At 39.2% G+C, this 57,671-nt stretch carries 46 protein-coding genes (1 of these 46 running past the window's edge); 31 read left to right on the top strand and 15 right to left on the bottom strand.

Annotation, left to right across the window (positions count from 1 at the left end; all coding sequences use genetic code 11):
• The 10 genes from ACSLUH_RS15140 to ACSLUH_RS15095 form a co-directional block, all read left to right on the top strand.
• On the top strand, positions 1-687 hold the 3' portion of the coding sequence (locus ACSLUH_RS15140; protein WP_448568490.1) for a CheR family methyltransferase. Its footprint begins 201 nt before the window's first position; 687 of the gene's 888 nt are visible here — the last part of the coding sequence; its start codon lies off the left edge, out of view; it ends in the stop codon at positions 685-687.
• Entirely contained in the window at positions 684-1,349 is a 666-nt protein-coding gene (gene cheD / locus ACSLUH_RS15135; protein ID WP_448568488.1) for a chemoreceptor glutamine deamidase CheD, read from the top strand. Before ACSLUH_RS15140 ends, cheD begins: the two co-directional genes overlap by 4 nt.
• Positions 1,350-1,370: 21 nt before the next feature.
• A complete protein-coding gene (gene cheB, locus ACSLUH_RS15130) occupies positions 1,371-2,462 on the top strand; it encodes a protein-glutamate methylesterase/protein-glutamine glutaminase (protein WP_448568486.1) in 1,092 nt (363 codons plus the stop codon).
• The gene (locus ACSLUH_RS15125; RefSeq protein ID WP_448568484.1) at positions 2,449-3,633 is read left to right on the top strand and encodes a methyl-accepting chemotaxis protein; all 1,185 of its coding nucleotides are present in this window, start codon (positions 2,449-2,451) and stop codon (positions 3,631-3,633) included. The genes cheB and ACSLUH_RS15125 overlap by 14 nt, the downstream gene beginning before the upstream one ends.
• Positions 3,634-3,657: 24 nt before the next feature.
• On the top strand, positions 3,658-3,966 hold the full coding sequence (locus ACSLUH_RS15120) for an STAS domain-containing protein (protein ID WP_448568482.1): 309 nt from the start codon (positions 3,658-3,660) through the stop codon (positions 3,964-3,966).
• Positions 3,967-3,970: 4 nt separating this feature from the next.
• Positions 3,971-5,707 carry a SpoIIE family protein phosphatase gene (locus tag ACSLUH_RS15115; RefSeq protein ID WP_448568480.1) on the top strand — a complete coding sequence of 579 codons (1,737 nt, stop codon included), beginning with the start codon at positions 3,971-3,973 and terminating at the stop codon, positions 5,705-5,707.
• Positions 5,708-5,801: 94 nt separating this feature from the next.
• Positions 5,802-6,962: a response regulator gene (locus ACSLUH_RS15110; RefSeq protein ID WP_448568478.1), complete on the top strand. Its 1,161-nt coding sequence runs from the start codon at positions 5,802-5,804 to the stop codon at positions 6,960-6,962.
• A gap of 9 nt (positions 6,963-6,971) precedes the next feature.
• On the top strand, positions 6,972-9,422 hold the full coding sequence (locus ACSLUH_RS15105) for a PAS domain-containing sensor histidine kinase (RefSeq protein ID WP_448568476.1): 2,451 nt from the start codon (positions 6,972-6,974) through the stop codon (positions 9,420-9,422).
• A 23-nt stretch (positions 9,423-9,445) separates the two neighbouring features.
• Positions 9,446-13,471, top strand: a complete 4,026-nt coding sequence (locus ACSLUH_RS15100; RefSeq protein WP_448568474.1) for a hybrid sensor histidine kinase/response regulator — start codon at positions 9,446-9,448, stop codon at positions 13,469-13,471.
• 62 nt (positions 13,472-13,533) lie between these two features.
• Positions 13,534-14,877 carry a diguanylate cyclase gene (locus tag ACSLUH_RS15095; protein WP_448568472.1) on the top strand — a complete coding sequence of 448 codons (1,344 nt, stop codon included), beginning with the start codon at positions 13,534-13,536 and terminating at the stop codon, positions 14,875-14,877.
• A 59-nt stretch (positions 14,878-14,936) separates the two neighbouring features.
• Here ACSLUH_RS15095 and yfaE read toward each other — a convergent pair whose 3' ends face one another.
• The 5 genes from yfaE to ubiG form a co-directional block, all read right to left on the bottom strand.
• The gene (yfaE, locus tag ACSLUH_RS15090) at positions 14,937-15,230 is read right to left on the bottom strand and encodes a class I ribonucleotide reductase maintenance protein YfaE (protein WP_448568470.1); all 294 of its coding nucleotides are present in this window, start codon (positions 15,228-15,230) and stop codon (positions 14,937-14,939) included.
• A 53-nt stretch (positions 15,231-15,283) separates the two neighbouring features.
• Positions 15,284-16,414 (bottom strand): class Ia ribonucleoside-diphosphate reductase subunit beta, encoded by a 1,131-nt coding sequence (gene nrdB / locus ACSLUH_RS15085; RefSeq protein WP_448568468.1) that lies wholly within the window; start codon positions 16,412-16,414, stop codon positions 15,284-15,286.
• A 104-nt stretch (positions 16,415-16,518) separates the two neighbouring features.
• Positions 16,519-18,792 (bottom strand): class 1a ribonucleoside-diphosphate reductase subunit alpha, encoded by a 2,274-nt coding sequence (nrdA, locus tag ACSLUH_RS15080; RefSeq protein ID WP_448568467.1) that lies wholly within the window; start codon positions 18,790-18,792, stop codon positions 16,519-16,521.
• 478 nt (positions 18,793-19,270) lie between these two features.
• Positions 19,271-19,945: an HAD family hydrolase gene (locus ACSLUH_RS15075; protein ID WP_448568465.1), complete on the bottom strand. Its 675-nt coding sequence runs from the start codon at positions 19,943-19,945 to the stop codon at positions 19,271-19,273.
• On the bottom strand, positions 19,945-20,658 hold the full coding sequence (gene ubiG, locus ACSLUH_RS15070; RefSeq protein ID WP_448568463.1) for a bifunctional 2-polyprenyl-6-hydroxyphenol methylase/3-demethylubiquinol 3-O-methyltransferase UbiG: 714 nt from the start codon (positions 20,656-20,658) through the stop codon (positions 19,945-19,947). Before ubiG ends, ACSLUH_RS15075 begins: the two co-directional genes overlap by 1 nt.
• 341 nt (positions 20,659-20,999) lie before the next feature.
• Between ubiG and ACSLUH_RS15065 the strand changes: the two genes are divergently transcribed.
• From ACSLUH_RS15065 to ACSLUH_RS15010, 12 genes are all read left to right on the top strand, one after another.
• Positions 21,000-21,539: an Mpo1 family 2-hydroxy fatty acid dioxygenase gene (locus ACSLUH_RS15065; RefSeq protein WP_448568461.1), complete on the top strand. Its 540-nt coding sequence runs from the start codon at positions 21,000-21,002 to the stop codon at positions 21,537-21,539.
• A 249-nt stretch (positions 21,540-21,788) separates the two neighbouring features.
• Positions 21,789-24,488 (top strand): DNA topoisomerase (ATP-hydrolyzing) subunit A, encoded by a 2,700-nt coding sequence (gene gyrA, locus ACSLUH_RS15060; RefSeq protein ID WP_448568459.1) that lies wholly within the window; start codon positions 21,789-21,791, stop codon positions 24,486-24,488.
• An 83-nt stretch (positions 24,489-24,571) separates the two neighbouring features.
• On the top strand, positions 24,572-25,657 hold the full coding sequence (gene serC, locus ACSLUH_RS15055; protein ID WP_448568457.1) for a 3-phosphoserine/phosphohydroxythreonine transaminase: 1,086 nt from the start codon (positions 24,572-24,574) through the stop codon (positions 25,655-25,657).
• 1 nt (position 25,658) lies between these two features.
• Positions 25,659-26,939 carry a 3-phosphoshikimate 1-carboxyvinyltransferase gene (gene aroA, locus ACSLUH_RS15050; RefSeq protein ID WP_448568455.1) on the top strand — a complete coding sequence of 427 codons (1,281 nt, stop codon included), beginning with the start codon at positions 25,659-25,661 and terminating at the stop codon, positions 26,937-26,939.
• A gap of 239 nt (positions 26,940-27,178) precedes the next feature.
• Positions 27,179-27,859, top strand: a complete 681-nt coding sequence (gene cmk, locus ACSLUH_RS15045) for a (d)CMP kinase (RefSeq protein ID WP_448568453.1) — start codon at positions 27,179-27,181, stop codon at positions 27,857-27,859.
• A 129-nt stretch (positions 27,860-27,988) separates the two neighbouring features.
• A complete protein-coding gene (gene rpsA / locus ACSLUH_RS15040; RefSeq protein WP_448568451.1) occupies positions 27,989-29,650 on the top strand; it encodes a 30S ribosomal protein S1 in 1,662 nt (553 codons plus the stop codon).
• 89 nt (positions 29,651-29,739) lie between these two features.
• Positions 29,740-30,027: an integration host factor subunit beta gene (ihfB, locus tag ACSLUH_RS15035; RefSeq protein WP_448568449.1), complete on the top strand. Its 288-nt coding sequence runs from the start codon at positions 29,740-29,742 to the stop codon at positions 30,025-30,027.
• 71 nt (positions 30,028-30,098) lie between these two features.
• The gene (locus ACSLUH_RS15030; RefSeq protein WP_448568447.1) at positions 30,099-30,323 is read left to right on the top strand and encodes a lipopolysaccharide assembly protein LapA domain-containing protein; all 225 of its coding nucleotides are present in this window, start codon (positions 30,099-30,101) and stop codon (positions 30,321-30,323) included.
• A gap of 22 nt (positions 30,324-30,345) precedes the next feature.
• Complete coding sequence (gene lapB, locus ACSLUH_RS15025) at positions 30,346-31,515, top strand: lipopolysaccharide assembly protein LapB (RefSeq protein ID WP_448568445.1); 1,170 nt, start codon at positions 30,346-30,348, stop codon at positions 31,513-31,515.
• Between the two features lie 96 nt (positions 31,516-31,611).
• On the top strand, positions 31,612-32,307 hold the full coding sequence (pyrF, locus tag ACSLUH_RS15020) for an orotidine-5'-phosphate decarboxylase (protein WP_448568443.1): 696 nt from the start codon (positions 31,612-31,614) through the stop codon (positions 32,305-32,307).
• A 122-nt stretch (positions 32,308-32,429) separates the two neighbouring features.
• Positions 32,430-32,738, top strand: a complete 309-nt coding sequence (locus tag ACSLUH_RS15015) for a ComEA family DNA-binding protein (protein WP_448568441.1) — start codon at positions 32,430-32,432, stop codon at positions 32,736-32,738.
• 125 nt (positions 32,739-32,863) lie between these two features.
• Positions 32,864-34,045, top strand: coding sequence for a right-handed parallel beta-helix repeat-containing protein (locus ACSLUH_RS15010; protein WP_448568439.1), 1,182 nt, complete (start codon positions 32,864-32,866; stop codon positions 34,043-34,045).
• A gap of 77 nt (positions 34,046-34,122) precedes the next feature.
• On the opposite strand, the gene ACSLUH_RS15005 is transcribed toward ACSLUH_RS15010, so the two are convergent.
• The 4 genes from ACSLUH_RS15005 to mfd all read right to left on the bottom strand — a co-directional run bounded on the left by ACSLUH_RS15005 (position 34,123) and on the right by mfd (position 40,254).
• Positions 34,123-34,761, bottom strand: a complete 639-nt coding sequence (locus tag ACSLUH_RS15005; protein ID WP_448568437.1) for a flavin reductase family protein — start codon at positions 34,759-34,761, stop codon at positions 34,123-34,125.
• A gap of 69 nt (positions 34,762-34,830) precedes the next feature.
• Positions 34,831-35,133: a DUF1244 domain-containing protein gene (locus ACSLUH_RS15000; protein ID WP_448568435.1), complete on the bottom strand. Its 303-nt coding sequence runs from the start codon at positions 35,131-35,133 to the stop codon at positions 34,831-34,833.
• An 8-nt stretch (positions 35,134-35,141) separates the two neighbouring features.
• Positions 35,142-36,665, bottom strand: a complete 1,524-nt coding sequence (locus ACSLUH_RS14995; RefSeq protein ID WP_448568433.1) for a CsiV family protein — start codon at positions 36,663-36,665, stop codon at positions 35,142-35,144.
• A gap of 79 nt (positions 36,666-36,744) precedes the next feature.
• A complete protein-coding gene (mfd, locus tag ACSLUH_RS14990) occupies positions 36,745-40,254 on the bottom strand; it encodes a transcription-repair coupling factor (protein ID WP_448568431.1) in 3,510 nt (1,169 codons plus the stop codon).
• Between the two features lie 287 nt (positions 40,255-40,541).
• On the opposite strand from mfd, the gene ACSLUH_RS14985 reads away from it, so the two are divergent.
• Positions 40,542-41,174 carry a YehS family protein gene (locus ACSLUH_RS14985; RefSeq protein WP_448568429.1) on the top strand — a complete coding sequence of 211 codons (633 nt, stop codon included), beginning with the start codon at positions 40,542-40,544 and terminating at the stop codon, positions 41,172-41,174.
• Between the two features lie 230 nt (positions 41,175-41,404).
• Positions 41,405-43,561, top strand: coding sequence for a catalase/peroxidase HPI (katG, locus tag ACSLUH_RS14980; RefSeq protein WP_448568427.1), 2,157 nt, complete (start codon positions 41,405-41,407; stop codon positions 43,559-43,561).
• A gap of 67 nt (positions 43,562-43,628) precedes the next feature.
• Here katG and ACSLUH_RS14975 read toward each other — a convergent pair whose 3' ends face one another.
• Positions 43,629-44,438, bottom strand: a complete 810-nt coding sequence (locus ACSLUH_RS14975; RefSeq protein WP_448568425.1) for a hypothetical protein — start codon at positions 44,436-44,438, stop codon at positions 43,629-43,631.
• Between the two features lie 186 nt (positions 44,439-44,624).
• Positions 44,625-46,289: an asparagine synthase B gene (asnB, locus tag ACSLUH_RS14970; RefSeq protein WP_448568423.1), complete on the bottom strand. Its 1,665-nt coding sequence runs from the start codon at positions 46,287-46,289 to the stop codon at positions 44,625-44,627.
• A gap of 412 nt (positions 46,290-46,701) precedes the next feature.
• Here asnB and ACSLUH_RS14965 point away from each other — a divergent pair, with 412 nt between their 5' ends.
• The 5 genes from ACSLUH_RS14965 to ACSLUH_RS14945 all read left to right on the top strand — a co-directional run bounded on the left by ACSLUH_RS14965 (position 46,702) and on the right by ACSLUH_RS14945 (position 50,806).
• The gene (locus tag ACSLUH_RS14965) at positions 46,702-47,901 is read left to right on the top strand and encodes a PA0049 C-terminal domain-containing protein (RefSeq protein WP_448568421.1); all 1,200 of its coding nucleotides are present in this window, start codon (positions 46,702-46,704) and stop codon (positions 47,899-47,901) included.
• Positions 47,902-48,073: 172 nt separating this feature from the next.
• On the top strand, positions 48,074-48,973 hold the full coding sequence (locus ACSLUH_RS14960; RefSeq protein ID WP_448568419.1) for a DUF6662 family protein: 900 nt from the start codon (positions 48,074-48,076) through the stop codon (positions 48,971-48,973).
• Between the two features lie 36 nt (positions 48,974-49,009).
• The gene (locus ACSLUH_RS14955) at positions 49,010-49,555 is read left to right on the top strand and encodes an FMN-binding protein (protein ID WP_448568417.1); all 546 of its coding nucleotides are present in this window, start codon (positions 49,010-49,012) and stop codon (positions 49,553-49,555) included.
• A 1-nt stretch (position 49,556) separates the two neighbouring features.
• Positions 49,557-50,360, top strand: coding sequence for an FAD:protein FMN transferase (locus ACSLUH_RS14950; RefSeq protein ID WP_448568415.1), 804 nt, complete (start codon positions 49,557-49,559; stop codon positions 50,358-50,360).
• Complete coding sequence (locus ACSLUH_RS14945) at positions 50,357-50,806, top strand: hypothetical protein (protein ID WP_448568414.1); 450 nt, start codon at positions 50,357-50,359, stop codon at positions 50,804-50,806. The genes ACSLUH_RS14950 and ACSLUH_RS14945 overlap by 4 nt, the downstream gene beginning before the upstream one ends.
• Before the next feature lie 34 nt (positions 50,807-50,840).
• Here the strand turns inward: ACSLUH_RS14945 and ACSLUH_RS14940 are convergent, their stop codons facing one another.
• From ACSLUH_RS14940 to gloB, 3 genes are all read right to left on the bottom strand, one after another.
• Positions 50,841-51,731, bottom strand: coding sequence for a tetratricopeptide repeat protein (locus tag ACSLUH_RS14940; RefSeq protein WP_448568412.1), 891 nt, complete (start codon positions 51,729-51,731; stop codon positions 50,841-50,843).
• A 593-nt stretch (positions 51,732-52,324) separates the two neighbouring features.
• The gene (locus tag ACSLUH_RS14935) at positions 52,325-53,953 is read right to left on the bottom strand and encodes a lytic transglycosylase (RefSeq protein ID WP_448568410.1); all 1,629 of its coding nucleotides are present in this window, start codon (positions 53,951-53,953) and stop codon (positions 52,325-52,327) included.
• A 109-nt stretch (positions 53,954-54,062) separates the two neighbouring features.
• Positions 54,063-54,869, bottom strand: coding sequence for a hydroxyacylglutathione hydrolase (gloB, locus tag ACSLUH_RS14930; RefSeq protein WP_448568408.1), 807 nt, complete (start codon positions 54,867-54,869; stop codon positions 54,063-54,065).
• Between the two features lie 127 nt (positions 54,870-54,996).
• Here gloB and ACSLUH_RS14925 point away from each other — a divergent pair, with 127 nt between their 5' ends.
• Together ACSLUH_RS14925 and ACSLUH_RS14920 are read left to right on the top strand one after the other, a co-directional pair.
• Entirely contained in the window at positions 54,997-55,680 is a 684-nt protein-coding gene (locus ACSLUH_RS14925) for a class I SAM-dependent methyltransferase (protein WP_448568406.1), read from the top strand.
• A 2-nt stretch (positions 55,681-55,682) separates the two neighbouring features.
• On the top strand, positions 55,683-56,441 hold the full coding sequence (locus ACSLUH_RS14920; protein WP_448568405.1) for a Nif3-like dinuclear metal center hexameric protein: 759 nt from the start codon (positions 55,683-55,685) through the stop codon (positions 56,439-56,441).
• 30 nt (positions 56,442-56,471) lie between these two features.
• Here ACSLUH_RS14920 and ACSLUH_RS14915 read toward each other — a convergent pair whose 3' ends face one another.
• Positions 56,472-57,230: an ElyC/SanA/YdcF family protein gene (locus tag ACSLUH_RS14915; RefSeq protein WP_448568403.1), complete on the bottom strand. Its 759-nt coding sequence runs from the start codon at positions 57,228-57,230 to the stop codon at positions 56,472-56,474.
• Positions 57,231-57,671 lie beyond the last annotated feature (441 nt).

The following is a 57,671-nucleotide window of genomic DNA, read 5'->3' as shown; positions in this document are numbered from 1 at the left end:
CAAAAACCAGAACAAGAAAAAGACTATTTTATCAATGCGATTACCACCAATTTAACGAGTTTTTTTAGAGAGAATCATCATTTCGATTATTTGCGAGATCATGAACTTCCAAATTTAATCAATGTTAAAAAAGCGAAGCGGATTAGAATTTGGTCAAGTGCTAGTTCAACGGGAGAAGAGCCATATAGCATTGCGATTATTCTAGTTCAGGCGTTAGCAAAACGACTGTCTGCTATTGATGCGAAGATATTGGCTACTGATATTGATAGCAATGTGCTTTCAGTTGGTAAATTGGGCATTTATGATGAAAAAAGAATAGATGGACTACCCGAGGTCGTAAGGAGGGAGTTTTTTAAACAAGGCTCAGGAGAAAACCTTAAAAAAGTGAGGGTTAACCCGGTACTGCAAAAGTTAATAACCTTTAAACAACTTAATCTTTTGCATGAGTGGCCAATGAAAGGGCCTTTTGACGTTATTTTTTGTCGCAATGTCATTATTTACTTTGATAAGAAGACCCAACTTGATTTATTTGAGCGCTATTATCAACTGCTTGCTCCGGGCGGATTATTAATTTTGGGGCACAGTGAAAGCTTAGGAGCATATCAAAAGTACTTTGAAAATGTCGGTAGAACAATTTTTAGAAAACCGCTACATAGTCTGTCAGCAGGTAATGGAGTCTTGGTATGACCATATTAAATACCAATAACCCGCAAGTTAGCTATGTATTAAGCCATTGTTTAAATGAGTTTACTCATGTGAATCATTACTGGGATAAACAAAGAGAAACTGTTGTCGCAAAGATATTACCGGGTGAGTTTTATATGACGAAGCAAAACGTCACCATTGCAACGACATTAGGCTCTTGTATTTCAGCCTGTATTTGGGATGACAAAAGTCACATTGGAGGTATGAATCACTTTATGTTGCCCCTTACGGATAAAGATGCGCAAGACGTCAACTGGGGACAACGTGGCAAGGCGAGTGATGCGACCCGATATGGCAATTTTGCCATGGAACATTTAATCAACATGATATTAAAACACGGTGGTCGTCGTATCAACTTAAGAGCCAAAGTGTTTGGGGGAGGTCGAGTTTTAAAGCAAATGTCAGATGTTGGTGAGCGCAATATTGATTTTGTACTCAAATACCTAGAGCTTGAAAATATTGCGATTGAAAGTTCAGATTTAGGCTCTGTTTATCCAAGGAAAGTCCTCTTCGAGCCAACAACGGGTAAAGCCTATGTCAAGCGATTAGACAATTTACATAATGATACCATTTTGGAAAGAGAAAAAGATTATCGTCGTAGTATTGATACTCAAGCTGTTGAAGGCGATGTTGAGCTGTTTTAACTGTTTAAGATAAGAGGGTTTATGGCCACGATTAAGGTGCTAATTGTTGATGACTCTTCAGTAGTTAGACAAATTATTAGGCAAGTGTTAGCTGATGACGCTGAGCTTGAGGTCGTTGGTGAGGCCAAAGATCCATTTGTGGCTAGAGAGCTGATTAAAAAGCTTAATCCCGATATCATAACATTGGATGTTGAAATGCCCAAAATGGATGGTATTACTTTCTTAAAGAACTTAATGCGCTTACGGCCTATGCCTGTTCTGATGTTATCTACGTTAACTACCCATGGTGCTGATATTACTTTGGAGGCGTTGGAGTTAGGAGCGATTGATTTTATCCCTAAGCCAAGCTTTGAAGAGCTAGTGGCTGATAAAGATAGTTTTAAAGATACACTGATACAAAAGTTAAAAAGTGCCGTCAACGTCAATCAAAAAAGTTACCAGCTTTCTAGTTCATTAAAAGATAACAATGTAACGGTTGAACGCCTTAAGTTTGTCGGCATTAAACGAAAAAATCATATCATCGCCATAGGTGCGTCAACGGGTGGTACTGAGGCAATAAAAGAGGTGTTATCTGCATTACCGAGTAACAGCCCACCTATTGTAATCGCGCAACATATCCCTAAAACTTTCAGCGCTCGTTTTGCCTATCGATTAGATCAACAAAGCGCATTAACAGTGGTTGAAGCACAACATGGTCAAAAAATTAAGCAAGGTCACGCTTATATTGCACCAGGCGATCGACACTTAACTGTAGTGATGAAAGGTGAATCCTTATTTTGTGTACTAGAAGATACCCCAGAAGTTAATCGCCATAAGCCTTCTGTCGACGTGTTATTTGACTCTTTAGTACCGATAGCAGAAAACACACAGGCGGTGCTGTTGACCGGAATGGGTAATGATGGTGCTAAAGGGATGGCAAATTTAAAAGCTCATGGTGCATTTACCATTATTCAAGATCAAAAATCTAGCCTGATATGGGGGATGCCGGGAAGCGCTCATAAACTAAACGCTGAAGTATTGCAGTTACCGCTAAAGCAAATTTCTGCAAAGATTTTGAGATTGGCTATGCTTGATAGAAAAGCATTTAGGGAATTGACACATGAAGGTCACTAAAATACAACAACTTATTATCGCCTTCTTACTTATTTTATTGTTGGTTGTTGAACGCTTTTTCCAGCTTAATCTGTTGCTTTTTTTAATTTTGAGTATAGGGCTTAGCTATATCATTTTTCGACTGTTCGTTAAGCAAAATCATCAACCTAAATCAGTTGACTTGCATGCTCTAGGTAATGGTCAAAAAGCCGAAGAATTGAACCTATTGTTTGATGCGCTCGCAAACAGTATTGATGTTCAAATTGAAACCATAAATGGCGAGTTAGAGCGAAATAAAACCCTGGTTAAGGAAGCGGTAGGTGGCGTTGCCCAAAGTTTTAAACATTTAAAAAACATCACCGATAGGCAGCAAGAGATCATCAATAAAGTTATTGAAAGTAATCAAGATTTAGGGGGGGACGAAAAAACCACCTTACAAGCTTTTGTTATTGATTCAGGCAAAATCCTCGACGACTTTGTTAATGTGATTGTCAATACCAGTAAACAGAGTCTAGAAACGATGTCCTATACTGATGAAATGGTAGCTCAGTTTGATGGTATTTTTAAGTTATTAGAGCAGGTTGAAAGTTTAGCGAGCCAGACTAACTTACTCGCATTAAATGCTGCTATTGAGGCTGCTCGCGCCGGAGATGCTGGTCGTGGCTTTGCTGTAGTTGCCAATGAAGTACGCTCCCTTTCAGTAAATTCAACTGAACTAAACCAAGATATTCGCCTAGAAATTAGTAAAGCAAAAGAGACAATCGCAAGTTTACGTACGGCAGTAGAAGCGATGGCATCAGCCGATATGACTTCAACGTTGGAAGCGAAAGATCAAGTGAGTGTCATGATGGAACATGTTAGTGATGTTAATAAGTTTTCTAATAGTGCGGTTGAAGAGCTTGGGCATATGGCGCCACAAATTAGTGAGTCCGTTGCTGTAGGCGTCCGTTCTTTGCAATTTGAAGATCTCACCTATCAATCTTTAGACTCACTTAAATCAAATCTGGTGATGTTATCTCGTATTAAAGATGATATTGAGCGCTGTCAATCGTCGGAACAAGGTCAATTTAGCGAGCGAGTTAACGCGTTAATTAACACATGTAATGAGGTTAAAAATACATCTCAATCGGCAAACACTAGACGCAGTGTTGAGCAATCAACAATGGAAGAAGGCGATGTTGAGTTATTTTAAGTAGTCAATAGGAGCAGGAATAATATGTCGGTAACGAGTAAATTGTCAGAAAATCAACGAGATTTGCGTATTAGTGTGAAAGATAGATTTGATTTTTCATTACATCAACAATTTAGAGATTCCTACGCAAATCACAAAATTACCGGAGCACAATATACTATCGATTTATCGCAAACGACCTATATGGACAGTTCGGCGCTAGGTATGATTCTTTTATTAAAGGATCATGTTGAATCATTAAAAGGCAAACTGATCATCGATAAACCTAATAGTTCGGTAAAAAAAATACTTGAAATAGCGCAGTTTCATCGTCTTATGGATGTTGTTGAGTAAGCACATGAACGCCCTAAATAAATTGCATACAAAGTTAGCCATGGTTGTAGACGACTCTCCAGTGCAGCGTAAGGTTTTAAGTAAGTTGCTGGTAGAAGAGGGCTATCGGGTGTGCACTGCTGTTGATGGTGCAAATGCAGTTTATATATATCAACAAGAAAAACCTGATTTAGTGTTGATGGACATTAATATGCCAGTAATGAATGGTTATCAAGCGGCAACTCGCATCAAAGCGTTGTCAGTTAATAGCCTTTGTCCTATGGTTTTTATTACCAGCATGAACACTGACCAGGCGTTTATTGACGCCATTGATGCTGGCGGCGATGGCATTTTAGTGAGGCCATTTTCACCGGAAGTATTCAAAGCAAAGATCAAATCAATTCAGCGCTTAAGTGATATGTTTATGCAGCTTAAGTACTTACAACAAGCGCAACAAAAAGATGCAGAGCTTGCTGAGCAGTTAATGTCTGGTGTGATTGAAGCAAGAAATTACGCACGAGAGCGTATTGGTATACTGAAAAAACCTGCCGAGTTGTTTAGTGGTGATATTCAACTAACGTCCTTAAGTCCCAATGGTAATATTAACGTCTTATTAGGGGATTTTACTGGCCACGGCCTGAGAAGCTCTATTGGAGCGATACCTCTAGCAGAAACATTTCGCACCATGACAAAAAAGGGGTTTTCTCTTCTTGAAATCGTAAAACAAGTCAATCGCCAGTTAACCGATTTGTTGCCTGCTGATTTGTTTTTGGCAGCGGCGTTTGTCAGCGTATCTAGTCATGAAAACTCGGCATACATTTTCAATGCTGGCTTGCCTGATTGTTATTTGTTTGATGCCTTAGGTAATATAAAAACTAAAGTAGTTTCCAAACATCCACCCATTGGTGTTTTACCTGCATTATTGCCGGATTCATCAATTGACGTTATCAATGTAGCTAATGATGATCATTTATTGTTGTTAAGTGATGGAATCGTTGAAGCACGCAATTGCGCAGGCGAAATGTATGACTTTGAACGTTTCGAACGAGCAGTCAAACAAGGTATTTTAAACAATGACATTTGTAATACCGTACTGGTTAGTGTTAATGCATTTTGTCAAGGTATGACACAGGAAGATGATATTTCGCTGATCTCAATTCCATGTGGAGGATGGCAAACTAGCCACATTAGTCGACAAGAAACAAAAATCAAATCATCAGAACCCTCTTATCTTGAATCACTAGAACCAACACATCATAACGAAAAGCCAGAATGGACTTGGCGACTTCTGTTAACAGGAAAAAAACTGGCAAAAGTAAACCCTATACCTATGGCGATTAATCAAATTCATGACATTGAAAATAATGACCAACATTGGCAAAACTTATATACCGTTTTAACCGAGTTGTTTGTTAATGCACTCGATCATGGGGTCTTGGGTTTGAGCTCAGAATTAAAGGATAGTGCGCAAGGGTTCGCACAATATTTTGCTGAACGAGAACAACGGTTAAGTACATTAGATTCTGGCTTTATCGATATGTCTTTAGCGTACTTCGCGCTTAATGAAGGGGGGAAAGTAAAATTAACCTTTAAAGACAGCGGCCAAGGATTCAACTATCAAAAAATGATGCAGGAAGTACCAAATAATATCGCTAATGAAAATAAGCTAAGTGGTCGAGGTATTGGGTTAATTAAGCAACTGTGTAGTGATCTTCATTACAGTGATAAAGGTAGTAAAGTAGAAGCATGTTACGTTTGGTAACGATGATATTTTAAGGTAAGCCATTAACATTATTTTAAATTAATGTAGTACGTTGACTTATCTGATCGAAGAATAAAAAGGATGTGAAAGGATTATGACTAAACCAAGTGTATTAATCATTGAAGATGACAAAGATTATTTAGAGCTTTTGTCAGAAGCACTAGAAGATAGTTTTAATATTCATTGTGCCATTAACTTAAGCGAAGCAGAGCAAGCCCGAGAAACGGTTGAAGTATTCGACATCGCACTGGTTGATGAACATATCGGCGAGGAAAAAGGCTCAGAATGGATTGCTAAGAAAAGTGCACAAGGTAACTTCGCGACATCATTTGTCCTGTATTCAGGGTTAGCAACAGAAGAAGCGATTTTAAAAGGTTTAGAGTGTGGAGCTGACGACTTTTTAGCTAAGCCTATTTCGCTTCTTGCGCTACACAACAAGCTCAATAAGTTAATTGCCTATCAAAATGAAATTATAAATTATCGCAGTGAACTTTCATCTAAAGATCGGGTGATAAATGTTTCAATGGCTCAGGCGTCCAAATATGGCGCATGTATGCAACTTACTTCTAAAATAAATAGTTGTTTTACTTATGAGCAAATTAAAAGTGAAGTGTTTAGCTTTCTTCACGCGATGAATTTAGAAGGTTGCATCGCGTTTTATCCACTGAACCAAGAGCCGATTTTTTATAGCTCATTAAAGGGGTCATGTTCTCCGGTAGAAATCGACGTTATGAAACTGTTAAAGGATAAGCCCCGTTTGTATCGATTTGGCACCAGAACTATTTTTAACCACCCGTTGGCATCGATTTTGGTGCTTCACATGGATGAGGGCTCAATTGACACTGACATTTTTATTGATGCTTTGGCATCAGTGATAGAGTCTATTGGATCTCGCATGACGTTTATCGAATACAAGCATTCGCTTGTCAATATTCAAGGTCAGATTCAACAAGCCGTTGAAAACACCAAGCGCATGCTGGAAATATCAAAGCACCATCAACAGCAAGTTATGAATGAGATAGTTCAAAATGTTGGGATGAGTTTTCATGTGTTAGATATGACTGCAGAGCAAGAAGATTATTTAACAGACCTCGTTCATTCAGCACTGAAAAAACATTCTCAAGATGATGATAATTTTTTGAGTATTTCGCAGTTGCTTGATAGCGCTTTAGCTAATTTAAATGAACTTAATAGTATGGCAGTAGAGCAAGTGCAAATTGAAGAGGTTATTGAAGACGAAGACGAATTGTTCTAGAGAGCTGTTATGTTCGATATCACTACCGATATGCCATTAAACTATATTGAATTGGATGAAAAAGGACTGATCACATCAATCAGTGATAAAGCGATTGCGCTTTTTAGTGAACCATTACAACAAGGGCAATCAATAACAGCGGTCATTCCTGCTCTACAGATCGTGGATAACGAGCAGTTTAATTGTCAGGTATTCGATATTGCTAATAAAAAACACTTAGTTTTTGTTAACCGTATTGATAATGGTTTTTTATTAATCATTCAACAGTGTAATTTACTCATCATTCAGCACGCTGATATTGTCGTTCCTATCTTAACTCAGCTTAGTTTACCTTTTTTTACTTGGGATATTAGTCAACAAAAGGTCTTGTTTTCGGCTTCAGCAATGAACGTCATGGGTTATCAGGAAAAAGAAACCGTCATGGATGAAACGATTTTTCGTCAACACGTAACCAGTGAAGTCATTGCAGATTTTAGGGCACATGCTTTTCATTTTTCTCAAGAAAATAGCCAAAAAAATCAAATGATTTATCCTTTTACTACGCTTAGTGGCGAGTTTATATGGCTTGGGGTTAAGATTGCATTTGTAGAATTTGCGCAAGGTAAGGTGGCAAAAGTTGTCGCTGTTTTTACCGATTTATCAGAATCCAAAGAATTAGTTAGCGCCCTGAATAAAAAAAATAAATATATCGCATTAAATGAACGCGTCAGCAGAACCGGACACTGGAGTATCGTATTCCCCGAACAAAAAGTTGAATGGTCAAAAGGAACCTACAACATATTTGGGGAGAACCCGAATAACTTTCAACCAACTTTAGATAACATGTTGGCATTTTTTATTGATGAAGATCGAGACAAAGCCAAGCAACAATTTAACAAAGCGATAAATGGTAAAAAAAGAACTTATGTCAAAGGAACTATCGCGAAAAAACCAACCGGCGAGAAAGTCAAACTAGAAATAAATATTGAAACGGAACTGAATAAAGATAATGAAATTTCCGAACTCTATGGTGTGGTTAGAGACATTACTGCAATTGAAAAGATCTTTGAAAAGCTAAAACTGATGTCATTGGTTAATTACACGATTAAAATGCCTATCTTTTTTATCGATGAAAAAGATAATGTGGTTTTTCAAGACTTATCTCCTCGTGCTGGCAATCGTAGTTCAGTGCTTTTTGATTATATTAATTTTTCTATCGTTCAATATTTACAGTTTAAAAGCGAAGCAAAACAACAAGGTCAAATAACCTATAAAAATATTAGCTTTGATAAATTTCAAAGTGTTTTTGATATATCGGTTACTTATGAAGCCGATGAAGGAATATATATTTGGATCGTTGATAATATTACCGATGCCTTTAACAAAGAGCAGCAGCAAGCCATTAATAATCGTTTAACATTATTGGGCAACACATTTGGCAATGTTTCTCATGATATTAATAACGTCCTGGGCGTGGCTTTGGGCGCAATTGAAATGTTAGAGCTTAAAGTAGCACAAGGGGAAACGGATTTATCGAGTTATATCAACCGTGTTAAAAATGCCATTGATAAAGGAAAAGATGTTACCGGTAGGTTGTTGGCATTTACCCGCAAGCCAATGATAAAACTACAAGAATTTGATCCGATAAAAGATATTCTTCGCAACGAATATTTATTCGAGCAGCTTTTATTAAGCACGATTGAATTTAGGTTAAATGTCCAACATGTTCGTTGCACCATTACTTTTCCTGAAGGGGAGTTCATTAATATTTTATTGAATTTGTTTTTAAATGCTCAAGACGCAATAAAAGAACATAACTTATCCGGTGTGATAGAACTAAGTGCTGAGATTAATAGCGATAAAAAGTTGGTTATTACCGTAAAAGATAGCGGTATTGGTATCAAGCAAGAGAACATAGCTAAAATTTTTGATCCTTTTTATACCAGTAAATCAGCAAGTAAAGGCAACGGCATTGGTTTAGCTAATGTATATAGCTTAATGTACAAGTACAATGGCGAAATTAGGGTCGACGGTAGTTCTGATCTTGGTGGCGCTCAATTTATGTTGATTTTTCCTTGCACCACAATAGATGTTGATGACAGTACTGAAGTGAGTAGCAGCATAGCGTTAAATTTAAAAGGTAAGCAGATCCTGATTTTAGAGGATGAAATTACTATAGCAGAATTTGTCACTATGTATTTAGAAAAAGAAGGAGCAATTACCAATCACGTTACCAACAAAAATAGCTTAATTAGCGTCTTAAATGGCAGCTTAACATACGATATCTTTATAACGGATATGATTCTTCCTGATATATCAGGCAAGGAGTCAGTAGCCATGGTGCTAGAGAAATTTCCTAATATTAAAATCTTATCCATGAGTGGCTATATTACCAGCGAGGATGGCGATTGGAATTATCCTATTCTTCGTAAACCATTTAATTCTACTGAGCTTTACCAGTTTCTTAGTCAAAACAGTTAATCTAAAAAAGGTTAGTTTGTGATATGAAATCACCAGTGATTGAAGACAAAGAAGAAGATAATAGGCATACGTTTAGTGTCAAATCTAGCTGGTCATTCATTCTTCCAGTCGCTGGCTTTATTCTATCATTATTAGTTGCAACGATTGTCGCGTTAGTTTTTTATCACAAAAGCCAAAAACTTATTGATAGTAAACAAGTTAAAGATCTTAAAACTGAAAGCGCGATAGTAGAAACGTTGTTAAACAACTTTTATCAGCAAAATGCCAAAGATGTCCAGTTTTTACGTCATACCCCTCCTATCGAAGCGATACAAAGTGCTTTGCTTAACAATCAATTCCCTGAGGTAACAGTTTGGCAAGAAAGGTTGGAGAAGATATTTACCGAGCTAATTAAAACTAAGCCTTCATATATTGCCATAGAATACTGTATCAAGGATGAAGTTGTCCGCAGTAAGGCTTCGGTTTCGGTTGTTCAACCCTCATCGGTAGCACACCGCCTTGATTGTCGTAACAGTGAAATTAATAATAGTGCGAGTTTTCGCGCTTTTCTCGAATCAAAGCATAGCAAAGCGACCAACGTTTATTTTTCCGATATTCAGTTATTTACGTCAGAAGATAAAAAAGAGATTTTTTACGTTAATACCGTTTTGCCGGTTTATCAAAATAATGGTGTGCTCTTTGGGTGGGTGGCCATTAAGGCAGATATCGGGCTATTTATTGATACGCTCAAACGTGGCCCATTAAAAGATTTTGTTTTTTATCTCGCCAATAGTAATGATACTTTTTTCTATCAAGCCTCTGAAATTAATAGCCTAGATTTCAAACAATACTTTGGTGAATTACGGCTTAATGGAGATAATACGTTAGACGGTTACACGTTTTCAAACCAACAAAAAAATGACGCGCCGGCGGCATATTACCGAAAAATAATACTTGATGACGTGATGGCAATGAAACCAATACATTTGGTAACAGAAAGTCACTCAAGTCAGTATTTAAGTGACATGGCAGCACTGCGTAATCAAGCGTTTATTCTAGCGGTAATGCTAGCGTTAATTTCTACTATATTGGTGTGGATTTTTACTCATCGACTGATAAAACCGTTACTTGACCTAACCCAGAATATTCTTCGTTACGAGCGCTCTGGTGAAATTCCATCACTTTCTGTTCAACGAAATGATGAAATAGGAGCGTTAGCAAGAAGTTTTCAGCGTATTTTGTCTCAAGTGACAAAAAATGAACAAGACAATCTAGAAGCGAAAACCGAGGCGGAAGATACGAGTGCCAGATTACAAGCTGTGCTTGACTCTATCGTTGATGCGGTTATTAACATTAATGAAAAAGGCAAGATCATTGCGTTTAATCGCGCAGCTGAAAAAATCTTTGGCTACTCAAGCCAAGAGGTCATCGGGAAAAACGTTAGTATTTTAATGCCTCAACGCTATGCGTCAAAGCACGATGGTTATATCAAAAGGTACTTAAATACCAATATAAAACAAATAATTGGCATAGGTCGAGAGTTACCAGCACAAAGAAAAGATGGTGAAATTTTTGCTATGCATTTATCAGTGAGTGAGGTTAAGACAAAAGAAGCGGTGATATTTACAGGATTGATCCGCGATATCACAGTCACAAAATTGTTAGAAAAAGAACGAGAAGCCTCTGCGAAAAAATTTGAGGAGATAGCTCAACGATTAGAGTTCGCCTTATCTGGCCCTGGTATTGGTGTTTGGAGCTATAACATTGGCACTGAGCGTACGCAGTGGGATGACCGAATGTATCGACTGTTTGGATATCAATTTGGAGAAAAATCTGCACCCGAATCACTATGGGAGATACATATTCATCCTGATGACGAATCAAGAGTATTAGCTGATATGCAAAATACCATTAAACACGGCGAGGATCTCAATTGTATCTTTCGTATTATACTCTCTGATAATTCTATTCGATACATTCAAACTTACGCGCAGCTGATACATGGTGAAACACCTGATAATTCTCAAGTGGTTGGTACTTGTATGGATGTTACTGAGCAGCAAACGGTGCAACAAGTTAAACAAGAAATGTTAGAGGTCGCTGAGGAGTCCTCGCGTTTAAAGTCTGAGTTTTTAGCGAGCATGAGCCATGAAATAAGAACCCCAATGAATGGTGTAATTGGTATGTTAGGACTACTTGCTCAAAGCTCATTGAATCAGAAGCAACAACATCAATTATCGCTAGCGCAATCGAGCGCTTCTTCACTTTTAACCTTGATAAATGACATCCTTGATTTTTCTAAGATAGAGGCTGGAAAACTGGATATTGAAGAAATAGAGTTTGATCTACACCAATTGTTTGGTGAGCTAGTTCAATCGATGGCGATTAGAAGCCAAGAAAAAAACGTCGAGCTTATTTTAGACCTCAGTCTGGTCGAAAAGCCGTTAGTTAAAGGAGACCCTAGTCGATTGCGGCAAATCTTATCAAACATTATCGGTAATGCGGTCAAGTTTACTGAGCAGGGAGAAATTGTAATTTCTGCCCAATTAACGGTTGAAGAGTCAAACAGCAAACTTACTTGCCATATTAAAGATACTGGCATTGGCATTAGAGAAAGCTATATAGAAAGCTTGTTTGATGCATTTACCCAAGTAGATGCTACTACAACCCGTAAATACGGTGGCACAGGTTTAGGGCTTGCCATCGTTAAACAACTTTGTCAATTGATGGGAGGGGATATTACGGTTAATAGTAAGCTTGGGTTAGGAACCGAGTTTGTTTTTTCGGTGCAATTAGCGCAAGAGGACGAGCAACCCGCCTATGATTTTATCCAATGCTTACAAGGGCAAACGGTCTTATTGGTTGATAAAAATGAGACGGTACTAGAAACGTTAAAACGTCAGTTTAAACTATGGAAGGCTAATGTGTTTGTCGCCATAGATGAAGTTCAAGCAATCCAATTGGCGCATGAGCAGCCTACAATTTCTGCGGTGTTCTTTTCGAGCAAGCAGGGGAGTCGCGGTGGTGTAGAGTTTGTTAAACAATTAAGGTTAGTCCCTTCATGCCAGAAAAGTCACTACATAATGATGTCATCGATAGGGGATATTGAAGAAAGTGAATATCTACGCGAACAAGGAATTGCTTATCAGTTTCCTAAGCCGATTGCCATTGCCGATCTCAAAACTGCAATTGAAACCATTTACATGAACAGTGGTGAGGTAAACGTGAATAAAGTCGGGAGCTCGTTAGCGAACAACAAAAAGCATGTTGATAACGTCAAGCCTCAATTAAACATCTTAATTGCAGAAGATAATCGCGTGAACCAAGCCGTCATTCTTGGTGTGCTGAATAATTTGCAGTTAACGGCAGATATCGCCAACAACGGGGTTGAAGTATTACAACTGCTTGCTCAGGAAAAGAAAGTTTATGATGTGATTTTGATGGATTGTCAAATGCCTGAATTAGACGGTTATGATACTACCAGAGCCATTCGCAAGGGAAAAGCTGGAGAGCATTATCAGGATCTCATTATTATCGCGATGACCGCAAATGCAATGAAAGGTGATGAACAAAAATGTTTGCAGTCAGGTATGAGTGACTATATGACTAAACCAATCGATGTTGATATCTTAATCAATAAGCTCAATAAACATTTAGAGAGTAAAGTAACGCTTGGAAAGCCAAGTGTGGTGGAAGCTGAGCCGATGCAGATTGTTGAAAACATCACCATTGAAGGTGGCGCTGAACTTTGGAATAAGCAACGTTTTTACGAGCGGGTAAGTCATAACGATAAATTGGTGATATCACTCTTGTCTTATTTTAAAACAGAAGCTTCAGAACTAAAGGATAAGTTGCTTGAAGAGATTGAAACGGCTAATGTTAAAGAAGTACAGAAAACAGCACACAAATTGGTTGGAATGTGTGCCAATATTAGTGTTTCGGCATTATTGGAAAACGTTAAAAAAATTGAGCAGGCCGCAAAAGAGCGTGATATTGATGCATTAAAAACATTATCTATTGAATTTATTAATTTTTATGATAAAACCATATTAAGCCTGTCTCAACAATAAGAGATGTGACGCCAAATACGATGGCAACGATATAGGCATTCATTGCTTAGCTAAGGAAAACTGTGAGTAAAAACAGCACTATTTTGGTCGTTGATGACGCTAAAGATACTTTAATTCTATTAGAGTTTGATTTAATTCAAGCTGGTTACACAGTGATCACAGCGGATAATGGTGAGGACGCACTTGAAATATTGTCTAAGCAATCCGTTGATATTGTTTTACTTGACTTACATATGCCAGGCTTATCTGGAATGGAAGTGTTAGCAGAAATTATAAAAGAAGGTGAAAATGCTCCTCCAGTCATTATGTTGTCAGCCTCTGATGACGAGGACGATGTTGTTAAAACCTTAGATGTTGGTGCGGAAGATTATGTTACCAAACCGTACCATGCCAAAGTGCTGCTTGCTCGAATTCGAAACGCCTTAAGGTTGAAAGAGAAAACCTTAAAGCTTGAAGCATTGTTAAGAACGGATAGCCTTACCAAAGTTAATAATCGTGTTGGTTACGAAGAATTGGCCACTAAAGTTATTAGCCACGCGAAACGTAATCACCACATTACCGCGGTTGCCATGTTAGACATCGACCATTTTAAAGATGTTAATGATACATACGGTCATGAGGCTGGAGATTTGGTGTTAATGGAGTTTGCAAAACTCTTGGCAAGCTGCTTTCGTGATTACGATGTTGTTGGCCGTATCGGTGGTGAGGAATTTGCAGTTTGTATGCCTAATACCAAGATCCAATCAGCCTTTGATGCATGTGAGCGATTTCGTACTAAACTCTCTAAACTTAAAATAACGATTGATGATATTGATAAAACCCAGTTAAGCATAACGGTCAGTATCGGTTTGGCGGTCGCAAAAGGGCAGGATTCTCATTTAGAAAACCTTATGCGTGAAGCGGATAAACTCATGTATCGCGCAAAATCGGAAGGCCGCAATAGAACGATTAAGCAAAATACCTTTCAAACACACACAAGTGAAGACCAATCTATAGAACCTGAGGAGCAGCTTTTGAATAATGATGACGTAGAGAAAAGCGAACAAGTATCTGAAGGAAAGTACCCTGGTATTGACATGGATATTGGGATAAGTAATGTCCTTGGTGATGAAAGCCTTTACGAAGAAATTCTGGTGATGTTCCATCAAGATCATGGCCAAGATAAAGAAAAAATAGCTCAAGCAATAAAGGAAAATGATTTATTAAATGTAAAATCGCTGGTTCACACCTTAAAAGGGGTGGCTTGTTCTATTGGGGCAATGGAACTATTTAACTATACAAAGGCATTAGACGTTGCCGCTAATACACAAAACTATCAAGAATTTGATTACCTTTTTAAACCCGTTGCATTGGAGCTTGATAAAGTATTGTCTGGGATAGAACGTAACTTAGGTGATAGGCTATAATCGACTTACTCGACTTACTCGACTTACTCGACTTACTCGACTTACTCGACTTACTCGACTTACTCGACTTCAACGTTGATACTGCTAACAGGAATACAGCAACAGGGTAAAATCTCGTCATCACCAACAAATGCTAATGGTTCTCCATTGGGGTAAAGAACTTGGCCAGAGTGAAGTTTAATTCTGCAGGCGCCACAAAACCCGTCTCGACAATGGTAATGCACTTCGACGTTATGTTTTTCAAGGCAGTTTAGTAACGTTTTATCCTCACTTTTAAATTCAATTTGTTTTTGATTAACCGTTACTGTAATAGACTCGTTATTATGAGTCTTAGCAGGGTTAGTTTGCCTCATGAATACTCTCGGTAATCATAGGCAAACTTAACCGATGTGAAAGATTGGATAGATTATAAATCAAAGCCATCGAAGTCATCGCTAGATACCGCAGAATCTACTTGACCTACAAGGTAGCTTGAAATTTCAGACTCCTGCGGTGCAACTTGAACGTTATCACTAACCAGATAAGCATTCATCCAGGGTAAAGGATTACTTTTAACTTCATAAGGAGCCTCGAAGCCAATAGCCGCAAGACGCTGATTACAGATATACTCTATATATTGATTCAGAATTTGAGCATTTAGGCCGATCATTGAACCATCTTTAAATAAATATTGTGCCCATTCTTTTTCTTGTTCAACAACATCCATAAAAATTTGTAAGCCTTGCTCGCGCAATTGCTCAGAAATTTCTTTCATTTCAGGATCATCTTTGCCCGATTGCCAGTTATTAAGTATGTGTTGAGTACCGGTTAAGTGGAGTGCCTCATCACGTGCTATCAACTTGATAATCTTTGCGTTACCTTCTAGCAACTCACGTTCAGCAAAAGCAAATGAACAAGCAAAGCTGACGTAAAAGCGAATAGCTTCGAGTGCATTAACTGAACATATCGCAAGATACAAACGTTCTTTTAACTTTCGCTCACTAACTTCAATCATTTCACCGTCAACTTCATAAGTGCCTTCTCCTTGAGATTGCAGGAGCTGAGTGGTAATGATCACTGAATCGAAATAGATAGCGATGCTTGTGGCACGCTTTAAAATCGCTGGATTAACAACTATATCATCAAAGACTTCACTAGGATCGGTAAATAAATTACGTAAAATGTGGGTATAGGAGCGAGAATGGATTGTCTCGCTAAACGCCCAAGTTTCAACCCAAGTTTCTAGCTCAGGTAACGACACTAACGGTAGTAAAACAGCATTAACTGAACGTGCCGCCATACTATCGAGTAACGTTTGGTATTTGAGGTTTGAAATAAAAATATGTTTTTCAGAGTCGGTAAGGCTCTGCCAATCGGCACGATCTTTAGAAACGTCAATTTCTTCTGGTCGCCAAAAGAATGATAATTGCTTCTCAATGAGTTTTTCAAATGCGGCAAAGCGCTGTTGATCATAACGGGCAACATTTACACTATTTCCCATAAACATTGGCTCTAACAATGCGTTATTTGGAACTTGGTTAAATGTAGTGTAAGTCATTCAGTACTCCTTGATGCGCTTTTTTTATGATAAAACGCATCGGTTAAACAAATTATTTTTATTGTTAATGTCGCAACTCCTGATCTTGGGAGTTGCTTTAATGATTAAATTTTACACGCGCCACCAGCACAGCTGTCATCTTCTTGTTCAATATGGCTGTCTGCTGCACCATCTCGAGTGTTGTGATAGTAAAGGGTTTTCACACCTAACTTATAAGCCATCAAGATATCTTGAAGTATTTGCTTAACAGGCACTTTACCACCTTCGTATTTTGCAGGGTCGTAGTTCGTATTCGCAGAGATTGTTTGGTCAACAAACTTTTGCATAATACCCACTAGCTGCAAATAGCCTTCATTACTCGGTATGTTCCACAATAATTCATAGTTATCTTTTAAGCTTTCGTATTCTGGAACAACTTGTTTTAATGTCCCGTCTTTACTTGCTTTAACGCTAATTAAACCACGAGGAGGCTCAATACCATTAGTGGCATTTGAAATTTGTGAAGAAGTTTCTGATGGCATTAGTGCCGAAACCGTAGAGTTTCTTACACCATACGCTTTAATGCTTTCTCGCAAAGATTCCCAATCTAAATGCAAAGGCTCTGCGGTTATGCCATCAATTTCACGCTTGTAAGTATCAATAGGCAAAATTCCTTGTGATAAACGGGTCTCGTTGAACTTTTCACAAGCGCCTAGTTCTTTTGCAAGGTTATTTGACGCTTTTAACAAATAGTATTGAATTGCTTCAAACGTTCTGTGAGTAAGATTGTTAGCACTACCATTCGAATAATAAACACCATTTTTTGCCAAGTAATAAGCATAGTTTATCACTCCTATACCAAGCGTTCTGCGTCCCATTGTGGCATTGTGCGCAGCTGGTACAGGGTAATCTTGATAATCTAGCAAGCTATCAAGTGCCCTAACGGCAAGATCAGCTAGACCTTCGAGTTCATCTAAACTGTCTATCGCACCAAGGTTGAATGCAGATAACGTACACAACGCTATTTCGCCTTCAGGATCATTAACATCATTCATCGGTTTAGTAGGTAGGGCTATTTCTAAACACAAGTTACTTTGACGAATAGGTGCCATTGTTGGAATAAATGGGCTATGAGTATTGCAATGGTCAACGTTTTGAAGGTAGATACGACCAGTGCTTGCTCGCTCTTGCGCGAATAAAGTAAATAACTCGATCGCTTTTATGCATTTTTTACGAATTGAGCTATCCGCTTCATATTGCAGATAGAGTTGTTCAAACTTTTCTTGATCTTCAAAAAATGCATCGTATAAGCCAGGTACATCACTTGGGCTGAATAAGGTAATCGACTCACCTTTAATTAATCGTTGATACATTAATTTGTTAAATTGCACGCCATAATCTAAATGGCGAACACGGTTCTCTTCAACGCCTCGGTTGTTTTTCAATACCAGCAGGCTTTCAACTTCTAAATGCCATAATGGGTAGAATAGGGTAGCAGCACCACCACGGACTCCCCCTTGAGAGCAACTTTTAACCGCTGTTTGAAAATGCTTATAAAATGGAATACAACCGGTATGAAACGCTTCTCCGTTTCTAATCGCACTTCCTAGCGCTCTAATGCGACCAGCGTTAATACCAATACCTGCGCGTTGAGATACGTACTTAACGATGGAGCTCGATGTTGCATTAATTGAATCAAGGCTATCACCACATTCAATTAATACACATGATGAGAACTGACGAGTCGGTGTTCTAACTCCCGCCATAATTGGCGTAGGAAGTGATATTTTAAAGGTCGAAATGGCATTATAAAAGCCTTCTACATATTCTAAACGAGTCTCTTTTGGGTATTTTGCAAAAAGACAAGCAGCGACAAGCATGTACAAAAATTGCGCGCTTTCATAAATTTCGCCTGTAACCCTATTTTGAACCAAATATTTACCTTCTAATTGTTTTACCGCCGCATAACTAAAGGTGAGGTCGCGAGTATGGTCGATAAAACTTTCCATGCGCTCGAAGTCTGCTTGGTCATAATCAGCAAGCAAATGTTGATCATATTTACCCGCCTCAACCATATTTACGACATGTTGATACAACTTGGGTGGTTCAAACTGACCATACGCTTTTTTACGTAAGTGGAAAATGGCTAATCGTGCAGATAAAAACTGATAATCAGGAGTTTCTTCAGAAATTAAATCAGCCGCTGCTTTAATAATGGTTTCGTGGATGTCTTCGGTCTTGATGCCATCGTAAAACTGGATATGTGATTTAAGTTCAACTTGAGATACTGATACATTATTTAAGCCTTCAGCTGCCCAGGCTATTACTTTATGAATTTTCTCTAAATCGATGGGTTCTTTTTCGCCGTTGCGCTTGGTTACAAAAAGATTGTTATTCATGAAGATCCTGTAAATCTAGTTATTGTTTTAGTTTTTAGACGGATTGTTACTACCTCCTATTGACCACAACAGTGTAACTCGTCATAAAAACACTATATCTAGGGGGTAACTTAGTTAGTAATCACAAGATAATGAGGTTTAGCCTTTATTGCAAGTAGCAAAATAGACTATTTTAGTGATAAAAATTGGCATATTTAAAAGGGGTTAGTAGTGACTAACTTAGTACCGCTTTTTTATTTTGATTTATTCAAAACGCAACGGTTATTTCGTTTTATTTTTTTTCTTTAGAACTCTTTTAGTTATTTTTGTAATTAGGTTATAGCAAAATCAAATAAGTAATTAAATTATATTAATTATCAATCAATTAGATTGTTAGGTTATTATCTCATCACCTTGGTTATTTAATCAACGGTGTACTAAAACGCAATAGTTACTACCAAGATAATGAGCGATATGTATTAAAAAAATGTTAACCAAACTACCTGAGTAAATTTAAAATGTCAGTGGGTTGCTCACAATGAATATCAGCTGACCAATGTTGGCACTCTTCAAGGTTTTGTATATACCCCCATTTGGCAATTATGGTCGTCATATTGGCGGCATTGCCTGCTTCAATATCTCTTGGTGCATCGCCTACATATAAACATTGACTTGGTGGTAAGTTAAGTTTTTCACAGGCAAATAATAACGGCTCTGGATCTGGTTTTCGTTTCGTTAATGTATCACCACCAACGATTACTTTGCACTGATTAAGCTCTGGGAAGGACGGCAGCAACGCTAGCGTTAGCGTTTCCGGCTTATTAGTGACAATTCCCCAAGGAATGCCATTGTCATCAAGTGCAGAAATTAACGTATCGACGCCAGAATACAATACAGTATTTACGGCGATATTATTGCGGTAGTATTCAAGAAATTGATGACGAAGTTCATCAAAATTATATTGATGGATTTTTTCCGCAAATCCTAACGCCAATAAACCTTTGGCGCCATCAGATGCTATAGGTCGATAGGCGCTGCGATGTACTGTTGGGAGTTGATGATGATTTAAGACATGATTTAATGCGGCGCCAAGGTCGTTGGCGGTATCAAGCAAGGTACCATCTAAATCAAATAAGATCCCTTGAGGGGAATTATTAAGGTTTGTTAACATCATTATTCAACCTTTTGACAACAGAGTATGTAATTTACATCTAGCGATGGGATAAGCTTGTGATTTTCTGTCAGTGGATTGTAATGTATACCAGCGGCATCGATACATTTTAAACCACATTGTTCAGCCCAGCCAATGAGTTGGGAAGGGCGAATAAACTTATCATGGTCGTGTGTGCCATCGGGTACCAACTTAAAGACTTTCTCAGCAGCTAGAATAGCTAATAAGTATGACTTTATCGTTTTGTTCAATGTAGAAAAAAATACAAAACCATTTGGCTTAACCATAGCAGCACACGCTTGTACAATGGATTTAGGATCTGGCACGTGCTCGAGCATTTCCATGCAAGTCACCGCATCGTAAGACGCGGGCATTAATGTGGCTTGCTGTTCTGCGGGGATCTTTTGATAACTTACGTTTTTTACACCCATTTCCAATGCATGGAGTGTTGCCACATTAAGTGGTTCTTCGCCCATGTCTATGCCGGTGACGTTTGCGCCTAGCTTTGCCATGCTTTCAGCGAGTATCCCTCCGCCACAACCGACATCAATAATTGCTTTATTATAAAGGTCACCTAAGTGTTGAATAATAAATTGTCTTCTGATCGGGTTTATTTGATGGAGTGGTTTGAAGTCGCCATCTAGATCCCACCATTGGTGAGCAACTTTTTCAAATTTTTCAATTTCTTTTGGGTTTACGTTAACGGTATCAGTCATAAGAATAGATATTAGCTAAGAATTAACTAAATTCTAAACCAATCTAATTTCAATGCATAGTGTGGATAAGAGCGAAGGTGGCTTTAAACTGATTTAACGTGATTAATCATTCAAAATGTTATTGTTTTCGAGTAATTTCTTATACAAACCTGAGGTAAAGTGGAAATGTTGTGTTTTATTAAGCTCGAGTATCGCAATAGCACTCAAGATAAATTTACGTTGGTTAAATCCCATAAAATGTCGTTCTATGACTCTACCATTTGACCTAGCAATCAAGATAGCATAGCTTAAAACATCTGTTATCGTACAAATGTGCTGATTTTATATTGAGGGACTTGGAAATGAAATCGTTAAAAGAGCAGCTGTCAACCTACAAAAGTGTACACTTAAATATCAATAACATAAAAACACATTTTATTGGTATACCTTTAATTATTTGGTCGATAGCCGTATTACTAGCCGGCGTAAGCTTCGAATTCTCTTTGTTAAATGCTACTGTTAATCTATCGCTAGCCACTTGTGTTGCAAGCATTATCTTTCTCTATTACCTGATACTTTCTTTACCACTTGCCTTAATCGCTCTCGCATTGTTTGGGGCACTGATTTATAGCGCTGTGTTGTTTTCTCAATATAACTTTCCTTGGTATGTTGCGATCATCGTATTTATTATTGGTTGGGTATTTCAATTCATCGGTCATGGCTATGAAAAAGCCAAACCCGCATTTGTTGATGACATTAATCAATTGTCGATAGGACCTCTTTTTCTAATTGCCGAAATATATTTTGCTTTAGGGCTTAACAAGTCACTAGCAGCAGATGTTCATGCCATGGCAATAGAAAAACGCCGTGATTTTGAACAACTAAAATCAACAACGTCTTAAAGCTTGTATAAATAGTGTTCAATAATTTGTCGGCTTATTTTTTTTATCTAAACGACACTTATATATTGGTAATAAAATCATTAAGTTAACCAATACAGTAAGTGATTGAAATTAACGCTTGAAAACTGTGCTTAACCAGCGCAAAATGTCAGGTTATAAAGACGTATGGTTGACGATGCTATCCACTAGCAAAAGCAGCTTTTATACAATAATAAATTAGACAATCTATTTTAGGGATACCGCCGTTTTATGACCGATCTGGCAAAAGAAATACTTCCTGTCAATATTGAGGATGAGCTAAAGAGTTCCTACTTAGATTACGCCATGAGTGTAATAGTAGGGCGAGCATTACCGGATGTTCGAGATGGATTAAAGCCTGTTCATCGTCGTGTGTTGTTTGCGATGAATGTATTAGGTAACGACTTTAATAAACCATACAAAAAATCTGCCCGTGTTGTTGGTGACGTAATCGGTAAGTATCACCCTCATGGTGACACTGCTGTATATGATACAATTGTTCGTATGGCGCAACCGTTTTCATTGCGTTACATGCTGGTTGATGGCCAGGGTAACTTTGGTTCGGTCGATGGCGATTCTGCTGCGGCGATGCGTTATACCGAAATCCGTATGGAAAAAATATCGCACTCGATATTAGCAGATTTAGAGAAAGAAACCGTTGACTTCGTGCCCAACTATGACGGTACAGAACAGATTCCTGCGGTCATGCCAACGCGCATACCCAATTTATTAGTCAATGGTACCTCAGGTATTGCTGTTGGTATGGCAACCAACATTCCTCCACACAATTTATCTGAAGTGATTAATGGCTGTTTAGCGCTTATTGACAACAACGATATCACTATTGATGAACTGATTGAGTTTATTCCAGGTCCTGATTTTCCTACTGCAGGCATCATTAGTGGCCGTTCAGGTATTGAAGAAGCCTATAAATCCGGACGAGGGAAAATCAAAATCCGCGCCAGGGCTGAAATAGAAGTCGATGAAAAGTCTGGAAAAGAGACTATTGTTGTTCATGAATTACCTTATCAAGTTAACAAAGCACGCTTGATAGAGAAAATGGCTGAACTGGTCAAAGAAAAACGCTTAGAAGGTATTTCTGCTTTACGTGATGAGTCTGATAAAGACGGTATGCGTATGGTCGTTGAAGTTAAACGTGGCGATGTTGGCGAAGTTGTTTTAAACAACTTATATAAAATGACGCAAATGCAAGTGTCTTTTGGTTTGAATATGGTGGCATTGACCAATGGTCAGCCGAAGTTATTCAACTTAAAAGAGATGTTAGAAGCCTTTATCTTGCATCGCCGTGAAGTGGTCACACGACGTACGATTTTTGAATTACGCAAAGCGCGTGAGCGTGCTCACATTCTTGAAGGTTTGTCGATTGCATTAGCAAATATTGACCCTGTCATTCAATTGATTAAAGAATCAAATAACCGTAAAGAAGCCGAAGAAAAACTTATTGCCCAAGGCTGGGCCTTAGGTGATGTAAGTGCGATGCTTGAACGAGCAGGTACTGATGCTGCGCGACCTGAATGGTTGGAACCAGAATACGGTATTCGTGATGGTTTGTATTATTTAACATCAGAGCAAGCTAAAGCCATTGTTGATCTGCAACTATACAAATTGTCGGGAATGGAACATGAAAAGATTCTAAACGAGTACAAATCGTTATTAGAACTTATCGCCGAATTGTTGCATATTCTTGCAAGCCCTGAACGTTTAATGGAAGTTATTCGTGAAGAGTTAGAAGCAATAAAAGAAGAGTTTGGTGATGAACGTCGTACCGAGATCACCAATGCTTCTCATGATATTTCGTTAGAAGATCTAATAAACGAAGAAGATGTTGTTGTGACGCTTTCTAATGAAGGTTATGTGAAATATCAGGCACTATCCGATTACCAAGCTCAACGACGTGGTGGTAAGGGTAAAGCCGCAACTAAGATGAAAGAAGAAGATTTCATCGAGCGCTTATTGGTTGCTAACACACATGATACCATTTTATGTTTCTCGAACAGAGGCAAATTATATTGGTTGAAGGTTTATCAATTGCCTTTAGCGAGTCGCACTGCTCGTGGTCGTCCAATTGTGAATTTATTACCATTGGAAAGTGATGAAAAAATCACCGCGATTTTGCCGGTTCGAGAATACGAAGATGATAAATTTATCATCATGGCGACCGCTTCCGGTACAGTGAAGAAAACACCATTAACGGCGTACTCAAATCAACGTGCTAATGGTATTATCGCATTGAATTTACGCGACGATGATACACTGATCGGTGTCGATATTACCAACGGTGAAAATGACATTATGTTATTTTCAGACGAAGGTAAGGTTGTTCGCTTTAACGAGAAAGCTCGCGACAGTGAAACGGGTGAAGTGAAGATTGACCCTGAAACTGGCGAAGAGATCCACGCGTTACGTGCGATGGGAAGAACAGCTACTGGGGTTCGAGGTATCAAACTTGAAGGCAACCAAAAAGTGGTGTCTTTAATTGTACCTAAGTCTGATGGCGCCATTTTAACCGTGACACAAAACGGTTACGGTAAACGCACTGAATTAGCTGAATATCCAGCAAAGAGTAGGGCAACGAAAGGTGTTGTATCAATTAAAGTCAGTGAGCGTAACGGCCCAGTGGTTGGAGCGGTTCAAGTTGAAGATCAAGATGAAATCATGTTGATCACTGATAATGGTACCTTGGTAAGAACACGTGTAAATGAAGTGAGTGTGATTGGTAGAAATACTCAAGGTGTTCGTATCATTCGCACCGCTGATGATGAGCATGTTGTTGCGCTTCAACGTATAGATGAAATCGAAGAAGATGATGAAGTCATGGTCGACGAAGATAGTGATACTTCATCAACATCAGAACAGGCTGAAACACCGCAAGCCGATGCTGATGAAACGCTTGAAAACGGTGACCAATAACTAACGGTTACCGCAAAAGCTCAGAAATAGGCGGTTTTTACCGCCTATTTTTTTTGTAAAATTTGACTAAGGAACTAACTTGAATGTCTGCTGTATATAATTTCTGTGCTGGCCCAGCCATGTTACCTAAAGCGGTAATGGAAAGAGCCCAAACTGAATTTTTAAATTGGAACCACACAGGATGCTCCGTGATGGAACTCAGTCACCGAAGCAAAGAGTTTATGGCAGTTGCTCGTAAAGCGGAAGCAGATATTAGAAGTTTAATGTCCATTCCTGATAACTATAAGGTTTTATTTTGTCATGGTGGCGGTCGAGGTCAATTCTCAGCCGTTCCACTTAATTTACTCCCCAAAGGTCGCTTTGCTGAATATATTGTTACCGGTTCTTGGTCTAATATTGCGGCAAAAGAAGCACAGAATTTTGGCGAAATTCGCACCCAGGATGTAATCGAAGAGGTAAATGGTAGGAAACAGGTTAAACCTTTTTCTGAGTGGAATATTTCGCCGCAAGCGGCATACGTTCATTATTGCCCAAATGAAACTGTCGATGGTATCGAAATTTTCGATATCCCTGAGTTTGGCGATATTCCTATTGTTGCAGATATGTCTTCTACTATTTTATCGCACAATATCGATGTTTCGAAGTTTGGACTTATTTATGCGGGAGCACAAAAAAATATTGGCCCGTCGGGGTTAACCATAGTGATAGTTAGAGATGATTTGCTTGGGAAAGCACGACTGGAAACGCCTTGTATCATGAATTATACAACCAGTGCTGAAAATGATTCGATGTACAACACGCCGCCTACGTATGCTTGGTATTTAGCGGGTTTAGTTTTTGAGTGGTTAGGAGAGCTTGGCGGCGTCAATCAGATAGAAAAAATCAACCAAGACAAAGCGTCTATGTTGTATGACTACATCGATAGTAGTTGCTTTTATCTCAATAATGTTTTTGAAAACAATCGTTCGCGAATGAACGTACCTTTTTGGCTTAATGATGAGTCACTTAATTCTGCTTTTCTAACACAAGCAGATGCTCAAGGATTACTGGCCCTCGAAGGTCATCGCATGGTTGGCGGAATGAGGGCGAGCATATACAACGCGATGCCATTAGAAGGTGTTGAAAAACTTGTTGAGTTTATGAAACGCTTTGAACAGGAGCATAAGTAATATGGAACAGCTAACTTTACAACCGATCAGTCGAGTTAATGGTGACATTTATTTACCAGGCTCAAAAAGTTTGTCAAACCGCGCATTGCTTATTGCGGCCCTTGCCAAAGGGACAACGAAAATTACCAACCTGTTGGTGAGCGACGATATTAGACACATGCTAGATGCGTTAACGAGTTTAGGTGTTGAGTATTCATTAAGCGAGTGCGGCACTGAATGCATGGTTGTTGGTAACAATGGGTTCTTTCATGTTGATAAAGTAACAGAATTATATTTAGGAAATGCAGGAACCGCGATGCGTCCTTTGTGTGCAGCGCTAGCAGCAAGTAAAGGAGAATTTATTTTAACGGGTGAGCCGCGTATGAAAGAGCGTCCGATCGGACACTTAGTTGACGCCTTGTTGCAATTAAATGCTGATATAACCTATTTAGAGAATAAAGATTACCCCCCAGTTAAGATTGTCGGTCGTCCGTTATCAGGCGCAAAGGTATTGATAGATGGTTCAATATCGAGTCAATTTTTAACCGCTATATTAATGATAACACCGCTACTCGAAACTAATACTGTGATTGAAATAGAAGGAGAGCTCGTTTCAAAGCCCTATATTGATATCACTTTAGATATTATGAAACGTTTTGGCATCAATGTTAGCCACGATAATTATCAAGTATTTCATGTCGAAGGTGGTCAGCATTACCAAGCTGTTGAGCGTTATATGGTAGAAGGAGATGCGTCTTCTGCTTCTTACTTTCTTGCTGCTGGGGCAATAAAAGGCGGAGATGTCACTGTACATGGTGTAGGTAAGCTCAGTGTACAAGGCGATAAATATTTTGCTGATGTACTGGAAAAAATGGGGGCTCAGGTTACTTGGCAAGATGAATCTATTACGGTATCGGGGCGTGACCTTGTTGCTGTTGATATGGATATGAATCATATTCCCGACGCTGCGATGACCATAGCAACTGCAGCACTTTTTGCTAAGGGCACCACGACTATACGCAATATCTATAATTGGCGAGTTAAAGAAACCGATCGTTTACACGCTATGGCAACCGAGTTGAAAAAAGTTGGAGCAATAGTGGAAGTAGGTGAGGATTATATTTCAATTACCCCTCCTGAAAAGCTTATTCATGCAGAGATTGATACCTATAACGATCACCGTGTCGCTATGTGTTTTTCACTGGTAGCGTTAAGTCATACGCCAGTGACAATCAATGATCCTAAATGCACAGCGAAAACCTTCCCGGATTACTTTGATAAACTCGCGTCAATTACTCATTAAAGAAATATTTTCATCATCCATCGATATTTTATTTTAGGCGGTATCAAATCATACCGCCTATCCTTTTATGATTGCGTTTAGTTATCACTTTTGGGCGGATGTTCAAAAAGCACTTGTTAAATATTTGTTAAACAAGGCGATTTCTATTTGTTAATCTGTAACAGAATAATTTTTTACGCGATTTTATCTAATAATTCCCGTATAATTTTGCCCGATTTTCGACATTAGGAGAAAAATGTATGCAGGAAAACGCTCCGGTGATCACGATTGATGGCCCAAGTGGTGCAGGTAAAGGCACTGTGGCACGCATCGTCGCTGAACAGTTAGGATGGCATTTGTTAGACAGTGGTGCCATTTATCGCGTTTTAGCTGTGGCAACACAGTACCATCATATAGACACGGAAGATGAAGAGCCGCTTATTCCGATTGCTGCTCATTTAGATGTGCAATTTACCACCAGCAATGACGGTGAAAGCAAAGTTATTCTAGAAGGTGAAGATGTAACCGACACTATTCGTACAGAAGAGATTGGCGTGTTAGCTTCTAAAGTTGCTGCTTTTCCACGCGTTCGAGAAGCGTTACTACGTCGCCAACGAGCATTTAAAAATGCACCAGGGCTTATTGCTGATGGCCGAGATATGGGGACGGTCGTGTTTAAAGATGCCCCGGTTAAAGTCTTTTTGACGGCAAGCGCAGAAGAGCGAGCAGAGCGTCGATATAATCAGTTGAAAGAGAAGGGCTTTGATGTTAAAATCGGGCGCCTTTTGGATGACATACGTCAACGTGATGAACGCGATCAGAATCGTGAAGTCGCGCCGTTAGTGCCAGCTGAAGGGGCGTTAATTATTGATTCTACAGAACTTTCTATAGATGAAGTGGTAGCTAAAGTGCTATCTTTTGCTAATGAAAAATTAACGTAAGAGCTAAGCATTAACGAAGTTTTGCTTAACTTAATCGAAAACCTAAGGTATGGATACAGTAGGTTATTTTAACAACCCCATGATACAAGGTATGTAGATTGGATTACACATTGAGTTCATATACACATTATGACTGAAAATTTTGCACAACTTTTTGAAGAAAGTTTAAAAGAAATCGAAACGCGCCCTGGTTCAATTATCAAGGGTACTGTTGTAAAAATTGAAAAAGACAACGTAATCGTTGACGCAGGTCTTAAATCAGAATCTGTAATTTCAATTGACCAGTTCAAAAACTCTGCTGGTGAAATCGAAATTGAAGTAGGTTCAGAAGTTGATGTAGCGTTAGATGCGACAGACGATGGTTTCGGTGAAACTGTACTTTCTCGTGAAAAAGCAAAACGCCACGAAGCATGGCAAGTGCTTGAAAAAGCTTACGAAGAAAAAGAAACTGTTATCGGTGTTATCAACGGTAAAGTTAAAGGTGGTTTCACTGTTGAAGTAAGCAATATTCGTGCATTCTTACCTGGTTCATTAGTTGACGTTCGTCCAGTACGTGACACTGCTCACCTAGAAGGTAAAGATTTAGAATTCAAAGTTATTAAGCTTGATCAGAAGCGTAATAACGTAGTTGTTTCTCGTCGCGCAGTTATCGAATCAGAAAGCAGCGTAGAGCGTGATCAATTATTAGAGTCATTAGCGGAAGGCATTGAAGTTAAGGGTATCGTTAAGAACTTAACAGATTACGGTGCGTTCGTAGACTTAGGTGGTATCGACGGCCTATTACACATCACAGATATGGCTTGGAAGCGTGTTAAGCACCCAAGTGAAATCGTAAACGTTGGTGATGAAATCCAAGTTAAAGTATTGAAATTTGACCGCGATCGCACACGTGTTTCATTAGGTATGAAGCAATTGGGTGAAGATCCATGGGTAGCTATCGCTAAACGTTACCCTGAAGGCGCTAAGCTAACTGGTCGTGTTACTAACTTAACTGATTATGGTTGTTTTGTTGAAATTCAAGAAGGCGTTGAAGGTCTTGTTCACGTTTCTGAAATGGATTGGACAAACAAAAACATCCACCCATCTAAAGTTGTTAACTTAGGTGACAATGTTGAAGTAATGGTATTAGAAATTGACGAAGAACGTCGTCGTATTTCTCTTGGCCTTAAGCAATGTATCCCGAACCCATGGGAAGAGTTCGCTAAGAACTTCAACAAGGGTGATAAAGTTTCAGGTAAGATCAAGTCAATCACTGACTTTGGTATCTTCATCGGTCTTGACGGTGGTATTGACGGTCTTGTTCACTTATCAGACATTTCTTGGAACGGCGGTGAAGAAATCGTTCGTGAATACAAGAAAGGCGATGAGATCTCAGCTGTTGTATTACAAGTTGACCCAGAGCGTGAGCGCATTTCATTAGGCGTTAAGCAAACTGAAGACGATCCTTTCAATATGTATCTGACAGATAACAAAAAAGGTGCTATTGTTAAGGGTAAAGTTGTTGAAGTTGACGCAAAAGGTGCTAAAGTTGAATTAGCAGAAGGCGTTGAAGGTTACTTACGTGTTTCTGACATCTCTCGTGACCGCGTTGAAGATGCAACAACTGAATTATCTGTTGGTGATGAAGTAGAAGCTAAGTTTATGGGTGTAGATCGTAAGAACCGCACTATCAGCTTATCTATCAAAGCGAAAGACCAAGCAGATGAGCGTGAAGCTATCGAAAGCTTAAATCAACCTGAAGAGTCTGGTTTAAGTGCTATGGCAGAAGCGTTTAAAAACGCTAAAAGTTAATTTTAGCCAGGAAAATGAGGAGTACTATTATTAGCACTCCTCTTGTTTAAAACCATTGGCGTGATGCTAAATGAACACTGGGAGGTCGAATGACCAAGTCAGAACTCATTGAAAGATTGGCAGATCAATTAAGTCATCTGTCTGCTAAAGATGTAGAGCAAGCTATAAAGGAAATTCTTGAAATGATGGTACAAACCCTTTCAAAAGGGGAGCGTATCGAAATTAGAGGCTTTGGTAGTTTTTCATTGCATTTTAGAGCCCCACGCGTTGGGCGTAACCCGAAAACCGGCGAATCAGTTAATTTGTCGGGTAAGTATGTTCCGCACTTTAAACCTGGTAAAGAATTACGCGAACGAGTTAATCTCTCGCTGTCGTAGTAAAAAAGAGTTAATATAAAACGGCATGCTAAAGCATGCCGTTTTTTTTGTCAGGTAAAAGGATATAAACCGTGAGACTATTTCTTACGCTGATCATCATTGTACTTTTGGCGTTAGCTTTCATCTTTGGCAGCCAAAACAATCAAACATTAACGCTTAATTATTTAATTGCTGAATCGCAGATGTCGGTCGCAACAGCGGTCAGTATATTTACCACTATCGGGGTTATCATTGGCCTATTGATTGCCTTATTGTGGAAGGTGTCTCGATTACTTAAATCAAAAAACGTCAAGTGAATAGTAAGGCGATAAACGTTATATGCTAGGGTTACTTTTTCTTTTACTTCCCGTTGCCATGGCCTATGGTTGGTTTATGGGGCGCAATAGTGTTAAGCAGAAAAATCACAGCGCAAAACAAGATTTATCGATAAAATACTCCACTGGCCTTAACTACCTATTATCAAATCAACAAGATAAAGCGATTGAGCATCTTATTGAAGCGTTGCAAGTAGAGGATGATACGGTAGAAGCTCACTTTGCGATGGCAAACCTTTTTAGAAAACGAGGCGAGCTAGACCGGGCTTTGAAAATTCATGAACACTTGGTCAGACAAAAGCACCTCCCTTCAAAAGCAAAGCAACAAGCGGCCTATGAATTAGGTAAAGATTTTTTAAGCGCAGGCCTATTTGATCGCGCTGAATCAATGTTTCAACGTTTAGTTAAATCCAAAGACTATGGTGTCAAATCTATTAGTTACTTACTTCAGATTTATCAGTCGACAAAAGACTGGCAGCAAGGCTTGTTAATTAAAAAAGAAATTCTTAAAACGAAAGATAAAAATTTACTTCATCATCTCGCTAATTTTTATTGTGAATTAGCTACGATTGCGTTGGAGCAAGACAAGTTTATTGAAGTAGTTGAGTTACTCGAAAATGCATTAAAATATGATGCAGATTCATGTCGAGCCAACTGGCTGCTTGCCAAGGTTTATGAAAATCACCAGCAATTTAATGAAGCGTGCTTATGCTATCAAGCTATCTATCATCAAGATAAAGAGTTTTTCCCAGATGTTATTGAAAGTATGGAGCGTTGTTATAATCAATTAGGCGCTTGCGATGAATTTTTTGAATTTATCAAAAAAGTTTACGATGAAACAGCAAGCTCTACTGCTTTGATTAAGTATTTAACCTATATCGAACAAAAATCTGGTATAGAAAAAGCGGTTGAGTTTATGTTGGTTGCGCTTAAACGCAGACCAACCGTCCGTGCTTTTAATTATTTTGTTAAGTTGCAGATGGCGCTTGATAACAGTAAAGCGAATCAACAAAATTTAGACATGATTAAAGAGTTAATCTCGGCATATATTAACATTAAGCATAGATATAGCTGTCGCACCTGTGGCTTTAACAGCAGCAAACACTATTGGGCTTGCCCATCTTGCCATGACTGGGAACAAATGAAGCCTATTCGAGGGTTTGAAGGCGAATAATTGAGTTCGGCGACGAACTTGGTACTAAAATTCAGCACTCGTTAATTATGCAAACGTAAAATCAAGTAAAATCAGGTAAAAGAAAGGTAAAGATATATGAATGATCCTAAAGTTGTTGTTGCTTTAGATTTTGATGAAAAACAAGCTGCATTGTCATTTATTGATAAAGTTCAACCAAGTGATTGCCGATTAAAAGTCGGCAAAGAAATGTTTACTTATTTTGGACCTGATTTTGTTAAGACATTGGTTAATAGAGGCTTTGATGTATTTCTCGACCTTAAGTTTCATGATATTCCCAATACTGTTGCAAAGGCGGTCACTGCTGCTGCCGATTTAGGTGTGTGGATGGTTAATGTTCACGCCGGTGGTGGTGAGAAGATGATGCATCAATCTAAACTAGCACTTGAATCATTTGGCGCAGACGCCCCCTTGTTAATTGCCGTTACGGTGTTAACGAGTATGGGGCAAGAAGATTTATTAGGATTAGGTATTGAAAGAACACCTCAAGAGCAGGTAATGCTGTTAGCGACATTAGCTAAAAAAGCAGGTCTTGATGGCGTGGTGTGTTCAGCATGGGAAGCTCAAATGCTAAAACAATCTCTTGGGCAAACATTTAAGCTGGTTACACCAGGAATTCGTCCTGCAGGTGCTAACAGTGATGATCAAAAACGTATTATGACCCCTAAAGAGGCCATTGATGTTGGCGTTGATTATTTAGTGATTGGTCGACCCATTACTAAAGCAGACGATCCGCATCACATTTTGCAACAAATTAATCAGTCGTTAGTTTAATTCGCAATAAAAACTTTTCGCATTTCTTGACAGAATAGCTAATCGATTCTAAACCTTAAGTGTTGTTAACAATGTGGCAACACTTAAGGAATTCATATTTAATTAATACAAGGATCGAAATCATGAAAAAAACAGTTTTATTTCCAGCTCTCTTGTTGTCTAGTTTAGCGCTTAACTTTCCTGTTATTGCTAATGATTCAAAGGAGCTTGCGACAAGCCAATCTATCGAGCAATCAACTGCTATCATCAATATCAATAAAGCTGATATTGATGAATTAGCAAAACTAAAAGGTATTGGTTCTAAACGCGCTCAAGCAATTGTTGAATATCGTCAAAAGCATGGGCAGTTTACATCGCTAGAGCAGTTGCAAGAAATTAAGGGGATCGGAAATAAAATCCTTGAAAATAACGAAGGGATATTAGCTTTATAGTGGTTTGCGGCCTTGATAAAGGCCGCCATAACAAAAAGTTTGTATAAAACCGAGCTTCTATTGGTGTTCAATGTAAATAAGATGTAATGTTTATGCTTGGAGTTAACTTTTTAATAAGGAAATGTATGAATTTTAAACCACTTACTCTACTCATTAGCTTAAATTTTGCCTTACCCAATATTGGCTTTTCGGCTATTAATAATGGTCTTGATTGTGATCTTGTCATACCGCGCAATCAATATCTTATAGACGGCAATCAATTAAACATAGCCTCTGGTGATGTGATTTGTCTAGCTGCAGGGGAGAGAGGACCAATAAAAATAACCAATATAAAAGGCCGTGAGGGAGCTCCTGTAATTATTACAAATCACGGGGGGATTGTTCGCACAACTCCATATGAGTACAGTATAGCGATAGAATCATCGAAATGGCTGAGATTGACTTCAACTATGAAAAATGATGCAAGTTATGGAATTCAACTTGGAGGAACGTTGAGCGTCGGTCAGTTATCAGAACAAATTGAAATCGATAATTTAGAAATTTATCGTGCACGTTTTGCAGGTATGCTGATAAAAACGGATCCTAACTGTAACCCCGATACTTGGCAAGAAAACTTCACGATGAATGGCATTAGCATTCATCATAACTATATTCATCATACAGAAGAGGGGGAGGGAATGTATGTCGGTTATACCGGAAAAAGTAGGACACTAGAGTGTAACGGTGAACCAATTACAGTATTGCCTCACATGCTTAACGATGTACATATTTATAATAATAAATTGGAGCAAATTGCTGCTGACGGTATTCAGTTGAACTCAGTAGTAGGTAATGCAACCATCGAGAATAATAGCATATACCGAACAGGTGTTAGCCCATTTGCCCCTGTATGGCAAAATTCAGGAATACAAGTAGGTGGAGATAATGTAAAAGTTTCAAATAATGTTATTTATCATAGTGGTGGTAATGGTTTAATGTTAGATGGAAATGACTTGCAGGTAATGAGAAACGCTATATTTTACGCAGGAGAAAATGGAATATTTGCTAGAAACCCAGCGCAAAGTGGCAATCAAATGGGGAGTGGTTTAGCTCACGTATATCAAGATAACTTGATTGTTCAAAGTCAAAGCTATGGGTTGAAGTTGTACGCTATTGACACGCTGACACCACATAAAATAATGGATAATACAATTGAAAATAATGGTGAACTAGATGCTGCTGGTAGGGCTATGACTTTTTCTTTTCTTAATGACTCGGTGTTAAGAGAATTAAAAAACAATCACCATTATGTCGTTGTTGAAAACTAGCTACTAAATTTAATGTTTACGATGGTGGGTATTATTTAACCTGTATCCACCATCGCAGTTAACGTTTACCTCTTAGTTTAAAAAGGTCGAGTTTTTTTAAAAGGTGTTGTGATCCCTGCATATTCGCTCGCACCTAATCGCGCCAATGGATTTACTTTGTCTGCATGTACTTTTATACGATTGTCTTGTTCAGTCATGACATTCGGGCTAATGTAGAGTTGTTTAACTTCAGCAAACAATAAAGATTGGGGGACAGCGCCTAGTTCTTTAATCTCATATAACTTACAACCATAGGCGATGTCACATTGCGCTAATCTCGGCAGCGGGAAACCGTCGAAGTCGACAGTTTCTAACATTGATTTTTCAATTTGCTCAAGCTCTGAGTGCCCATGAGCTAAGGTAGCTGCTGTTTGTGTAACCAGATCAGCGTGCTGTTCATTAGCAATATGAATAACGATATATCCGTTATCTTTAACATTAACTATGGTGTCTTTTAACTCTCCAGTGGGCTTCTTACCGATAGATATCATCAATATCGGGGGCTCACTTGCTATTGCAGAGAAATAAGAAAATGGTGCTAGGTTAAGAGGAGCGCTTTCGTTTTGAGCATCATTACCACAGCGGGTTAATGCCCAAGCAATAGGGCGAGGAATAATTGTTTGCGTCATTAAATGGTAACGCTGGTTCGCAGAATAGTTATCAAAATTAATGATCATAACGTGCCTATCGATAATAGTTTAACAAGCTTAGGAGGTTAGCGTTTTAGCAAGAAAACTGAAGTTTCGTTAACCTGTCGATTTACTTCCTTTATTGAGTTGATTAAAGGTTTCTAGTTGCTCTGGTGTGGCGGGCTTTTGGTAGTTATCTTTCCATTGTTGATAAGGCATACCATAAACTTGCTCTCTTGCTTTCTCGATATCTATGTCAACGCCAAGCTTTTCTGCTTCTTGAACTGTCCATTTAGAAAAGCAGTTACGGCAAAAGCCAGCAAGATTCATCAACTCAATATTTTGAACATCTTTGCGATTATCCAAGTGAGCGAGTAGGCGGCGAAAAACCGCAGCTTGAATTTCAATTTCTTTATCCATTGTGATTCCTATTGATTGTTGATGTCAGCTAAATCAATTTCTGAGCTTGGTTCAGGTCTTTTATGACGGCGAATTTGTACTATCATCCCCATATAGGGGTGATCAAAATAGTGAATTTCGGTACTGATCACTTGACGATGTTGCCTAAATGGAATGCTTTTAATTTCTTCGGGATTACCTAAGGCTAGTGCTTTGGTCGCTTGTTCAGCAAGCGTTACGTTGGCAATATTAAAATCAGCAATAATATTGAGTCGATTGTTATCGTTAATATAGATACGCATTAATCCATCAAGGTACCAAGGTTGTGGCGGTGACAAAGGCATCATCGCTTGGTTGTTACCCATTACGCTATTTATGCTATCAAGTGATGACAATGCTGCGATCAACTGACTTTGAGTGTTAATAGGTGTTGATAACTGACTAAACAGGAGATCTAATTTTATTTGTTGCTCGGTCTTAGGCTGTTCGCTCGATAAGGTATTTGAGCTATTGATACCACCTATGCCTTCTAAGCTATTTAGGTTATTGCTTTCATCTGCTGTGTGTTTAAAGGCTACTTGCGTTTGGTAATTCTCTAATTTTTGTAGATAGTCGGCCGTTAGATTGTCCCCCGCATATAACGTTATCGGGATCGCTTTTCTTCTTGATGATACTGGTTGCCTCCAACCGATGTGTAATAGAGGTTTGAAGTTTTTACTACGTTTAAGTTGGGTGACAATATCATTGAGCTCAAATGAATATTCATTAAGTAAGTAAGGCGAGTTACTGAACAAGTATTCATAGGCGCTGATCTTTTCAGGTACCGTGTTTATGGTATAGCCAAGATAACTATAGTGATTTTCATCAACCTCAAGCTGTTCAAATTCAGCTGCTGTTATCCGACACAGTAAGTGTTGGTGCGTTTCAATGTCACTGAAAGGGAATTTTTTAGCGTGAAAATATTGCTCAGCTTGGCTTAGCAGTGCTAACTGATCTTGAGTTAGCGGTGCTATTGGTTCTTCACTAACGGTGTTCACGGCGTTGATCGGTTGTGCTAATGATTCAGCATCTTCATTTAACATTTTTTCCTTTTCGGTAAGGACACGATCAAAAAAGTCATCCTGTTGTGTGGTAGCTGTCTCACTTTCATGGCTACTTAGTGGGTCTAGCTCATCTCTAACCTTCACTTGAGTGACATTGGCAAACGCTGCTGTTTGTTCTAGCTCATTCAAGGTCTTAAGCTCAAATAATGTCGGTTGTTTTGCTTGAGAATAAAAAGGAACAAGCTGATTAGTTTGTTGGCAAAAGGGGAGTTTTTGCTTAAGCTCGGCAATGCCGTTATGTAAATGTTGCTTGATTAAATCAACAGGCTTACGCACCCTTGGTAAGGCTGTTTTATCGGAAAATTCTTCTTTAAGCGAAGACTTATCACTGAGTTGACTTAATAAAATGACTTCAACTTCAAACCAACGCTCATTTGCAGATAAGTTAGCACTGTAACCCGAGCCTAAGGCTAGACAACAAAGAAGAGTAACCGCTTGTTTAATTTTCATTTATTAACCAACTTTCCTAAAGACATTGTCATCATAACAAATAATTGTTGCTGAACAATGCGCTATTGTGCTCTTTTTATTACTTTTTCGCTAGCTCGTCGAGTAAAGAGGTAACCACAATAAAACGCGATTTCGCATCGTCACTGCTTTGATTAAATTTAAGTTTATTCGCTCCATCCATCTTATAAACACTGGGTCGTTGTTGAATCAAACCGATAATACTCACCGGATCAACCTTGGTGTCGTCGGAAAACTCTATTGAACCTCCTTTAGGGCCAACATCAATACGATCAATACCCAACTTTTGTGCTTTTAAGCGCAGCTTTGCAATATGGATCAGGTTTTTAGTCGCTTGGGGTAACAAGCCAAATCTATCGATGAGTTCGACCTGAATATCATCTAGACTTTGCTTATCGTGGCAACTGGCAATTCGCTTATAAATACTCAATCGTAAACTAACATCAAAAATGTAATCGTCAGGCAGTAACGCGGGTAAGCGCAAATCTATCTCTGTTTGCTTTGATGTCACTTGTTCAAGTGAAGGTTGTTTACCATCTTTTAGCGCTTTTACGGCATTATCAAGCATTTCCATATATAAACTAAACCCAACTTGACTCATTGAGCCACTTTGCTCTTCTCCTAAAAGTTCGCCCGCTCCACGTATTTCTAAATCATGAGTGGCTAAGGTAAAGCCGGCACCTAAGTCTTCCAGTGAGGCAATTGCTTCCAAACGTTTCTTAGCGTCTTTAGTCATTAACTTTTCATGAGGTGTTAATAAATAAGCATAAGCTTGATGATGTGAGCGACCAACTCGACCTCTTAATTGATGAAGTTGAGCAAGACCAAGGTGATCAGCCCGGTCCATAATAATGGTATTGGCACTTGGGATATCAATCCCTGTTTCAATAATCGTCGTACAAACCAGTACATTGTATCTTTGGTGATAAAAGTCACTCATGATACGTTCTAAGTCCCGTTCACGCATTTGGCCGTGGGCAGTGATCACTTTCGCTTCGGGTAATAGCGCTTTTATTTCTTGTGCTGTGCGTTCAATCGTATCGACATTATTATGAAGAAAATAAACCTGACCACCTCTTAATATTTCCCGCAATATTGATTCGCGTATTAAGGCGTTATCGCGCTGGCGAACAAAGGTTTTAACCGCTAAGCGTTTGGCTGGAGGTGTCGCGATAATGGAAAGGTCGCGCATACCACCCATCGCCATATTTAGTGTACGAGGTATTGGCGTTGCTGTAAGTGTTAAAATATCAACATTGCTACGTAACTTTTTAATTTTTTCTTTTTGTTTAACACCAAATCGATGCTCTTCATCAACAATGAGTAAACCTAAATCTTTATATTTAATAGTGTTTTGCAGTAGCTTATGAGTACCAATTAATATATCAATATGGCCAGATTCAACCTTATCAATGACCGCATTCTGTTCTTTCGTTGTTTTAAAGCGAGATAACACCTCAATATTTACCGGCCAATTTGCAAAACGATCACGAAAGTTTTCATAATGTTGCTGAGCAAGCAATGTGGTTGGTACCAGCATGGCAACTTGCTTGCCATCATTAACGGCAATAAACGCAGCTCTCATGGCAACTTCAGTTTTACCAAAGCCTACATCTCCGCATACTAAACGGTCCATCGCTTTTGGTGATAACATATCACTCACCACAGCATTAATTGCTTGTTCTTGATCTAACGTTTCTTCAAAGCCAAAGCTATCAGCAAAAGCACGATAGTCATCTTTGTTACGTTTGAAACTATAGCCGGTATGGCTGGCTCGTTTGGCATAAATGTCGAGTAATTCGGCAGCCACATCTTTTATTTTTTCAGCTGCCTTTTTCTTTGCTTTACTCCAACTGTCATTACCCAGTTTATGCAGTGGAGCACTATCAGCTTCACCACCAGAATAGCGGCTAATAAGGTGCAGTGAAGCAACAGGAACATAGAGCTTTGCTTCGTTAGCGTAGCTTAAGGTAAGAAACTCAGTAGTAATACCACCAGTTTCTAATGTCTGTAATCCCATATAGCGACCAATACCATGGTCAATATGTACGACGGGTTGGCCAATAGACAATTCGGCTAAGTTTTTAAATAACGCATCAGCATTAATATCTTGGTGCTTTTTCCGACGTCTAGATTGTCGAACTCTATCACCCAATAGCTCTGTTTCGGTGATAAGCGCAATTGCATTTTTGCTACTTGCCCCTTTGTTTTGAAAGCTAAATCCCTGACTAAGGGCATTGACGGTAATACCATAGCGCTCTTCACTTTCAATAAATTGTTCAATAGTAGTAAATAGGGCTGGCAATATGTCGATGCGTTGTAATAGCTCTATAACACTTTCCCTTCGTCCTTCACTTTCCGCGATAAAGAGAATTTTAGCCGGTGTGTTCTTATCATTTAGAAAGAGCTGCAAGGCATCGAAAGGATGTTTTAGTTGATGGTCAATAGCAATATCGGGAAGCGGGTGAACATCGTACTGTGCAACGCCTCGAGCAAGCTTAGTTTCTTCCTCAGCACTTGCTATGCTCGGCTTTATCGTGATCCGATCAAAGGGTTTTAGTGCGCTGTAAAGTTCTTCCTGATTAAGAAATAATAATTCAGGTGACAATAATGGTCGAGTTGGATCATAACGTCGGTCTTCAAAGCGGTAATTAATATCGAGCCAGTATTGACTAAGTGCCTTATCAATATCCCCTGAGATAATAACCAAGGTATCTTCAGATAAATAATCACACAAGGTATTGGTATGTTGGAAAAATAACGGTAAGTAGTATTCAATACCTGCTGGCATAATGCCATTACTTACTTGATGGTAAATCGATTCTTTATCTATAGTGCTTTGAAAGGTATCTCTATATTGTTGACGAAAGGTATTGATACCGTCCTTATCCATAGGAAACTCATGAGCTGGCAACAACTCAATTTTGTTAACCTTGTCAGTAGAGCGTTGATTTTCTGGATCAAAAAGCCTTATTTCTTCAATTTCATCATCAAAAAAATCTAAACGAAAAGGCGTATTACTGCCCATTGGATACAAATCAAGAATAGCACCGCGAGCAGAAAACTCACCATGTTCCATTACTTGGTCTACACAACGGTAGCCACTCGCTTCAAGCTCAGTTCGTAATTTATGTAAATCCTTGTTTTGACCTTTTTTGATCAATAATGAATTAGACTCGATATGCTGTTTTGGTGCTAAGCGTTGCGATAAGGTCGTCACGGGAACAACAATAATTCCAGCGTTCATTCGAGATAATTTATATAAGGTCGCTAATCGCTGAGAAATGATATCTTGATGAGGAGAAAAGGTATCATAAGGGAGAGTCTCCCAATCAGGGAATAAACAAATATCAATATTTTGATGATTAATACTCAGTAGTTCATTTTCAAGTCTAATCGCACTCGGCGTATCATGGGCAACCAACAAAATAGGGCGTTTACTTTGTAAGGCCGCTTGGTAAATGGCTAATGTTGCACTGCTACCAATTAAATGACTCCAAACTTTTTTGTCAGCTTGTTGACCTTTGCGATTAGTTAGTAAAGGAGAGAATAATAATTGTTGTTTACTCATGAGTATCAATACAGTCGTTAAATTACGTTTTGGGTTTTAGCCGTGCTTGTTTTGTTTTCTTGTTTGTCCAGTACGCCCACGTGCACGTTCTTTTTACGGCGCGTATCTTAACACGAGTTAAGATAAAATTTTTGTTAATATCGTAAATAATCGCGTTAATTTAATGAACCAATAAAAGAGAGGTCAATTTATCGGTAAGCGGATATAATGTAGTTACAGTTGCGATAGACAAATAACCATGAGGTTATTGCGTTTTCGCTATAATTTAGTAATTTTTGGAGTAACGCGTGACCAATAATGATGTCCTGCGCCGTGTTCGTTATGCTTTTGATTTAAAAGACAATAAAGTAGTAAAGATTTTTAGTTTAGTGGGAGTTAATGTCGATACTAAAACGGTGCAATCTTGGCTAAAAAAAGACGATGATATCGAGTTTATGCCTTTGGACGATACTCAGTTAGCCAATTTTTTAAACGGTTTTATTATCGATAAACGTGGTGCTAAAGATGATCAAGTTCCTGTTGCCGAAAGCGTACTAACCAAAAACCAAATATTAATGAAATTGAAAATAGCGTTAAAACTGCAAACTGAAGATATTCAAAAGTTACTCGCTAAGGTTGGTATTATCGTGGGGCAGTCTGAGTTAACGGCATTTTTTAGAAATCCTGAACATAAAAATTACCGCCATTGTAAAGCACAGTTTTTGAGAAACTTTATTCAAGCACTTCAAGAACATTATCGCCCAGCCTCCGCAGAAAAATCGAGCCATAAAAAGTCACCTAATGCCAATAAAAGCAATACTAAACCGGCTGAAAAGAAAATTTATGTTAATCCTAAGGCGACTACTAAGCCATCGCAGTCAAACCGTACCGTATTAAAGCTTAAACCAAAAATTAAACCTGAAGATATATACAAGCAATAGGCATGTAACACCAATGTGTTTATTATTGAGGTAACATCCATATTAACGTCGTTTGCGATATCAATATATAAGCGGTAATAGCTTAACGCTATTACCGCTAAGCTATTCAATTAAAATTCTTTTTCTCATTATACACTGCAAAATTCATCACTTTAGCTATCCTTATATCAATACTGATTTGTTGAATGGAAATTTCATTCAGTAATGGAGTTTAACGACAGGAGAGTATTATGACCGATAGAAAATGCCCAGTGATGCATGGCTCGGTAACTCAACAAGAAAAAACGAACTTATCGTGGTGGCCGAAAACGTTAAATCTAGATATTTTGCATCAGCATGATGTAAAAACTAACCCTATGGGGCAAACGTTTAACTATCATAAAGCACTACAGCAGTTGGATTTTGCGCAATTAAAAAGTGATCTCAAAGCATTGATGGCCAAGAGCCAATCGTGGTGGCCTGCAGATTGGGGACATTATGGTGGTTTAATGATCCGGATGACTTGGCATGCAGCTGGCAGCTATCGAGTTGCTGATGGCCGAGGTGGTGCAGGGACAGGCAATCTTCGATTTGCTCCGCTTAATTCCTGGCCAGATAATACCAATTTGGATAAAGCTCGAAGACTACTTTGGCCGATTAAACAGAAATACGGCAATAAGTTAAGCTGGGCTGATTTAATTGCCTACGCAGGTACCGTAGCTTATGAGTCTATGGGGCAAAAGACCTATGGTTTTGCATTTGGCCGAGAAGACATTTGGCACCCTGAAAAAGATACCTACTGGGGGAGTGAAAAAGAGTGGTTAGCGACCAGTGACTCACAGAATAGTCGATATTCCGGTGAGCGAGATTTACAAAACCCGCTTGCCGCCGTCATGATGGGATTAATTTATGTTAATCCCGAAGGGGTTGACGGTAAACCGGATCCGTTAAAAACAGCAAAAGATGTCCGAGAAACATTTGCGCGAATGGCGATGAATGATGAAGAGACTGTTGCTTTAACGGCGGGTGGTCACACCGTTGGTAAGTGTCATGGTAACGGCGATGCGAGCAAACTTGGCCCAGAGCCTGAAGCAGCGGGAATAGAAGAGCAAGGATTGGGTTGGCATAACCATAATCCTCGTGGCATCGGGCGTGATGCCATTACCAGTGGTATAGAAGGTACCTGGACGACAAATCCGACACAGTGGGATAACGGCTACTTTCATTTATTATTAAATTATGAGTGGGAGTTAAAGAAAAGCCCTGCAGGTGCGTGGCAATGGCAACCAATCGATCTCAAAGAGATTGATCGGCCTATCGATGTAGAAGACCCAAGTAAACATGCTAATGTCATTATGACCGATGCAGACATGGCCATGAAAGAAGATCCTGAGTATCGTAAAATTTCAGAGCGGTTTTATAGCGATCCTGAGTACTTTTCCGAAGTTTTCGCGAAAGCGTGGTTTAAGTTAACGCACAGAGATATGGGGCCCAAAGCACGTTACGTTGGGCCAGAAGTACCAGATGAAGAGCTTCTTTGGCAAGATCCTATTCCTAGAGGCAGTAAAAACTATGACATTCTCGCGATAAGACAAGCAATCATTAACAGTGGACTGTCGATTAGCGATATGGTGAGTACCGCTTGGGATAGTGCTCGCACATTTCGTCAATCAGACAAACGTGGTGGAGCAAACGGTGCTCGTATCAGTTTACCACCGCAAAATACGTGGCAAGGAAATGAACCTGAAAGGCTTAATAAAGTATTGTCAGTGCTAACGCCCATAGCTCAAGAAAATGGAGCAAGCTTAGCTGATGTCATTGTCTTAGCTGGGAATACTGGTATCGAATTGGCCGCAAAGGCTGCAGGCATTGAAATTTCGGTGCCATTCACACCGGGTAGAGGTGACGCCACAGAAGAGCAAACTGATTTCGAATCCTTTGAGGTATTAGAGCCAATACATGATGGTTTTCGAAATTGGTTAAAATACGATGTTGTTCCAGCACCTGAAGAATTATTACTCGATAGATGTCAGTTAATGGGGTTAACGGCACCTGAAATGACCGTACTTATTGGTGGTATGCGTGTTCTAGGAACCAATCATGGTGGTAGCAATCATGGCGTGCTCACACAAAGAGAAGGGGTGTTAACTAATGATTTCTTTGTCCACTTGACCAGTATGGATTATCGATGGCAGCCCAAGGGAGACAATCTGTATGAGCTTATCAGTAGAAATGATGGTTCGGTAAAATGGACAGCCACTCGGGTCGACCTAGTGTTTGGCTCAAATTCTATTTTACGTGCATATGCTGAGTTATATGCCCAAGATGATAATCAACAGAAGTTTGTTGAAGATTTTGTTAACGCTTGGACGAAAGTGATGAATGCTGATCGCTTTGATATTGCCTAAGACTGCTATTTTTATAGCAATGATTGCCATGAGTGAACCTCATGGCAATTTCGTTATAAACCTTAGGTTAGTTAATTTGGGCGGGCGCCAACGGCTTATCAGCTTGCAATTTTAATTGCGCTTCTAATTGATCAATTCGCTCAACAAGCAATTGAATCGTGGTATCGAATTGGTTGACAGTCGTGACCACTTCTAATTGTTGTTGCTCTCGTTTATCTGCTGTTTGACTAAGGGTTGTCAGTCGGTTAGCTAAAGCCGTTAAATCGGCTTTTAATGATTCACTCGCTGCGGATTTTTCAGATAAGGCGTTTAGCGAAAACTCAGCAGCAGTGACTTTATCTTTTAATTCATTAAGTTGTGTCTTACTAGCCAAAGACGTAATGACCTTACTGTTGTCATCTAAGGTTTTATCCATTTTAATCGTGTTGGCACGTAGTTCTTTAATTTCACTTTGGTTGCGGCGCCAAGCACTGGCCCAAAGTTTATCCATTTCACTCCAGAGCTCGTTGGTCTTTTCAGTTAATGCTTCTAGCTTTACTTTTAAAGCAACGGTTGATTCGCCAATCTCTTCACCTGTTGCTGATAATTGTTGCTCCAACTTGGCAATACGTTGTTCGGCAGCGTTTTGCTCGGCAATTAATTGGACATTTTGCTGATAAAACCAGTAACTCGCCCCAGATAACCCGAGGTAAATCGCCACTAATGCCAATTTGTTGGCAAGAGAAGTCTTCGCTGGCGATGAGGCTATTGAAGTTTCGTCATTTGGAAGAGTAGTGGTTGAGTTACCCTTACTAGATTGACGATGAGACTTAAAAGTACTGACGTCATCGATATCTGGTGTAATACTTGGTAACTCAGGTTCAATTCTATTGCTCAAGGTAGATTCCTAATGAAACAGGGTTAACGAATAATAACAGCAACTTTAAACGAAAAAGACAGTATTTTTAACCGCTAATGTAAAGTTTTTTGTGAGAAAGTATATTTTTAAGGCTCAATGATGAAAAAACGGAAAACTGCGAACAGTTTTCCGTTTAAGTTGTTATGTTCTCAAGTTATTAAAAGGTTAATAACTATCGTTGTGAACGTTTTGCACAGCGCGACCAGAAGGATCTGCCATTTTACTGAAGCTTTCGTCCCAAGCCAGTGCTTGAGGTGTACTACATGCTACTGACTTACCGCCAGGTACACAATCTGCTGCGCTGGGCAGAGGGAAGTGCTCTTCAAAGATTGCACGATAAAAGTAGGCTTCTTTTGTATCAGGCGTATTCACCGGGAATCGATAAGCGGCACTAGCCATTTGTTGGTCGGTTACTTGCTCTTCAACATGTGCTTTTAAACCATCAATCCATGAGTAACCAACACCATCAGAAAATTGTTCTTTTTGTCGCCATAAGATTTCTTTTGGTAAATAACCTTCAAACGCAGAACGAAGAACTGCTTTTTCCATTTTACCGTTACCACACATTTTATCTTGTGGGTTGATTCTCATTGCAACGTCCATGAAGTTTTTATCTAAAAAAGGTACGCGTGCTTCAATACCCCATGCTGACATTGATTTATTTGCTCGCAAACAATCAAACATGTGAAGCTTGTCGAGTTTACGTAGTAATTCCTCGTGAAACTCTTGTGCGTTTGGTGCTTTATGGAAGTACAAGTAACCACCGAAAATTTCATCAGCGCCTTCACCTGAAAGCACCATTTTTATCCCCATCGCTTTAATTTTTCTCGCCATAAGGTACATCGGCGTTGACGCTCTTACCGTGGTAACATCATAGGTTTCTAAGTGATAAATCACTTCTTTTAGGGCATCAATACCTTCTTGCTCGGTAAAGATGACACTATGATGAATTGTGCCAATGGCATCGGCAACTTTTTGTGCGGCAATTAAATCAGGTGAGCCAGCTAAACCACAGGCAAAAGAATGTACCTTAGGCCACCATGCTTCGGCTAAATCATTGTCTTCTACGCGTCTTGCAGCAAACTTTTGAGTAATGGCTGACACAAGGGAAGAATCTAATCCACCTGAAAGTAAAACGCCGTATGGTACATCGGTCATTAAATGACTTTTTACTGAATCTTCCAGTGCTTCACGTAACTTACTTTCGCTAGTGAAGTTATCTTTTATCGCTGAATATTTTTGCCAGTTACGTTGGTAATAACGTTGAGGCTCACCAACGCGAGAATCAAGTATATGACCAGGAGGAAACTCTGATACCGTTTTACATAGCGGCATTAAAGCTTTCATCTCAGAGGCAACATAAAAGTTTCCGTCTTCATCATAACCCGTATAAAGTGGAATAATGCCAATATGATCTCGAGCGATTAAATAGCTGTTGTCCGTTTCATTGTATAAACAAAACGCGAACATACCCTGTAGCTTGTCTACAAACTCAACACCATATTCTTGATATAGCGGTAAGATGACTTCACAATCTGAGCCCGTTTGAAATTCATAGTCAACATTGAGGTGACTGGCAAGGGTTTTGTGGTTATAAATTTCACCGTTTACCGCAAGGACATGCGTTTTTTCTTTGTTATAAAGTGGTTGTGCACCATGCTCGGTGTCAACGATTGCTAATCGTTCATGGACTAAAATAGCATTTTCGTTGTGATAAACCCCAGACCAATCAGGGCCGCGGTGACGTAACAGGCGAGAACATTCTAATGCATGAGGGCGTAAAGCCTCAGCATCTGTTTTTATATCTAAAATTCCAAAAATCGAACACATTGAAGCGCTACTCCTTTGGTTATGGCTAATCAAGATGCATGACTAGCGTGAATCAAATTGTCTTTTATGCCAGATGGCAAATACAAGCGATGCTTGTTTATATTGAAGAGGGGAAAGCGTAATACTTAAACCGATACAACATAATCTTTTGCAAACCGTTAACGATCTGCACGGCTAACTTTGCCACAGTCATTATAAATATCAACTACTTTCTACTTAATTATCCCTAATTTATTAGAGCAAAACTCACATTATTTACACTGCTTTGCATAATACGATGATCAATTACTGTAAAAACCGTCTAGAGAGCAGCAACATGGCTTAATTTGATGACGACTTTCGGCATAAAGGTGTTGTAACCACTCACGAAATTCCCTAAGTTATCCCTAATGTTAATCAGTGTGAATGAATCATGAAGCAGAAAAAGCAATCTAATCGCTATAACGGTGTTAGCCTCAAACTATGGCTGATGAGCTGTTTTATTGGCATTAATTCTTATAGCAGCGGCATTGAGGCTAAATCTTTAACCGAATTAACGGTAGAAGAGCAACGCTTAGCAAGTGTCAAAAAAGTGATGCCACAGGTATTATTGCCACTAAAAAGCCGAGTTACGCAATTTGCAGAGCAAGTATCTATAGCAAAAAACTATACGGCCTTAACTCAATTGATCATTCGCCATGGCGATGGCCTTTGGCGTGACGCGGTGCAGTATTTTTCTAACGATGCGCAGATGGACGATCGTATCTTGTATTGGTCAAGACTAAGCATGACGATGGAGTTACGAAAATCAAAAACCTTCAGTCAACTGTTACCAATGCAGCAAGAAAAACTGCTATGGCTATTTGAATTGTTGTCACGTGGGCAGAAAGACGTAAAGTTTCGTTCATCTTCAAAGAAAAAAATTCTTATCACTGGTTTTGATCCGTTCTTTTTGGATAAAGATATCAGCCAAAGTAATCCTTCCGGCGTCAGTGCGTTAGCTCTCGATGATTTGGCTATCAGCATTGATGGTGTCAGGGCAGAAATTGAAAGTATTATCTTGCCCGTGCGCTTTGCTGATTTTGATCAAGGTATGGTTGAAGAAATGCTGACCACTTATATTCGAGATGTAGATATGATTGTCACGATAAGTATGGGGCGTGATAGTTTTGATTTGGAGCGATTTCCTGGCCTGAGGCGCAGTGCAAAAGCGCCTGACAATATAAATGTCTTTAGCGGGGCAAGCAAAAGTAGCCCGTTAAAACCGAAACTAAATAATAAAGTGCTTTTAGGGCCTGAATTTGTTGAATTTAGCTTACCGGCAGAGGCAATGCTCACCGTACAATCTCCCTATAAAGTTAACGATAATCGTGTCGTAGAAACATTGGCCGGTAAGGAGTTGGTTAAGGAATTAAAAGATATAAATCGCTTAGAGTCGGTTGAGGGCTCTGGTGGTGGCTATTTATCCAATGAAGTTTCCTACCGCAGTATTTTATTGCGAGAGCAGTTCAAGCCTCTGCTGCCTGTCGGCCATATACATACGCCTAGAATTACAGGTTTTGAACCCACGACAAGTGAAAAAATAGTTCAACAAATTAAACAGATGCTAACCAAAGCCGCTCAATTTATTTAGCTCACCGCTACTCATCTCTGCCCATTCCCAACATAGTGCCCAGTGCGTTTGAACATCCACTGGGTTTTTATTTATATCTTACAAACAATAATAAAAGCGCTAATGATAATTATTTGCATTTGTTGTGAGGGGGGATTATGATTGCGCCGTTAAAAAATTGTTAAGGAAATTTATGCGATCTTATCTGTTCTCTTCAGTGTTATCTGCACTAACTCTTGCCGTTTGCTCACAGTCAGCTGTAGCGGCGGAAAATATGTTTGGTTTTGTAAAAGGGGCTGAAACTCTGCCTCAAGGAGCAATGGAAATTTACCAAAAGGTAAATCGCCGCTCAGACAAAGGTAAAGGCCACTACCTTGCCTACGATTATATTACTGAAGTTGAATACGGCGTATCAAACCGTTTTTCAACCAGTGCTGGCTTTAAAATGATGTCGTTAGACACGCATGGATTAATCATTGATGGCTACTTACCTTTTGAAAATGATTTTTCAATAAAGCCTTCTGGAGTAGCCGTCTCCGGGAAATATATGTTTTTAAGCCCAGCAAAAGACGATATTGGTTTATCGGTATATATGAGCGGTAACTATGATTTTATCGATAGCCACTCAGGTCAAGATAAAGACACTTATTCATTAGAAACAGAATTATTGGCACAGAAATATTTCTTAGAGGGAGAACTCATTTGGGCAACTAATTTAGGTTTTGAAGCAACTTTTGCTGACCGAGCCACTCTTGATAATTTACCAGAAGGGTTTGATTGGCCGACAGATCCTGAAATGGAAATTGAAATAAAGGTAGGTACAGCGGTTACTTATCGGGTCGCGCCCAAGTGGTTTGTCGGTGTTGAAACTTACTACGAAACAGAGTTTGAAACTGAAGTAGGACAGGAGCGCTGGTCAATATTTGCTGGGCCATCGGTTCATTATGGATCTGCTACTTGGTGGGCAACAGCAGCCTATCTTTCTCAAATTGAAGGCGGTGGCGAAGCGTATGAAGGACAATTAGACGCGAGTTTACACTTAATTGAGAAAACCAAGCAAGAACTGCGTTTAATGATTGGTTTTAACTTTTAGACGATTGCCCTTTATTTAGTAAGAAAATAAATCCTTATGAATATTACCTTAAATAATAGTTTGTGGTTTATTCCGCTATCGGTGATTTCTTATCCTGCAGCAGCGGTAAACTATTTTTCAGTTGAACAAGCACAGCAGGTATTGTTTCCTGAAGCTGACCAATTTATCAGCGCTAACATCAGCTTTACAGATGATGATAAAGAGTATATCAAAAAGCATTCGGGTGTCAGACAACGTCAAGACAGCCAACCTATATGGCAGGTTTTTAAGGATAAAAAGCCAATTGGGTGGTTTATTGTAGACGATGTGGTAGGCAAACATGAATATATTACCTATGCGTTAGCACTAAATGAAGAAGGCAGGGTACTAGGCATTGAAATTATGAGTTATCGTGAAACTCATGGTGACGAGATTAGACAGCAAAGTTGGCGTAATCAGTTTGTTGACAAACAACTAGGTGATGCCTTTAAGTTAGATGAAGATATTATTAATATCTCTGGAGCAACATTAAGCTGCCGTAACGTCACAGATGGCGTTCATCGACTGCTTGTCATGTATCAATATAAGTTACAAAAACAATAGTATGACGCCTTTTCGACGAAATAAGCCACTGCTTGGTACCTTTGTAGAAATAGGGATATTTAATGAAGAAAATATTGAATTTTCATCGTTAGTGCGTTGTTCACAATTAGCGTTTAACGAAATCATGAAGATTCAAAATTTATTAAGCTTTCATGATGCAAACAGCGAGCTTAATCGAATTAATCGAGCACCGAATCGTTGGGTTGAGGTGTCCACTCATACATTGCGAGTCCTAAAGCTCGCTAGAGCTTTAGGACAACTTACCGAAAACCGTTTTAATTGTACCGTTGGCGGCGCGTTAGTTCGCCGCGGTGCTTTACCTGATATTTTTAACCAAACATCTATTGAGATAGGTAATGCCGCTGACATTGACATTAATGGCGATTACGTAAGGCTTAAAAGACCGGTGTTATTAACCTTAGATGGTATCGCCAAAGGCTACGCCGTTGATGCCGCTATTAGCTTGCTCAATCGTCTTGGCTTAAAAGGATGTTGGATAAACGCGGGTGGAGATGTTCGCCATTGTGGCCGTCATGGGATATCGGTTCAATTAAAATCAGGTGCCAATGTTAAACAAGAAATTTATTTGTCTAACCAAGCTGTGGCTAGCTCGCAATTAACCACTTTTAGTGACAGTTACAAAGCAATGTTTATCGGCAAGAATGTTCTTCAACGCACTTCGATATCGGTGCTCAGTAATAGCGCATGGCGAGCAGATGCGATGACAAAGGTGATGGCTGGTTATCACGGGCGTGAGAGGTTAAGCGAAGAGCGCCGTTTTAATGTGAGAGTCTTATCATCATGAGAAAGCTAGCCGGTTACCCAAGATACTTTTATATTCTTTTAATGTTAGTGATGTTGGGGGTGATGATCACAGGTATGGTGATGACACCAACGTCTTTAGCATTTAAATTTGAATGGGAAGTAGGCTGGCGTTTGCCGGGGGCTTCGTGGGCAATAGTTGCTGGTGGGCATGCATTGACAGGCTGGCTACTATGGATGCTATTGGGAGCATTATGGCCAATACATAGCCGAGCTAATTGGCGTAAAAAGCAAAAGCGTTTCAGTGGCAGCTTGTTAATTATCGCTATTGTTTTATTAGGTGGCAGTGCAATTGGTTTGTATTATGCGGGGCAGGAGCGAACGCAATATTATAATGCTATTGCCCATTTAATATCTGCGATGATTTTCATTTTACTGTTTGTTTATCATGGTTTCATATCGGTTTTATTTCGCCAAAAGGCTAAATGAAAGTGAGGATATGAAACCATGATAATAATGATGTTTAGTCAGTTCCAGCGATACGGCTTGGATTTTCTGCTAATTCTCTTACTTCAATGTTAACGCCTGCGTCTACCAACTCTTGGTAGAAGCCGTTAAGTTCACAGTAATCAACTTGTTGACAGACAATTTCATACTTCAGAATGGCATTTTTATGGCTTTGTACTGCGGCTACTTTTAAGTAATCTAAGGCTTTATCTAGGTTTTTCTCAACGTGTTGTCCATTAATATACATTTGGGCAAGATTCACTTGGCCTTCGGCATAACCTAAGTCAGCAGCTTGTTTGAACATGTCAAAGGCTTTTTCAAGGTTTTCTGGGGTATTACCATCTTCCAAATAGGCGATGCCTTGTAGATTCTCTTTTTTACCATAAATGTAATAGTTATGGTTTTGCTCGGTAACGCGTGGTGAAACCAAGTTGCCATATAGGGTGTTGGCGAGCGGTCTTTTAGCAAGATAAATGATATCTTGATTGTACATCTCTTCTAGTTTGCTAAAAGGAATGTTGTAGCGTTTACTCTCAAAGTAACTCTCATGTGTTAACTGACCCAGTTTAATACTTTTTATGGGGGCTTTGGCGTGTTTGTATAGAGGGCTACTGTACTGAAGGGAGATAATGTCGCCGGTAATATCAACAATTTTCGCTAGACGATACCTTTGATTTGGCCTTAAATTACTATCGATTTGACGATAGTCAACAAATAAAATGTCATTAATTTTCGGTGAAGCGATCACCGTTTGTGTGTGTTTTTGTTCTTTTGAATAGTCCATGTAAAGTACCACTAACAACGCAATTACTATCAGAGCGCCAATAGATACGGTGACGGTAACAGACGTGCGAGTACTTGAAAGCCAAGAGCCTTTTGGTGGAGCGATATCGTCATTTAAAAACATATAAGTCCATCCTTATACTGTATAAAGCAGCGGTTTTACATCAACAAGCCATCAACCACTATATCGATAAGCTTGTTAACCAGTTTTAAAGTAGAGACGTGCTTAAATTAGCGCATGAGAACTTTACTGTTTGAGGAAGATTAACACTATTTAAACAGCTTAGACAAATAATTTTTTACAATTTGTTTACGAATGAAGTCGTAGAATGATTGACAAACTTTTGTTTTGTTAACATAACTCAAGGTGAAAATAGAAACGTTTTAGTGGCGCTCGCTTGTTCAAATTTGGCATGGTATATGGTTAGGAGAATATAGTACTGTACTAATTCACCTCTAACTCATTAGCTAAGATATTAAGATAATTAGTTAAATTAAGGTGTGAAACGATCTGTATTTAACGCTACTCAACATGACACGATAGAACCAATTTATCGTTTTTAAAAACCGCTTTAATTAAGTCTAAAAATTAGCTTAAAAGCAACTTTACAAAAAAGTTAATAGAGTGTTTGTTTTGAAGTTACTGTTATAGTAATCGACGCAACATTATGATTACGTCGATTATTTGCTATTAACGTACCTTGAGCAAGTCGCGGCTTAAATACTATTAGTCACGTCTACCGACAATTTTAACATTTGCCCGGGTTGCAAATATTTATTGCGATTTAGCTTATTCCAACGCTCAATATCGCGAATAGTGACATTAAACTTATCAGCGATACGGGCAAAAGAATCACCTTTTCTTACGCGATAGGTGATATTACGCATGATTGCTTTTTCAGCGGGCTTTATATCAACAGAATCTACAGATTTTGGTTGCCAGATAACCAACTTTTGCCCTAGCTTTAAGGTATCTCTTGGTGCCATACCATTCCATTTGGCTAGTTGACGATAGCTGACATTGTACGCGCGACTAATATCCCATAACGTGTCACCCGATTGAACGGTATGGAACGTTTTTTCGCCTTGACGCTCACGGTTTTGTTTAGCGGCTAAGCGCTGATCTTTCGACAAAATATACTCATCCAACGATTTAGCCGCGACAGGGATCAATAAATGTTTACCTTCACGGATTTGCGTTCCACGAATATTGTTTACTTGTTTGATCACGCCAATGTCAGTGTTAAATTTTTGCGCGATTTTGCCTAAGCTATCTCCGCGACGTATTTTATAACGCTGCCATGCAAGACGATCTTTTTCACTTAGTTGGCTGAGGCCTTGCTTAAAAACGTCAATTTTTTGATTAGGAATAACCAAATAATGAGGGCCTTTAGGATCCGTTGCCCATCGGTTATAACCTGGATTTAAATGTTGAAGTTCGGCCAAGGTAATTTCTGCTAACTCAGCGGCTTTGGCTAAATCAATTTGAGAGCCAACGTCGATAGGAGTGATGACACTTTTATTTTCAATTTCATAAAGTTTGACATTGAAGTGCTCTGGTCGACGAACGATATCAACTAACGCCAGTAATTTGGGTACATAAGCCCGAGTTTCTTTCGGTAAATCCAAAGACCAAAAGTCGGTTGGCTTATTTTTACGAGCGTTGTTCCTCATTGCTCGCTTAACTCGACCTTCGCCAGAGTTATAAGCGGCGAGCGCTAGCATCCAATCACCATCAAAGTAATCGTGCAGGTATTGTAAATACTTTACCGCGCCTTTGGTTGAAGCCACGACATCACGACGACCATCATACCACCAGTTTTGCTTCATCCCGAAACGTGTTCCCGTTCCAGGGACAAACTGCCACATACCAGAGGCTCTACCATGCGAATAGGCAAATGGGTCAAAGGCACTTTCGACGATTGGAAGCAGGGCGATATCAAGCGGGATATTATTGGCTTCTAACTCTTCAACAATAAAGTGCAAATAAGGTTCGGCACGTTTGGCAACGCGGTCTAAATAGCTTTGATGTTTGGCGTACCAGTTTCTTTGATTAACGACACGGCGATTTTCAGGTACCTCAAAGGTAAGCTTTTCACGAATACGCTGCCATAAATTATCGTTAACATGGATATCATCGTTTAATGAAAGGTCGATATCATCAACCGGGTGGATAACTGCTACGGAACCATCTACGGTTAATGCTTCATTAATATCTACTGCAGTGGCAAGGTGTTCGGGTTGATTAACTGCTACTGGCGGTTCATTTACGGCTAATGGCTCAAGAGATTGACAGCCGGATAAAAATAGCACAGCGCTAAGGGAAAAATAATACTTCATATACATTTGGTTTATCTAATTTGGGCAATAGTGTTACTTATTTGTTATGACTATACAACCATAGGCTGATGATAATTTTAGTCAACTATTGTGAGTTTTGTTAAGTGTTTATCATCTAAGCGTTGTTTTTCCATTCTCTAATGGTAGCGAAGGTGGTTAACGTATTTATTTTTTCAATGCTGGCATACTCCATCGCACTTTCTTGAATGGTGTGTTGCTGACAGCGTAAAAAGGGGTTTATTTTCCGCTCTTGTTCTATGGTACTGGGTAAACTGATATCACCATTGTCTAGTCGATTTTTGACGTGATTATAGTAGTCAATAAGTTCAACGTTGTCTGGCTCTACTGCCAAGGCGAAGGTCAAGTTGGCTAACGTATATTCATGAGTGCAATAAACTTTTGTATCGCCGCTTAAACTGGCAAGTCTATTTAATGAAGTAAACATTTGCTCAGCCGTACCTTCAAAAATTCGACCGCAACCACCAGAAAACAATGTGTCGCCACAAAATAGCGTATTATCAGCATAATAGGCGATATGACCAAGGGTATGGCCGGGAACCTCAAGTACGGTGAAATCTACCCCTAAACTGTCAATATGAATGTGTTGACCATCGCTAAGCTGAATGTCACTTAAGTCAATGGCTTCTTTTGCCGGGCCATATATTGTTATTGTCCAGCCTTTGTCTTGACAATAGTGGCGCAATTGTACAACGCCGCCAATATGATCACTATGATGATGAGTGATGAGAATGGTGTCTAACTGCAATTGATGTTGTTCAATATAGTCGATACATACCGAAGCATCGCCAGGGTCTACCAAGGTGAGTTTATTGTTCTGATGATGAGAGATCGCCCAAATATAATTGTCGCTAAATGCTTTTATCGGATAAATATCGATAAGTTCTCGAGAATTAGTTGGCATGGGTTTATATCCTCAATATACTAAACTGACAGTAGTATACTGATATTTTTTATTGATGAAACCAGCTTTAGCATTTCGACAGCCCAACTATCCTAAATCTTGGCAGAAGTTGCCAAATGGGGAACTTGTGCTTGAACATATCAATCAATGTCTTGCACCTTGGTGGCCGAAATTTTTTGGTTATCATTTATTAAAGATAGGCGCCTTGAGTGGTGCCATCGATAGCTCAATGTGTAGTATCAACCATCAAATTACGATTGCTGAACCACGACATCATGGTGATATTACTGCTGATATGGATGATTTGCCGCTGTTAAAGCATAGCGTTGATGTTTGCGTACTTAGTCATGCATTGGAATTTACGCTTGACCCGCACCATGTTATTCGCGAAGCAAACCGTGTTTTGATCCCCAATGGTTATTTGGTGATCACCGGTTTTAACCCGTTTAGTTTAGCTGGACTGAATAAATTAATACCTTATCGACGTGATAAATCCCCATGGAACGAACGTTTTTTCTCTGCGATGCGAGTTAAAGATTGGCTACATTTGATGGGCTATGAAATATTAGCAGATGAAAAATGCTTGCATTCATCTTTAGTCGGTAAGGTGAGTCAAGGGGTTGTCGCAAGAAACTGGCGCAAGTTTGCCAATCATTATTTACCGAGTCTTGGTTCTGTTTATGTGATTGTTGCGAAAAAACGTGTACTGCCATTAACGCCAATTAAACCAAAGTGGAAACTGCGCGCTAAATTAGCCCCACTAAACGTTTCTACGATGAATTCGAGTAAAAGAAAAGTAAAAGGTTCATAACAATGAAGCGAGAACAGTTTGAGCAACACCTCAATCAATTATTATTACCCGATCAAATTAAAGATTTTTGTCCTAACGGCTTGCAAGTACAGGGCAGTGATACCGTTACTAAAGTGATCACCGGTGTTACCGCAACTCAAGCACTTATCGACCATGCTATCGAACAAAAGGCCGATACGATTTTTGTTCATCATGGTTACTTTTGGAAAAATGAATCTTACGTCATTCGTGGTATGAAGTATCAACGGATAAAAGCGCTACTTGATAACCATATTAACTTGTTTGCTTATCATTTACCGTTAGATATTCACCCAAAATATGGTAACAATGCTCAATTGGCTAAATTATTGGATATCGAAGTTACTGGGCCGTTAGAGCTTGGCAACCCACAAAGTGTTGCGATGCAGGGTAAACTTAGTCAGCCAATCGGTGGTCATTTATTTGCAGATGAAATCTCTAATGCTTTGAGACGCCAATGTTTGCATATAGCGCCAGCATCTAAAAAGCCGATTAATACGGTGGCATGGTGCACAGGAGGCGGGCAAGGGTATATAGAGCTAGCTGCTGAGCAGGGCATTGATGCGTTTATCACTGGCGAAGCGTCGGAGCAAACCACCCATGTAGCGCGAGAGATGGATATTCACTTTTTTGCCGCTGGCCACCACGCGACTGAACGTTATGGTGTCAAAGCTATTGCTGACTATATTCAAAAGCAACTTAACATTGATGCCCGCTTTGTCGATATTGATAATCCAGTGTAAGTTGCATTAAGGGACGCTATGCTTAGTGACTTATAAACTCTTAAGCCACTGAACGGCTAAACCTAAATATTCATACCAAGCAAGGGTTGAGTTTTGCAATGTTTTTGCATTCGGTACGTAATAACCCCAACCCTTTTCGTCATTTAATCCTTTCACTATTGGGCTAGCAGGAGCAGGCATAGCCTCAACTCCTTGACTTAAAAAATAATTAATCGCTCGCGGCATATGATTCGCATTAGTAACTAATACGACGCGTGTCCCTTTAACGCGAGGTGAAATAAGCGCTGCCTCTTCTTCCGTATCGCGAGGGAAAGGCTCAACAAGAACTTTTTGCTCTGGTACACCAAGCAGCAGCGCGGCTTGTTTGACTTTTTCGGCATTAGAGTAGCGATCACCAAATGCTGCGCCAGAAGTAATAATTGTCGCTTCAGGGTGAAGGCGAAATATACGCAAACCTTCAACTAAACGTTGCAACGAGCAAGCCTTGAGTTCTGACGTTGCCACAAGGGTTGCATCTGAAGTATGCCCACAGCCTAGAATCACAATGTAATCAATAGGCTGGCTTGAACGGGTAAAGGTGTCATATTGCTCTTCTATCGGCGCAAGTGCTCTGTCTGAAAGCGGGGTAAATGAAGCGAACAGTAGAAGAATAAAACCGATAAGAGAGCATTTAAAGCTAAATTGTGGCTTTGAACGATGAAAAATAAGTGCCATTAAAAACAGTATTAATACCATCGACATCGGCATCAATAATACGCCAGTAATCTTCTTTAATAAAAATAAATCCATAACAGCTGCTTTTCGTAAAAAATTGCCGACACTATAACAAGTTAAGATAACAAGACAAGCGTAAAGCGCTGAACATTGATGGTTCATGCAGTAGTAAAAATAATTTCTAGAGTCTGTGTATTTATACAGTTTGGTGCTAATTCTCGTTTTTGACAAAAAATAGAGAAAAAATCTCGCTTTCTCCGCAGAAAACGAGATTTGTTAATACTATGTTATTGATTTCATGTAAAAGAGCTGGTAGCGTTCGGATTAATGAAAACAAGGAAGTGAAAAGTTCTTGCCGTTATTAATGAGAATAATTCCTCCTAATAAGCTGTTAGGCATACAAGGAAGGTTTATGTATCATCAAAAAGTTTTATTCGTACTTTGTCTTTTTTTCTTCTCATTTGATTCTGTAGCGGACAAGCCTGTTAAGATTGGAGTAACTTGGGATGTCACAGC

It is taken from the genome of Thalassotalea ganghwensis (assembly GCF_053485795.1).
This window is presented reverse-complemented; position numbering and strand designations above follow the sequence as displayed.

What these genes read in the sequence shown, in the direction of transcription:
- cheD (WP_448568488.1), top strand. Translation starts at nt 684, where the DNA reads ATGACCATATTAAATACCAATAACCCGCAAGTTAGCTATGTATTAAGC.
- cheB (WP_448568486.1), top strand. Translation starts at nt 1,371, where the DNA reads ATGGCCACGATTAAGGTGCTAATTGTTGATGACTCTTCAGTAGTTAGA.
- ACSLUH_RS15125 (WP_448568484.1), top strand. Translation starts at nt 2,449, where the DNA reads ATGAAGGTCACTAAAATACAACAACTTATTATCGCCTTCTTACTTATT.
- ACSLUH_RS15120 (WP_448568482.1), top strand. Translation starts at nt 3,658, where the DNA reads ATGTCGGTAACGAGTAAATTGTCAGAAAATCAACGAGATTTGCGTATT.
- ACSLUH_RS15115 (WP_448568480.1), top strand. Translation starts at nt 3,971, where the DNA reads ATGAACGCCCTAAATAAATTGCATACAAAGTTAGCCATGGTTGTAGAC.
- ACSLUH_RS15110 (WP_448568478.1), top strand. Translation starts at nt 5,802, where the DNA reads ATGACTAAACCAAGTGTATTAATCATTGAAGATGACAAAGATTATTTA.
- ACSLUH_RS15105 (WP_448568476.1), top strand. Translation starts at nt 6,972, where the DNA reads ATGTTCGATATCACTACCGATATGCCATTAAACTATATTGAATTGGAT.
- ACSLUH_RS15100 (WP_448568474.1), top strand. Translation starts at nt 9,446, where the DNA reads ATGAAATCACCAGTGATTGAAGACAAAGAAGAAGATAATAGGCATACG.
- yfaE (WP_448568470.1), bottom strand. Translation starts at nt 15,230, where the DNA reads ATGAGGCAAACTAACCCTGCTAAGACTCATAATAACGAGTCTATTACA.
- nrdB (WP_448568468.1), bottom strand. Translation starts at nt 16,414, where the DNA reads ATGACTTACACTACATTTAACCAAGTTCCAAATAACGCATTGTTAGAG.
- nrdA (WP_448568467.1), bottom strand. Translation starts at nt 18,792, where the DNA reads ATGAATAACAATCTTTTTGTAACCAAGCGCAACGGCGAAAAAGAACCC.
- ACSLUH_RS15075 (WP_448568465.1), bottom strand. Translation starts at nt 19,945, where the DNA reads ATGATGTTAACAAACCTTAATAATTCCCCTCAAGGGATCTTATTTGAT.
- ubiG (WP_448568463.1), bottom strand. Translation starts at nt 20,658, where the DNA reads ATGACTGATACCGTTAACGTAAACCCAAAAGAAATTGAAAAATTTGAA.
- ACSLUH_RS15065 (WP_448568461.1), top strand. Translation starts at nt 21,000, where the DNA reads ATGAAATCGTTAAAAGAGCAGCTGTCAACCTACAAAAGTGTACACTTA.
- gyrA (WP_448568459.1), top strand. Translation starts at nt 21,789, where the DNA reads ATGACCGATCTGGCAAAAGAAATACTTCCTGTCAATATTGAGGATGAG.
- serC (WP_448568457.1), top strand. Translation starts at nt 24,572, where the DNA reads ATGTCTGCTGTATATAATTTCTGTGCTGGCCCAGCCATGTTACCTAAA.
- aroA (WP_448568455.1), top strand. Translation starts at nt 25,659, where the DNA reads ATGGAACAGCTAACTTTACAACCGATCAGTCGAGTTAATGGTGACATT.
- cmk (WP_448568453.1), top strand. Translation starts at nt 27,179, where the DNA reads ATGCAGGAAAACGCTCCGGTGATCACGATTGATGGCCCAAGTGGTGCA.
- rpsA (WP_448568451.1), top strand. Translation starts at nt 27,989, where the DNA reads ATGACTGAAAATTTTGCACAACTTTTTGAAGAAAGTTTAAAAGAAATC.
- ihfB (WP_448568449.1), top strand. Translation starts at nt 29,740, where the DNA reads ATGACCAAGTCAGAACTCATTGAAAGATTGGCAGATCAATTAAGTCAT.
- lapB (WP_448568445.1), top strand. Translation starts at nt 30,346, where the DNA reads ATGCTAGGGTTACTTTTTCTTTTACTTCCCGTTGCCATGGCCTATGGT.
- pyrF (WP_448568443.1), top strand. Translation starts at nt 31,612, where the DNA reads ATGAATGATCCTAAAGTTGTTGTTGCTTTAGATTTTGATGAAAAACAA.
- ACSLUH_RS15015 (WP_448568441.1), top strand. Translation starts at nt 32,430, where the DNA reads ATGAAAAAAACAGTTTTATTTCCAGCTCTCTTGTTGTCTAGTTTAGCG.
- ACSLUH_RS15010 (WP_448568439.1), top strand. Translation starts at nt 32,864, where the DNA reads ATGAATTTTAAACCACTTACTCTACTCATTAGCTTAAATTTTGCCTTA.
- ACSLUH_RS15005 (WP_448568437.1), bottom strand. Translation starts at nt 34,761, where the DNA reads ATGATCATTAATTTTGATAACTATTCTGCGAACCAGCGTTACCATTTA.
- ACSLUH_RS15000 (WP_448568435.1), bottom strand. Translation starts at nt 35,133, where the DNA reads ATGGATAAAGAAATTGAAATTCAAGCTGCGGTTTTTCGCCGCCTACTC.
- ACSLUH_RS14995 (WP_448568433.1), bottom strand. Translation starts at nt 36,665, where the DNA reads ATGAAAATTAAACAAGCGGTTACTCTTCTTTGTTGTCTAGCCTTAGGC.
- mfd (WP_448568431.1), bottom strand. Translation starts at nt 40,254, where the DNA reads ATGAGTAAACAACAATTATTATTCTCTCCTTTACTAACTAATCGCAAA.
- katG (WP_448568427.1), top strand. Translation starts at nt 41,405, where the DNA reads ATGACCGATAGAAAATGCCCAGTGATGCATGGCTCGGTAACTCAACAA.
- asnB (WP_448568423.1), bottom strand. Translation starts at nt 46,289, where the DNA reads ATGTGTTCGATTTTTGGAATTTTAGATATAAAAACAGATGCTGAGGCT.
- ACSLUH_RS14965 (WP_448568421.1), top strand. Translation starts at nt 46,702, where the DNA reads ATGAAGCAGAAAAAGCAATCTAATCGCTATAACGGTGTTAGCCTCAAA.
- ACSLUH_RS14960 (WP_448568419.1), top strand. Translation starts at nt 48,074, where the DNA reads ATGCGATCTTATCTGTTCTCTTCAGTGTTATCTGCACTAACTCTTGCC.
- ACSLUH_RS14955 (WP_448568417.1), top strand. Translation starts at nt 49,010, where the DNA reads ATGAATATTACCTTAAATAATAGTTTGTGGTTTATTCCGCTATCGGTG.
- ACSLUH_RS14950 (WP_448568415.1), top strand. Translation starts at nt 49,557, where the DNA reads ATGACGCCTTTTCGACGAAATAAGCCACTGCTTGGTACCTTTGTAGAA.
- ACSLUH_RS14945 (WP_448568414.1), top strand. Translation starts at nt 50,357, where the DNA reads ATGAGAAAGCTAGCCGGTTACCCAAGATACTTTTATATTCTTTTAATG.
- ACSLUH_RS14940 (WP_448568412.1), bottom strand. Translation starts at nt 51,731, where the DNA reads ATGTTTTTAAATGACGATATCGCTCCACCAAAAGGCTCTTGGCTTTCA.
- ACSLUH_RS14935 (WP_448568410.1), bottom strand. Translation starts at nt 53,953, where the DNA reads ATGTATATGAAGTATTATTTTTCCCTTAGCGCTGTGCTATTTTTATCC.
- gloB (WP_448568408.1), bottom strand. Translation starts at nt 54,869, where the DNA reads ATGCCAACTAATTCTCGAGAACTTATCGATATTTATCCGATAAAAGCA.
- ACSLUH_RS14920 (WP_448568405.1), top strand. Translation starts at nt 55,683, where the DNA reads ATGAAGCGAGAACAGTTTGAGCAACACCTCAATCAATTATTATTACCC.
- ACSLUH_RS14915 (WP_448568403.1), bottom strand. Translation starts at nt 57,230, where the DNA reads ATGGATTTATTTTTATTAAAGAAGATTACTGGCGTATTATTGATGCCG.